The organism is Apibacter sp. B2912, assembly GCF_009827835.1.
Lineage (GTDB): Bacteria > Bacteroidota > Bacteroidia > Flavobacteriales > Weeksellaceae > Apibacter.
Map to the genome: position 1 here is coordinate 1 of NZ_WINV01000001.1, position 57,671 is coordinate 57,671.

Consider the following 57,671-nt stretch of genomic DNA (forward strand, 5'->3'; position numbering starts at 1 on the left):
TTGCTTTGCGATGGATGATTATTTTGGTAGAATCGCCGATGGGAACCTTTCCGTATCCGAAGATGGTGGTCTTGCCTTCAGGTAACTCTTCCAGATTTACTTGGTGTGTGCTTCCGTATTCCAGATAGGTTTTTATTCGGTCTTTTTGAGTATCTCCTTTGTAGTAGGCCCAATTGACCAGGCTGGCATCGTCTTTTTCCCTTACCGTGGCCTGAAGGGTTATTGTTTTAACCGCTCCGCCTATTTCAAAGCACACTTCTCGGTGGGAAGGGATTGTTTGCTTGGGGACGCTTGAAGAAACCAAATCTATTTTGCTTACCGAAGGAATGGTATTTCCTAATGAAGCCGCAACCTTCGGACTTATCATAAAGAGATCATACGATTCCCTGAGGTGTTTTTTAAAAATTTTAGCCGATAGTTTGACCCTTTGGCCGTGGTTTTTTATGGTGATTTTCCCCTTATACTTACACTCCCCGTAGGAAGCTTCCGTCAGTGGTTTTTGTTTGCCGAATTCGGCGTTTTGATAATAATCTTTCCATGAAATTTGAGGGGTGCAGACCGGCTGGGGACTGCTTCGGTTACACAATCCAAAATTCATGTGGTCTTGGTCATCTTCCAGCCAGGTGGCTATTTTCTTTTGGTTGGCCAGGTACTTGTCATCGTCCTTATGCTTTACTTTTAAAATACATTCGGGAATGCTTCCTCGGTTGCAGCTTACGCAAGCTCCTTCTACTACTAAGGCTAAATGATCGGGTTTTTTATCGGGCATGGAGTTAGTTTTTTTTAAGGTTGAGTTAGTGGGAGTAAAGCAATTAAAAAAAATTCTCTTTACTTTTTTATTTTTACGGATTTACAAGCGGAAAAATTCCATAGGAATAAGTTTCCGATTTACACTAAATAAACTATACACGAAACAACGAGACGTTATATTCATAAGTTAGGCTTTGTGAAAATTATTCGGCTAAGATAAAGATTTTTTTATCAGAATTTATAACTTTTACGGTTATTTTTACTTTAACTTGTTGATCATCACAAAGATGCTGTTGGGTTGTCTGAACAAAGTTATGGGTTGGTTTCAGGGTTTCTTTGAAAATAAGTATGGGCTATCTTGTTGTAGTTTATGGAATTACGGGGATTGGAGTGTTGTTTTTGTTATGGGTAACCGCCTTAAAAATTAATCTTTGAATCTGTATGGATTTTTTTTCTAAAAAAACTTTATATTATTCAATCCTTGTAAAATATTTTAATTACACTCCTACTATTTAGTAAAAAATCGAAAAAATTACGGATCGCAATACAAATAATAAGGCATATACCCGAAAAAGCCGTAAATTCGAAAATCGAATTCAAAATAAATTAATAGATATCCGCAGTATGCTTGATAATAAGAACCCATATAAAACTTCAATTTCAGAATATGGTGAATTTGGACTGATCGAACATCTTACTCAAAATTTCAAACCCAAACATCCCTCTACTCTACAAGGAGTTGGAGACGATGCCGCCGTGTTGAATCCAAAAGATAAAAAAGTTTTAGTTTCAACCGATATGCTATTGGAAAATATTCATTTCAATTTGGCTTATACCCCTTTAAAACATCTAGGTTATAAGTCTGTAGTTATCGGACTCAGCGATTTGGTTGCCATGAATGCTGTTCCGGAACAAATACTGATTTCCATAGCCGTTTCTAATCGTTTTCCGGTTGAAGCATTGGAAGAAATATACACCGGCATCCACCTGGCGTGTAAACACTATTCTATAGATTTAGTCGGAGGAGATACCACTTCATCCAACCTGGGATTGGTAATAAATATTTCTACCGTGGGTTATGCTCATAAAGACGAGATTGTCTACCGAAAAGGAGCAAAACCCAATGACCTTTTGGTTGTCAGCGGTGATTTGGGCGGTGCTTACTTCGGATTACAAGTATTGGAACGTGAAAATTCGGTTTTTAAAGTTAACCCAAACCTTCAACCGGATTTATCGGGATATACTTATATTTTGGAAAGGCAATTAAAACCTGAAGCACGTACGGAAATTAAAGCGTTACTTAAAGAAATGGACGTACATCCTACGTCTATGATCGATATTTCCGACGGGTTGGCCTCTGAAATCATTCATCTTTCCCAACAAAGTAACGTTGGCTTCTCCATTTATGAAGAAAAAATCCCGATGGACAGCCAGGTAATTACTACAGCGGAAGAATTCGGTATCAATCCCGTAACAGGGGTACTAAACGGGGGAGAAGATTATGAAATTTTATTTACCATTCCTATTGAAGATCATGATAAGATCAAACATAATCCTAACTTCACCATTATCGGTCATGCTACCGAAACGGTTGAAAATGTTTTGATAACCAAAGGAAATACACAGCGCATTCCGTTGAATGCTCAAGGCTGGGATGCTCATTTTTCCAAGAAAAACTAAGAGTATAAAACATTAATTTGTATACAAAAATTTGCAGCAATAGTAAAACAAGTAGTATATTTGCAAACTTAACTAATAACGGGACGGGATCCCAAAATAAAAAATTATGGCAGTAAAAATTAGATTACAAAGACACGGTAAAAAAGGAAAACCGGTTTTTCACATTGTTGTAGCAGATTCTAGAGCTAAAAGAGATGGTAAAAACATCGAAAAATTAGGAATTTACGTTCCTACGACCAACCCTGCAACCATTGAATTAAATGTTGACAGAGCAGTGAGCTGGTTAGAAAAAGGAGCTCAACCATCAGATACAGCAAAATCTATCCTTTCTTACAAAGGTGCTTTATTAAAAAAGCATTTGAACGGAGGGGTTAAAAAAGGAGCTTTTTCGGCTGAAGAAGCAGAGAAAAAATTCCAAGCTTGGTTGGAAGACAAAGAAAAAGCTATTCAAGCGAAAAAAGACAAATTGGCTTCTTCTAAGCAACAAGCGAAAAAAGAAAAGCTTGAAGCTGAAAGAAAAGTAAATGAAAGCCGTATCGCTGCTCAACAAAAAGCAGAAGAAGCAGAAGCTAACGATGCAGAGGAAGTAGTAGAAGCAATCATCGCAGAAGATGAAGCAGCTACGGATGCTCAGGCTGAAACTAATGAAGAACCTAAAGCCTAATTTAGATTCATGCAATTGGAAGATTGTTACTACCTAGGCACAATCACTAAAACTCATGGTCTGAAAGGTCATCTGATTGTTAAACTAGACACAGATGAACCGGAGGCTTACAATAATTTGGAATCGGTATTTATTAATATCAATGAAATGCCGGTTCCTTTTTTTCTAAATGAATGTCAACTCTATAATAAAGATTCATTACGTGTAAAATTTGAAGATACTTCTATCAATTCACAAGACTTAATAGGAACGCAGCTGTACCTTCCTTTAAATACATTACCTAAATTAAAAGGAAAACAATTTTATTATCATGAAGTTATACACTTTTCTTTAGTAGACGAAAACCTACAAAAGATTGGAGAAATTACTGAAATAAACGATAACAGCGCACAAGCTCTTTTTATTATAAAACTATCGAAAAATAATAAATTTATTTACATTCCCGTTATTAATGATTGGATTATTGAAGTAAACAGAAATGATCAATACATTTCAATGACTTTACCTGAAGGAATTTTGGATTTATAATTCATTGGAAATTTATTTTTGAAAATACCATTTCTAAGTAGTTTCAAAAATGAGAATTTAATTTGATTTATTTAAAAGTTAGTATATTAGTCACTAATACTCATAAAATGGAATATTTAGATTTTGAATTGCCTATAAAAGAATTAGAAGACCAGCTTAAAAAATGGATCGAGCTTGGTAATGAAAGTGGAGTAGATATCAATTCTACTTGCAAAGAAATCGAAAAGAAAATCGAACAAACCAAACATCAAATATACGATAACCTTACCCCTTGGCAAACCGTACAATTATCCAGACATCCCTCTCGTCCTTATTCGTTAGACTATTGCAGTGCCATCACTGATAATACGTTTATTGAATTACACGGAGACCGCAACTATGGCGATGATAAAGCCATGATCGGGGGATTGGGAAGAATTGACGGTAAAACTTTTATGATTATCGGTCAACAAAAAGGTAAAAATACCAAAGAAAGACAATACCGTCGTTTTGGTATGCCCAATCCAGACGGTTACCGAAAAGCGTTACGCTTGATGAGGGTTGCTGAAAAGTTTAACATTCCTATTCTTACCTTAATAGACACTCCGGGAGCCTATCCGGGACTAGATGCCGAAGAAAGAGGACAAGGAGAAGCCATCGCGTATAATATCGCTCAGATGTGCCAAATTAAAGTTCCGATTATTTGCGTAGTTATTGGTGAAGGTGCCAGTGGCGGTGCGTTGGGAATCGGTGTAGGAAATAAGGTTTACATGATGGAAAATACTTGGTATTCCGTAATTTCCCCGGAAAGTTGTTCCTCAATTTTATTCAGAAGCTGGGAATACAAAGAAGTTGCTGCCGAAAATCTTCGTTTAACCCCTAAAAATTCTTTGGAATTAGGCATTATTGACGGAATAATTAAGGAGCCCCTTGGCGGTGCTCATTACAACCCGGAAGGAGCCTTTATGTCTTTAAAAAATCAAGTTTTAGAGGCCTATAATGAGCTTTCTAAAATGTCTCCTGATGAGTTGGTGGAACACAGACAAAATAAATTTATAAATATGGGTGTATATAGCGAATAGTTATCTACTTACATTTACCATATTAAAAATAATACAAGCCCCTGTTTTTTATAAAGGGGCTTTTTCTTTTTTATCCTTCCATTTCAATACTTTCAATTGAAGTTGTATAGTCCTATTCAATATCTTTATACCCCTTTAATATAATAAAAGGGCTGTTAAATTTTTGAACTTATATTTATATAATTCTTATTAAAATTCTATATTTAAGCATGGAATTAGACCAAGCAATATCAATCATTCGGGATTATATAAAAAATAAACATTCTTCGGATAAAAGTGGACATGATTATTGGCATATTGAGCGAGTAGTAACCAACGCCCAAAATATTCTCCTTCACGAAAAGGCTGATCGTTCTAAAGTTTTATTGGCAGCCTGGCTTCACGATGTCGGAGATTATAAACTCCATAATGGAACGGACCGTACTGAAGAACTCGTATTTCCATTACTGTCTTCTTTATCATATCCGAAAAGTTTCGTTGAAGATATCATTAAAATTATTAACGAAGTTTCTTATAAGGGCGGACATAATCCCCCTCCTACTTCACTTGAAGCAAAAATTGTTCAAGATGCCGATCGATTGGATGCAATAGGTGCTGTAGGAATAGCCCGAGCATTTGCTTATGGTGGTACCAAAGGTCGAGAATTGTTTGATCCGAACGAAAAACCGACCGAATATACGGAAAGTGCTTCTTATCAAAAAAGTACCTCATGTACGATCAATCATTTTTATGAAAAGCTATTGAAGCTGAAAGACTTGATGAATACCGATATTGCTAAAGAAATGGCTGAAGAAAGGCATTTATTTATGCTTAAATTTTTGGAAGAATTTTATAAAGAAACCGGATACCCTAGATAACAAAACCGAATTAAAATACACTCTATACTGAAAACCACCGGGCAAGAAGATCGTAACTTTGCCATTTAATCGGCAAATCGAATTAATATTTAGTTTATGTTTAGTTTAAATTAGTTTAAACAATCAGAACTGCCACAGTGGTAATTTCAGTATATATTTTTAGACTCTAAGATCGGAATTTATTCCTAGTAGATGTTCATATTTTAGTAAAATAGGATTTACTTCCTGATCTAAAAACTCTTCTGTTTGTTCCGGAGCAAAGCCAATGAAATTGGATGGGTTAATCAATTTCATCAATTTTTCTTTGTCAATATTTATTTTTTCATCCTTGATAATTCGCTCGATTAAATCATTCGGCTTTCCTTCCATTTTTACTTTTTTGGCTGCTTCCATAGAATGTTGACGAATGATTTCATGAAGTTCCTGCCGGTCTCCTCCGTTTTTAACTCCTTCCATAATGATGTATTCGGTTGCCATAAAGGGCAGTTCTTCATTAATATGCTTTTCAATCATTTTAGGATATACGACCAATCCGTCCAGGATATTATTCCAGATTAATAAGATGGCATCTATGGCTAAAAATGCTTGAGGTATGCTCAATCTTTTATTTGCGGAATCGTCTAATGTTCTTTCAAACCATTGAGTGGACGCAACCATTGCAGGAGAAGTTGCTAAAGAGATCACGAATTTAGCTAATGAAGCAATTCTTTCAGATCGCATCGGATTACGCTTATAAGCCATGGCGCTGGAACCTATCTGATTCTTTTCAAACGGTTCTTCTATTTCTTTTAAGCTTTGCAACAAGCGCAAATCATTCGTAAACTTATGTGCAGATTGTGCAATATTGGAAAGTACTTCTAGTGCCTGAGCATCTATCTTTCGATCATAAGTTTGTCCACTTACTTTAAAAACTTTTTTAAAGCCGAAACGTTCTGATAATTTCCGGTCCAATTCCTTTACTTTTGAAAAGTCCCCGTCAAACAATTCTTTAAAACTGGCAGCCGTTCCGGTAGTACCTTTAACTCCTCTGAAGCGCAACGTTTCCAAACGATATTCTAAATCTTCCAAATCTAATAAAACCGATTGCAACCAAAGAGTAGCTCGTTTACCAATCGTTGTTAATTGCGCCGGTTGAAAATGAGTAAACCCTAAGGTGGGATGGTCTTTATACTTAAGTGCAAACGAATGCAATCCTTTAATTACATTAATCAATTTTTTCTTCACCAGTTCGAAACCGTCACGTATTTGGATAAGATCCGTATTATCCCCTACAAAGGCAGAAGTTGCCCCTAAATGAATAATGGGACGTGCTGCCGGTGCTGCATCTCCATATGCATGTACATGGGCCATAACATCATGACGAAATTTTTTTTCGTATTCGTCTGCTTTCTTAAAATCTATTTTCGATACTTGCTCTCTAAGCTCTTTTATTTGCTCATCTGAAATATCTAAACCAAGCTCTTTTTGTATTTCAGCCAGGGCTAACCATAATTTTCTCCAAGTAGTAAATTTTTTTTCAGGAGAAAAATTGTACAACATTTCATCACTGCAATAGCGGCTTTCCAACGGATTTTGATACGTATTCATTTTATCTTCTTGGTTATATTGATTAAATCAGCTCAAAAATAAGGATTTAATTAAGATGCTCCTTTAAAAATTTTAAATTATGAAAGTTTACTAACTCACTTTGCTTTTTGTAATTATTAAAAATATCTTTTTTTGGAAAGATTCTATTGTTAAAAAATGAAAAGGTGAATTACTTAAAATTCACCTTTTCCAGCTAAGTGAATTAGTATTTAAATGATACTAATTTTACTTAACAATAAACAGCTAAAACAAATATGAGTGTAAATTTACTCCTGATTCATGCCGAAAAAAGTTAAGGTAATTTTAGTTCCTTTATTTTCTTCGGATTCTATGGTATATTCTATATGGTTTTTTTCTAAAATACGAAGGGCAATGGAAAGCCCTATCCCCGATCCAGATACTTTTTCAGCATTTGGGGCTCGATAAAACGGACGACTTATTTGGCTTAATTGCATTTTGGGAATTCCAATCCCATGATCTTGTATCAAAAGATGTAATTTTCCTTCACGTTCATACAGTTGAATACGTACTAATTTTCTTTGTGAGAATTTAACCGCATTTTCAATTAAATTGAACAAGGCTATAAATAATTGTGTTTTATCTATATTAATGTAAAGCAACTCTATATTTTCCGAAGTAACATCTAAAGTATAATCTATGATCTCACTGCAGTCGGAATATTTATCTGAAACCCGTTTAATAATTTCAAATATGAGTTCGTCAATACGTATTTGTTCTGATATGTCTGTATTTTTTCGCAAATCGGAAACAATGAGCAAAATATCTAATATTTCTTGAAGCCGTTCTATTTCCTCCATCAATGTTTGGGATAAGGCTTGATATTCTTCGTGTGAACGGTTTTTCATGGAAAATACCTCCAAATTTCCTTGAATTGCCGCCAAAGGTGTTTTGAATTCGTGAGAAACATAGCTCACAAAATTTTGTTGTATTTTAATTGAATCGGAAATTTTTTTTAGCAATTCATTAAAGGTTTCAGTAAGATCGTACAATTCGTCTTTAACTGTATTTCGGCTCGTCTTCAATTCCATGGAATCGCCCGGAGTCATTTGTTTTACTTGGTTAATGGCTTCTCTTATGGGACGATAGGCTATATGGGCTATCCAACGGTTTAGCAATATGGTAGCCAATAACCCGAAAATAAAGGCGGATACTAATATTCCTATAAGGGGATTGATGTATTGATACACATCCTGTTTATTTTCCTTAGCAATGATTACGAAATTACCTTCGTTGTCATTATAATACATTCCATAACATAAAAAGTTATCGGTGGTAAAGGACAATTTCTTTTGATAGCGTATTTCATTAATTACCGATTCGGGAACATCTTGTATATTTCCATATTTTAATTGATTCAGATCGTCGTAAATTTCAAAGTAGGGATTGTTTATTTTTTCGTATTGCTTTTTTATTTTTTGAAATTCTTTTGCGCTTATTTCATCTTCTTCAAAAAAGTAATAGCCGATAATTTGAGCGGTCTTTTGTAAATTCCTGTAAACGGAGTTTTCAATGCTCCTTTTGTAGAAGCTGAATATCAGAAGCGCTACGGCAATAAAGACAATTCCCCAAAAACCGGAGCTTAGTAAACTTAATCTTGTCTGTATTTTCATTATTCAGCTAATAAAGATTTAATACGATATCCCCTTCCTTTTATGGTTTCTATGATTTTTGTTTCAAACTCGCCATCAATTTTATTTCGTAAATAAGAAATATATACTTCTACTATATTGGTGTTTATATCATGGTTAATTCCCCAAACACTGGTTAGAATTTGGGTTCTTGAAACAACTTTATTTTTATTTTCCATTAAGAATTTTAATAATTTAAATTCAAGATGGGTTAGAACTATTTCTGTATCTCCTCTTAGAATTTTATGCTCATCCAAATACATTTTTAAATCTCCGCATACCAATACATTGGAAGAAGAATCATAATTCATTTTCCTTCTTCTGTCCAATGCATGAATTCGTGCTACGAGTTCTTTAAAATGAAAAGGCTTGGTCAGATAATCATCGGCACCGTAACTAAGGGCTTTTACTTTATCATCGGGATCTCCTAAAGCACTGATTACTAAAACAGGAGTGGTTATTTTTTTATAGCGGATATACTGCAACAACTCCATTCCATCAATATCAGGCAGCATAATATCCAATAAGATCATATTCCAATTGGTATCATTTAAACGACTTCTTGCATCCACACCGTTCTCAACCAAAGTGACTGAAAAACCGCTTTCTTCTAATCCTTTGATCATGAACTCACTGATTTTTTTATTATCTTCTACCAACAACAACTCCATATTTTACTTTTTGCTTTATAAAGTTACTATTTTATGATTTAATTTTTCTTTTCTTGCGGTAAGCAAAATAAAAAACTTGCGGTAAAATAGTAAATGATAAAAGCATACAGGTGATTATACCCCCAACTATCATAATTGCCAAAGGCTTTTGAACTTCAGAACCCATTCCATTGGACATGGCGGCCGGTAATAATCCCATCGATCCCATAAGGGCTATCATCAACACCGGACGTATCCTGCTTTTAACTGCACTATCTATGGCTAATCTTAAATTTCCGGTTGAATTCATCTTTTTCTTCATCAATGCAATCAACAAAATGCTGTCAATAGCGGTAATTCCAAAGAGTATAATAAATCCTATTCCTGCAGAAATTCCAAAAGTGGTACCGGTTATCCACAGGGAAATAAAACCACCGATAAAGGCATAAGGCATGGCGCTTGCTGCAATTAAAGTGTCTTTGATGGTCCTAAAATTCATATAGAGTAAAAATAAGATCAATAATAAGGCACAAGGAACAATAATCATCAATCGTTGTGTTGCTCTTTGTTGGCTTTCAAATTCTCCTGCCCAAACCATGCGATTTCCTCGACCTAGTTTGACCTCTTTATTTACTTTTTCTTGGGCTTCTTTGATAGTAGAACCTAAATCACGGTCGCGAACACTAAACCCAACTCCGATGTACCTGCTGCTTCCATCTCTATAGATAAACGTCGGGCCGGTTACAAATTTGATATCGGCAATTTCTTTTAACGGAACATGTTTTCCATCCATGGTAGGTATTAGAATTTCTCCGATCTTATCTTCATTATCTCTGTATTCTTTTTGAAATCGTACTCTGACATCAAATATTTTTTCGCCTTCATAAAACTGGGTGGCAGCTTTACCTCCTATTGCCATTTCCACTACTGCTTGAGCATCTGCCATAGATACCGCATAACGGGCCATGCGATCTTCGGATAAACGGATTTGTAATTCAGGTAAACCGATGCTTCGGAACACATTCACATCTTCTACTCCTTTCACTTTTTGTATGATAGAAGCTGCATGATCTGCCATTTGTTCCAACTTTTGTAGATCATCCCCGTATATTTTAATTACTAAGGAACTTTTTACTCCTGCTACATATTCTTCAACATTATCTTGTATGGGTTGGCTAAAGCCGAAAACTGTTCCGGGATAAATATCTAAAGAATCTTTCATTTCTCGGATAAGTTCTTCTTTTTTAACTTTTTTCTTCCATTGATTTTCGGGCTTCAACTGGGCATGGAATTCTATGTTAAAAAACCCGGTTGGGTCTGTTCCGTCATTCGGACGTCCGGTCTGTGACAAGACAAATTGTACTTCATCAAAACTCCTCAACTTCTTTTTCATTTGTTGAGTGATTTTAACTGATTCGTCCAAATTAATACTGTTGGGTAAGGTAGCACGTATATAAATTGCTCCTTCGTTCATACTGGGTATAAATTCCGTACCCCAAAAACTAAATCTTACGATGCAAAGCACTAACAGTATACAGAAGGTTATAATACTTCCTTTACGATGACGGGATGCAAATAGAAAAATTTTATATAAATGGGAGGAAAAGAATCTGCTAATTGCATTTGATTTTTCTTTAACCGGTTTGGTAAGCAAAATTTTACACATAACCGGAACATAGGTAAGAGATAAAATTAATGATCCCATTAAAGCATATCCTAAAGTAAATGCCAACGGTGAAAACATTTTACCTTCCACTTTTTGAAATGAAAAGATAGGAAATAAGGCAACGACCAAAATTATCTGAGCAAAAAATATGTGAGAAGCAACTCCTCCGGCACTTTTTTTAATTAATCCCCCTTTGGACGATCTTATAAATCGTTCTCCTCCCAACTCTTCCGTTCTCTTTACCATCGAGACAAATATGATTTCAACAATAACCAATGTTCCCTCGAGCAACAATCCAAAGTCTAGCGCTCCCATTGAAATAAGGTTCGCCGGAAGTCCTTGTATTCGAAGCATAATAATGGCAAATAAGAAAGAAAGCGGAATAACCGTAGCCACAATCAAGGTGGTTCTCCAGTTAAACAGGAAAATAAATACTACAATGGAAACCAACACAATACCCTCGATCAGGTTTTTCATTACGGTATGGACAGTAGCATCTACTAAGGTTGTTCGATCTAAAAAAGGTACGATTTTTAAATTTTCTGGTAATATACGATCATTTAAATCGGCTATTTTAACCTTTAAATTTTTAATCACATCTCCCGGATTTTGTCCTCTCAACATTACCACAATACCCTGAACGACATCATCTCTATCATCCAACCCTACTTGTCCCAAACGTGGTTTTGAAGAAACAGAAACGTTGGCAACTTGTTTTACTCGTATAGGAGTGCTACCTTTTACTTCAATAAGTATATTTTCAATGTCTTTGATATTGTCCAGTAAGCCAACTCCGCGTACTACATAGGCTTGACTTCCTTTTTGTATAACATCTCCGCCTACATTTATATTACTTTTTGAAATAGCTTCATAAACCTCCAAAGGCGAAAGTCCGTAATTAGCTAATTCTGTAGGATTTACTTTTATTTCATAACATTTTTCTTCTCCACCGAAACTTACAATACTGGCTACTCCGGGAACCGATAAGAGCTCACGCTCTACAACCCATTCGTTAAGAGCAGAAATTTCGCGAACAGGAAGGTCACTTTTAATAGTATAACGGTATATTTCACCGGTAGCACCTGAAGGCGGTTCTATAGATGGATCGGCTCCTTCCGGAAGATCCATATCCTGCATACGATTTGAAGCATATTGCTGAGCAAAGAAATCATCTACTCCATCTTCAAAAATTACGGTTACCACCGAAAGACCAAAAAGAGAAGTAGAACGTACCTCCGTTTTTCTGGGAATGGTATTCATTTCCTTCATTATAGGAAGTGTAACAAATTTTTCAATTTCTTCTGCACTTCTTCCCGGCCATTGGGTTATAATTCGTACTCTTGTGTTAGTTACGTCGGGATAGGCCTCAATAGGTGTGTTTAGATAACATACAATTCCGCCGATAAATAAGAGTACGCTAAGAAATAGTATTAGTATGTGATTCCTTAATGAAAAGGCAATACATTTTTCAACAAACTTATGCATGTTTTGTTATTTGTTTTTTAAAGCTGAATAAATTAGTAATTGATTGTTAACTACAACATTTTCTCCTTCGGAAAGACCGGAAAGGATATATGCGGTTTCTTCGTTGTGACCTTGAAGTTGAACTTCTTTAACTTTGAAATTTTCTTTGGATTCTTCAACGATTACATAGTATTTATCGTCATCGAAAATGAGTGCGTTTACCGGAATTGACACATGGGTATTTTCTGTATTGTTTTTTAGTTTGATGGTCATGGACATTTCGGGCTTAAATTTCAAATCTGCATTTTCCATAACTATTCTTGCTTTCAAAACTCTTTCTTCAGAATCAAAAACTTGAGAAATGGATTGTATGGTTCCGTGAAATATTTCACCCGGATAGGATAAAGAACTCATTTCTACGGGCATTCCTACTTTTACAAATTGTAAATTACTCGCATATACATTGGCTATCACCCATACTTTACTTAGGTCTGCAACCGTAAATATAGGCTCAGCATCCGCAGATATGGTACTGCCTGATGTTATATTTTTGTTTATAATATACCCGGTCATAGGAGAAACGATGGAAGAGCTGCCGCTTCCGTTGGATCCTACCACAGACATATCCGTATGTACCCTTGCTAAAGAGGCCTCAGCTTGTTTTACTTTAGCTCTTGCTTCAACCAATTCGCTTTCGGATAGCATGTTGTCTTTGTACATGGATTCCGCACTTTTTAGTTCTCTTCTAGCGACTTCCAATTCAGATTGTAACCCGGATTTTTCGGAATGTAAAGAGTTTACTTCTAAACTTCGAACATTTGCCAATACTTGTCCTTGTTTTACTTGGTCTCCTAATGAAAAATAGGTTTTTGTTACCACCCCATTAATTAACGGAACATAATTAACGATCTTATCCGGATCATATTCTACTTTACCTGTAAGTGTCAATTCTTCTTCTTGTGGCTTTAATTCCGCTTTTATGGTTTTTACATGTTTAAAAAACGACCGGTTTATAGCAGCTTCTTCCTGAGTTTTTGATTGGTTATCTTTTATATGGGTGCAGGATAGGGCAAGTGCCAGAACGGAAAGTATGTATATATTTTTTTTCATGGGATTTATCTTATTTCTTTTCCAACAGTATATTGTAACTCTTCAAATTGTGTATAAAGATTTTTTTGGGTATTTAATAGGGTTTCTTTATTGGTTTTATAAGCATCCATGAAATCTATAAATTCCAACATGCTTATGTTTCTTTTCATCAGGTTTCTGGTATAAGCATCTAACATATAGTCCAAATCTTCGGAAATATTTTCTTTTTGTATATCTTTAAACAGGTGGTAGGTGTCAGAATAGTTAGTATAAGCTTCGGTAATTTCATGCTGTGCGGTAGTTACTACTTGTTTTGCTTGATATTTGCTTTGATCTTTGTTAACTTGGGCTAACTTTATATTTCCTTGATTTCTATTGAAAAAGGGCAAATCAAAGCTTACGCCGAACCCTATAAAATCTTTCCATGGGGCACTTATACGATCATAATTGACAGCAAAGGTTAAATCCGGTACTTTTTGTGCTTTTTCATATAATAAATCTTTATCAAAATAGTCAATTTGAAGATTAGCAATTTTAATATCGGGTCTGCTTTCAGATGCTTCTTCTAAAATTTTTGGTAATAAGATATCATCCGGATTTTTTACTTCATTGTCTCCTTCGATTATTTCAACCGTATTCAGGGGAGGTATATTCAATAACGATTTTATAATTTTCTGTTGTTCGTTATAATTATTTTTAACCTCATATATTTCTCCACTAAGCTCTAGTTGCGAGGATTGCAAACGAATTAAATCTTTTTTTGCTATATTTCCTTCAGCAACTTGATTTTTATAAGCCGCAATCAGCTTTGAAAGCGCTTCTTGCTGGTGATTTAATATTTTTTGATAGGATTGTAAATAGATGAGCTCTTGCAGCGATTTTCGTACTTCTAGTTTTAAGCCCCGTAATGTCTCCTCAAACTCTTGAACAGCGATTTCTTTCGAAACCTTTTCTCTATTTATTAGTTTACCTCTTTTTCTGGCTGTTTTAACCATTTGGCTAAGTTCCATCGTAAACTCCGTATTTTTAGCAAACTTTCCAAAGAGTGCCGGAATTTGCTCTTGTTCTCGTTGAGATTTCGTACTCCATAAATTTACATCACCTAACGAAAAGTTAGGATTGTCCCATAGTTTTGCTTGTACAACAGCAGCTTCGGCAGCATCTATATTCATTTTTTCTGCCAACAGCTGTAAATTTTGTTTGAGAAACAAACCTTCTGCTTGTTCCTTTGTTAATTGAATTACTTCTGCTTTTTGTGCAAAAACCATACTTGTAAAGAAGGTACAAACCAGTAAAGAAACGTATTTACGCATTATATAAGCATTATTTTTTGTCTTAAGACAAATTTATTTACCTAATATTAGAGTGCTATTTGACCCAAGTTATTTTTATATTAAAGGAACATTAGAATTATATTAGAAAAACTGTACATCTTCAAATAGTATATTTTATATTCTTGTTAGAGATATATATAATTATTAAAACATAATATATAAGTCATACTATTTTATAAATAGAAGGGGTGTGAATTTCGACTAGAAAAATATAGTAAATTATAATAACTTCCAATTATTTTAAAATATTATATAATTATTAAAATTATTATAATAAATATAAAATAAATATTTACATTTGTATTCAATATTATTATAACACATAGATACTACTTTCACTAAAAAACTTATGTAAACGTTTTTTGACAACATACTATCGAAAAAATTTTAAAGCTTGAAATTATTTAATTAAATACTTAATATACTTTTAAATACATATTAATAAAACACAAATCATTAAATGAATCTTATTTATGAAAACTAAATTTATTTTTTTAGGGATGTTATCAATTCCCATACTAGCATTAAGCCAAGTTGGCGTAAATACTAATAATCCACAAGGGATCTTTCATGTTGACGGCGCGAAAGATAATCCGGCCTCTGGTTCCTCTACCCCGTTTCAAGATGCGAACGATTTTATTGTTACTTCAGATGGTAGTGTGGGTATTGGTACTACTTCTCCCGATGCTTCTTCCATCTTGGAATTAAATGTAGACGGACTTAATTCCGGCAGTAAAAAAGGGTTTCTAGGACCTAAAGTGTCTTTAACTTCAAATTCTGATACTTTAACTATTCCTAACCCTGCCAAAGGATTATTAGTATATAATTTGGGTGATAACCCCAATTTTAAATATAATGGATACATTTACTGGAGTGGAACAGATTGGAGAACTTTAGCCGGGAATCCTTTGGTTCCAGGTTCCATTCAAAATTTAACGTGTAATGCAGTAATGGCTTATCCAAGTTTTTATAGTAGCGGAACTCCCTATTCAGGAATTATGACTATACCATATACCGGAGGAGACGGAGGTTTTTTTCCTGAACAAACTATAGGTCCTGTTAATGGCCTCACAGCAAGAATTGAAACTGGTCAATTTAGTATTGGTAATGGTACCTTGAAATACTATGTAACCGGAACTCCTACGGTAAGCACTCCTGATATTACTACATTTAACATTAATATTGCCGGAAAAAATTGTGCAGCTAAAATCGGTGAGGGTGAAGGTATAGCTCCCGGTGAACACATTTACTATAAATCCCCTGGTGTACCAGGAGATATTGGTGAAAATGTTGTAGGTAATCTGACTACCGGTACTGTTGATAATTATTGGTTAAGTTATTATGCTAAAGATCTACCCGTAATTGGTGGAAAATTAAGACTAGATGCATATTTTTCAAAGGGTATTAACGGCTCAAGTTATGCGGTTACTTATAATCCAAGATTAGTAAACATAAGTTCATCTCCAGTGAAATTATGGTTTGCTGCCATTGCTACTATTAACAACAAAAGTAGCTCTAACATAGTAATAAAACCTAATGGGTTTGTTAATTTGGATGATGGTTTATTTGATTCTGTAGGCGAAAATATGGTGATGAGTGAAGGTGGTACTCAGGTTATTGCCAGTTTGGTTACGGTAAATGAAATCATTACCATTGATGTTGCTCTTGATGATAAATGGTATAGAATTTATTATTATGGTTATATTGATAATATGGACACTAAAGATTTTTCGGATAACCAAAGAGTATTTTTTATTTCAGTTCAAAGATTATATTAAATTATATATATTGAATTACCAATAATTTTCAACTAAAGATATTTAAAAGTTAAACTTTTATATAGTAAGGAATTCTTTTCAAATTGAAAAGAATTCCTTTTTTCTAGCCCTATTAATTATTTAACTGATGCTGTTTTTTCTTTTCCGGCTTCCCAAACTTTGTATTTGACAATATATCCTTTTGGGGTATAAATTACTATGGGAAGTTTACTGTTATATGTAATAATGATAGATTCAGAAGAAATAAATTTTTCTTTTTTTACTATCTGTGGACAAGCCATTCGTGTAGAAATAGTCTTTCCTTCTGAAGAAAACTCATAAAAGCTATATCCCCAACCCTCTAACTCTTTTTCTTCTGTTTTCCCTAGTAAAGTATGTTTATTGCAATCTACTTTCATTATTTTTCCAGGAATAAGTTCTACTTTATAAAATTCTTCATTATTTTTCTTATCTAAAATAATCACATGACGCATCATGCCGGGTTTTGCCTCTGGAAAATTTACTAATTCTTTTCCGGGATCATTTTCTACTTCTTTTTGATGCATTGATTCTCCACTTAATTGAGTAAAAGATACTAAAATACTGCCTAAAATAATTCCTGTTAAAATTTTTCTAATTGTTTTCATTATATTATTTTTCAATTTTTGATTTATTCTTATAGATGTTTTTCTTACTATTTTTCCATAAAAAAATTTTAAATTTTTTTTTATATATTATCTAATTAAAATTTAAGCACTTTATACTTATATAAAATAGTATTCAATCGTATATAAAATAAAAAAATGTAGCTTCAAATACTATTTCAATCTACAATTTTAAGTTAAGTTTTTAGAAAACATTGTTATATTAAATTTAATAAATTTATCAAATACTAAATTTAAGGTTGCTTTCTCAAAGTTAGATATTTATATTTCTGTTATATTAAAATTCAATCATTTTAAAACCTCTTTAAATTTTTAGATTCCTTCAATATATCTGCTTTATTATTTCATGATTTCTTAGTATTTTTACTTTGTTGGATTTAAATTATATTTCCTCTTTATAAAATTTTATGTAATGAAAAGATTATCTTTATTAGTACTTTTCGAAGCGATAGTATCCGTTTCCATTGGCATATTAATGTCTAAAATGTCTTGGATTGGTCGAATGGGAATTAATTTATTTCGAGGTGAATATAAAATATTAAAAATATGGTGGAAAACCGCTCTTCTTGTTTTTAGTATTTTATTCATATTAATGCTTGTTCAATACCTCATCAAGCGTATATGCCATTTGACGGTCTCTCGGCTTTTCTTTTTTTTATTTTTATTACTCGGTTGTTTAGGACTTGCCTATACATATCATGATTTTTCAACGGTTTATGAACATAAAATCATGAAAGAACGTTTTCATTTAGGTGGTTATTTATTTTGGATCGGTTGGATTGCTTCTAATTTATACTTTCTTGTAACTCCCTATCAAAAATCAGTTCAAGTCAACGAATAATTATATTTATAAATGACTAACTATTCTTCCTAATATTTAACAATTATATTAAATATTTTAATCCGCTATCTATTTCGATTGAAAATTATATACTTAGGCTACAAAAATTTAACTTTACATTGCTTAAGTGTTTTATTTTATTTGGTAGCTATTTTTTTATTTAAAATGCTTTGATAGATAGCTATTTTTCGAAAATATGTATGTAATGAAATCTCTCCATGATCCTAAAATAAAACCATTTCATTCCATTTAATTTTATAAATACTTGAAATTATATCTGTTAAAAGGCAAGTAATTTTATAACTTAAACTTTTAAATACATTGCTTTTTTCAATAGGTTTAGGTTCGAATAAAATCTGTAACTTTGTTTCTGCTAAAAATATTTATAGGAGTGATTAAAGATATAAATTCTACTATCTCAGATGCTAATTTAAGCTTCCAGGAATTTAAAAAAGAAGTATTAAATGATTATAGATTGTGCTTAATCAGTCGTTATTCCAGTTTATTGGCAAGAAAGGAAGTTCTTTCGGGAAAAGCAAAATTTGCCATTTTAGGAGACGGAAAAGAACTTCCGCAACTAGCCATGTCTAAAGTTTTTAAGAATGGAGATTTTCGTTCGGGGTATTATCGCGATCAAACCCTAGCATTTGCAGTAGGTGAAATTACTATTGAAAATTATTTTGCACAGTTATATGCTGATACCGATGACCAAAGAGAACCGGAATCAGGGGGCAGAATGATGAATTGTCACTATGCTACTCATTTAATTGATGAAGAAGGTAATTGGAAAGTTCTTACGGAACAAAAAAATAATGCTGCAGATTTATCTCCCACAGCCGGGCAAATTCCACGTTTATTCGGATTAGCTTACGCTTCTAAAATTTACAGAAATTGTCCCGGACTTGAAGATAAAATACAATTTTCCCATCAAGGCAATGAAATAGCCTTTGGTACGATCGGGGATGCGAGTACATCAGAAGGACATTTTTGGGAAGCATTAAATGCTGCTTGTGCTTTGCAAATCCCTATGGTTCTTTCCATCTGGGATGACGGTTATGGCATCTCCGTTGAATCGTCTAAACAGAGAGCCAAAGACGATTTTTCTGAGCTTTTGGAAGGATTTAAAAGAACCAAGGAAAAAAATTCCAGAGGATGTGAAATCATTACGGCGCGAGGATGGGATTATGCCGAATTAATTGAAGCCTATGCGCTTGCAGAAAAAATAGCCCGTGAAAAACATATCCCCGTTATTATACATGTAAGTGAACTTACTCAACCTCAAGGACATTCCAGTTCGGGGTCTCATGAAAGATATAAATCTGCCGAACGTTTGGAATGGGAAAAAGAACACGATTGTATTAAGAAATTCAGAGAATGGATTATTGATTATGAAGCGTATGACCAAACGAACAATCAAAAAATACAAGTTGCAACCGAAGAAGAATTATTGAGTTTAGAAAAAGAAATTAAACAATTGGTTAGGGAACATCAAAAAAATGAATGGAATAAATTCCGTACAGATATGGATGCTCTAAGTAATCAAACGGTTTCTTTAATCTCCGCCCTGGCTGATGAAAGTGTTAAAAAGGCTTTTATAAATTTGGAAAAAGAAAACTTTCAACAGCTGTCTTTGCCTTATAAAAAAGATATTTTCCATTTTATACGTAAAGTTCTTCGAATAGTCAGAGAAGAAAATACACAGGCCAAAACAAATTTGCTTACTTGGTATAATCAAATTTCTGATAATGAAAGCCTTAATTACAATTCCAAATTATATACAGATACCCGATATTCAGCACTTCATGTTCCGTATATTGCCCCTGTTTATGGTGAAAATCCGGAATCAGTGGATGGAAGAATAGTAATTAGAGACAATTTTGATAAACTTTTTGAAAAATATCCTGAAATAATAGCCTTTGGTGAAGATGTAGGAAAGATTGGCGATGTGAATCAAGGATTTGAAGGATTGCAAGATAAATACGGATCCTACCGAATATCCGATACCGGAATACGAGAAAGTACCATTATAGGTCAAGGATTGGGAATGGCTATGAGAGGACTGCGTCCTATTGCTGAAATTCAATATCTGGATTATGTGTTGTATGGTATTCAAACTTTAAGCGATGATCTGGCTTCTTTAAGTTATCGTACGAAAGGAAGGCAAAAAGCTCCGTTAATTATCCGTACTCGAGGACACAGATTGGAAGGCATTTGGCATTCGGGATCTCCTATGGGCGGAATCATTAATTATATACGGGGTATTTATGTTTTGGTTCCCAGAAATTTTGTGCAGGCAGCCGGATTTTACAACACCATGCTACAAGCTGATGAACCGTGCCTGATTATTGAATGTTTAAACGGTTACCGACTGAAAGAAAACTTGCCGATTAATTTAGGTGAATTTACAACTCCGGTCGGAAAGATTGAAATTACCCGAGAAGGTAAAGATATCACTGTGGTGACTTATGGAGCAACATGGAAAATTGTTTCAGAAGCTGCCAAAGAATTACAGACATTAGGCATAGATATTGAAATTATTGATATTCAATCTTTAATACCGTTTGACCTAAGTCATGAAATTGTGGAAAGTCTTAAAAAAACCAACCGTTTGGTTATTGCTGATGAAGACGTTTCCGGAGGGGCAAGTTCGTATATTTTGCAAAAAATAATTGAAGAACAAAACGGTTTTCAATATTTGGACTCAGCTCCTAAAACTATCACGGCTAAGGATCATCGACCGGCTTACGGTTCTGACGGAGATTATTTTTCAAAACCTTCTGTGGATGATGTGGTTGAAAAAATATATGAGGTTATGCATGAAGTAAATCCCACCGAATATCCGAAAATAAGTTAACCCGTACATGTATCTTAAAAATCTTAGATTATTTAATTTTAAAAACTTTTCTGAAAAAAATTTCACTTTTTCCGAAAAAATAAATTGTTTTGTAGGAAATAACGGAGTTGGAAAAACGAATGTATTAGACGCAATTCATTATCTTTCATTGACTAAAAGTTACTTAAATTATTCTGATCAAAACAATATACGTTTTCATGAAAACTTTTTTTCGGTGGAGGGCAATTTTTCGGATGAAAAAACACAAGATTCGATCAGGATTGTAGTTCAAGCGGGACAAAAAAAAGTTATTAAAAGGAATTATAAGACGTACGAAAAGCTTTCCGATCATATTGGTAAATATCCTTGTGTGATGATTTCTCCCTATGATCGAAACTTAATTAGTGAAGGCAGTGAGTTTAGACGAAAATTTATGGATGGAATGATCAGTCAAATTAACCCTGATTATCTCCATCTGATTCTTAGGTATCAAAAAGCTCTAGCCCAAAGAAATGCTTTATTGAAATTGTTTTCAACGAACAATTATTTTGATGCCATCAGCTTAGAAATGTATGATTCTGAATTGATTGAACACGGAACAAAAATATATCAAATCAGAAAAGAATTTATCTCATCTTATGTGCCTAAATTTTGTAGTTTTTACTCTGCACTTTCCCAAGGTGAAGAGGATGTAACCATTGACTATACATCGGATTTAGAACAAAAAGAATTAGGCAGTCTCTTAAAAGAAAATTTAGACAAAGATCGAGCTGCTGCTTATACTACTCGAGGCATACACAAAGATGACCTCATTTTTAAATTATTTCAATACCCTATAAAAAAATTTGGATCTCAAGGGCAACAAAAATCTTTTTTAGTTGCATTAAAATTAGCACAATTACAAACTATCAAAGAATATTCATCTAAAAGTCCGGTTTTATTAATGGATGACATATTTGATAAATTGGATGATCATCGAGTGGCGCAATTGGTAAAATTGGCTCATGAAGAACAATTTGGACAAATATTTCTTTCCGATACGCATAAAGACCGAACAGAAAGAATAGTCCGACAAATCAGCTCGGATTATCTGATTTTTGAACTGTAATTTTCTAACTAACAATCCTATATATGAGTCTTAGAAGAAAAGAGCAAACGAGCAATTCTGCCATTAAAAACCTCATAAAAAAATTAGGAATGGAAGAAAAACTTCTTATTCTTGAAATGGAAGAAAAATGGAGAACGATGATGGGTAACCCTATCGCTAAGCATACTCAACGAATTTTTATAGACAATGAAACTTTATACATACAACTGGACTCGTCTGCTTTACGTCATGAATTAAATTACAGTCAAAACAAAATTCTTTCTGAACTAACTAAAGATTGTTCACAAACTTTTTTTACTAAAATTAAATTTATCTAGTCTTTTTATCTTACTTTTTAACTATAACAAGCATCTATACAAACTTTTTAATTTTTAAGAAGTAAGATTATGAGGGATCTTTATTTAAAAATTAACAAGTGGTTAGTAGTTATTGTAGAAAATCTTAAAGTTCCAACCTTCACTTTTTTTAAGAACATATAAAATTTTACCAACGTACTTAATTGATAAGTATTAATACTTTCTTAACTTAACTTATTAAGATAATTAGTTAAATTAGCCGATAGTATTTTTTATCATACTTATAAAACTCCTTTAATGGGATATAAACATAGGGTTCTAATAAAAATTTAGATTTTTCTTACTGTATGTTTTCTTAATATATAATTAATTTAAATAAATTTTAATGAAAAAAGGTATTATTATTCTGATTTCCATTCTAACCATTGGTTATACTAGAGCTCAGGATTATTCAACGTATCATCCTTCTGCTACTATGGTTAATGATTTAGTTCATACGAAGCTTAAAGTAGGTTTTGACATTCCCAACGAAAAGCTATTCGGTGAAGCCTGGATAACTTTAAAACCTCACTTCTACCCTACCGACTCTTTGACTTTAGATGCAAAGGGTATGGAAATTTCCTCGCTAACTTTAAATGGAACTAAAGCGTTAAAGTATACGTATACTAACGATCAGTTAAAAATAAAATTAGACAAAAGTTACACTAAAAACGAAAATTACACGGTCTACATCAAATACATAGCCATCCCAGGTTCTATTAAACAAAAAGGAAGTGAAGCAATTCATGATGCCAGAGGTCTGTATTTTATTAATCCGCGAGGAGAAAACAAAGACAAGCCCACTCAAATTTGGACACAAGGTGAAACTGAATCCAACAGTTGTTGGTTTCCAACTATAGATAAACCCAATCAGAAAACTTCAGAAGAAATATATATTACGGTTCCTGATAAATACGTGACTTTATCCAATGGAACTTTAAAAAATCAAACCAAAAATAATGACGGTACTCGTACCGATTATTGGAAATTCGATAAAAAACATGCCCCTTATTTATTTTTTATGGGTATTGGAGAATTTTCTATTGTTAAAGACAAATGGAAAAATATATCGGTAGACTATTATGTGGATAAGGAATATGAGCCCTATGCAAAGCAAATTTTTGGAGATACTCCTTCGATGATTGAATATTTTTCAACCCTGTTACAATATCCGTATCCGTGGGAAAAATACAGTCAAATGGTGGCAAGAGATTATATAAGCGGTGCAATGGAAAACACCACTTGTACGCTTCATGAGGAAAGTGCCTTACAAAAACCCGGACAGCTTGTAGATAAAAACATCTGGGAACCGGTTATTGCCCACGAATTATTTCATCATTGGTTTGGAGATTTGGCAACTACGGAAAGTTGGTCTAACCTTCCGGTAAATGAATCCTTTGCGAATTATTCGGAATATTTATGGCTGGAACATAAATACGGAAAAGATTATGCGGAAGAACACAGGGATAATGAAAGAGACGGGTATATGTACGGTGGTGAAAATTTTGACAAGGATTTAATTCGCTTTAAATATAAAGATCGAGAAGATATGATGGATGCCGTAAGTTATAATAAAGGGGGATTAATTTTACATATGTTGAGAAATTATTTGGGCGATGATGCATTTTTTGCCGGTATGAGCTTATATCTTAAAACCAATGAATACAAGGCAACCGAAGCCCACCAACTTCGTTTGGCATGGGAAGAAGTTAGTGGGAAAGATCTCAACTGGTTTTTCAACCAATGGTTTTTTGGCAATGGACATCCTAAGTTAAAAGCAGCCTATGCGTACAATGAAGCTAAAAAAACCGTAACTGTAACATTAACTCAAAGTCAAGAACAGAAATTTCAGTTTCCTCTGGATATTGATGTTTATGAAAACGGAAAACCTACCAGGCATCATGTTTGGGCAAAAGCTGCCGAAACTAATTCTTTTGAGCTTCCTTATAAATCTAAACCTCAATTGATAAATATAAATCCTGATAAAATTCTACTTTGCGAATTTAATGACGATAAAACTACAGAACAATATATAATTCAATATAAATATGCTCCTGAATACAGTTCAAGAAAAGAAGCTGTAAGTAAATTAGCGGATGCTCAAACTTCGAATACTGAAGCGTTGGAAACATTATTGAAAGCGGCTTCTTCTGATAAATTTGAAGGATTGCGAACATTTGCCATTTCAAAATTGGATGAAACTAATCCAACGGTTAAGCAAAAGTCGGCATCAGTACTGGAAAAAATTGCAACTTCAGACTCAAAGACTTTAGTTCAGGCTAAAGCTATTAAACAGTTAGCATCAATTGATGCTTCAAAATATAAGGACTTATTTATAAAATCTTTTAATAGTCCATCTTATAGTGTGAAAGCGGCCTCTATACTCGGAGTTTTAAAAGTGGATAAAAACGCGGCATCTGAGTTGGTTTCCAAAATAGATGACAAAAACCCGGGAAGTGATTTATCCCTAGCTATTGCCAAAACAGCAATTGTAACAAAAGATAATTCTAAATTATCCGTTATTTCAAAAAATTTCCTGAATCTTCTGCTTTCGGCTGAGTCGCAGGAGGAAGCAGACACTTATTTTGAAGGTCTGCAAACTATTATGATGGGAGATTATCCTAATGAAACACAAACTGTTGTTGATTCTATTTTAAAAATTTACCCGCAAGCTAAAAAATACAGCTTTGGTGAAGTGATGCTTCAAATTATGCAAGGTTCTTTACAAATGAAACAACAGGCTTCGAATGCATCACCTCTTAATAAAAGTCTTAAAGACCAAGTAAACTATATTACCAACGGATTGAATAAAATGAAATAAACAACCATTTTTAAAGTTGCATGAAAAAAGAGTAAAGATTTCACCTTTACTCTTTTTTTTATATATTTAAATTTCATTTAACATCCATTTACATGACAATTATTGCAGCTCTAGATGAAAATAACGCGATAGGAAATAACAATCAATTACTTTGGCATCTTCCCTTGGATTTAAAAAGATTTAAATCACTCACACAAAATCATGTGATCCTTATGGGTAGGAAGACTTTTGAATCGTTAGGACGGCCTCTTCCCAATCGTCAAAATATGGTAATATCTTCTAAAGCAGATTACCAGGTTCCGGATAACGTATATTTGTTTTCTTCTTTACCTGAAGCCATCGAAGTTGCACGTAGTAAAGATTCCAATCCGTATATTATTGGAGGAGGAACGATCTATTCACAAGCTTTAAAATATGCCGATACGTTAGAACTTACGTTAGTACATACACAAATAGATAAGGCCGATACTTATTTTCCTGATATCGACTTTTCAGAATGGAATAAAACTTTTGATGAATTTCATCAAAAAGATGATAAACACCTGTATGATTTCCGCTTTGTAACTTACCAAAGGAAAATATAAGTTATTTACTTTTAGTAACTATCCAACCTTTATCTTTTTTATAATTTAAATTAAACGTTTTTACTATAAAATCGGTATGAGGATTTTTATCATATCCCAATATGGAAAAGTCATTTGCTACCTTTTTAAGGGTAAGTACAGCTTTAGCTGTTTTTTTACCGGTCAATTCAATTCGAGCTTGTTCTTTGTCTCCTAATTGATATTCCAAAGACTTTACTTCAACTGTTTCTTTTTTTTGTTTTAGCACAAAAGGACGAGCTTTTTCGGTAAGCTTCACTTCATAGGTAAAGACACTGTCTTTACTGAGAAATTTCTTTTTTTGTTTAACCAAATTCAGGTTTACATATCCTTTCTCTTCTAATTCTTTATAGGCCTTAAGGTCGTTTTTATCTTTTTTAAGACTAAATTTTACTTCCCCTATGTTTATCTCCACTGTTTCATAAATGGGATTGGATTTTAAATAGGCTTCAATTGAATTTAAAGCGACATCTTCTGATAAGCTTGCTTTATCTCCACAAGCCGTAAAACTCAAACTTATTATAAAAAGGAAAGCAGCTTTCCATAATAAATTTTTTAAATTAATATACGTGGTATTCATACTGATTTTAACAATAAAATGAATAATCAATCAAAAATCATGCATTTCACAGTTAGCTTATGTCAATGTTGGAATTTTTGTCCAAAGATATTATAAATAGCCCCCGATAAGATACCGAGCCAAAAGACTATACCCGCAATAATTGTCCAAATGCAAAGAATGCGTGTAATGATGGATGATCTTCTTGCTTTATCATACATTTTTTGTTCCCAATATTGATTAACCCGTAAAGAATAAAATAAGGCAAATATACCCACCGGGGCAAAACAAGCCACAGTACAAATAATAGCAAATGCCAGATAGTTATCCGGAGCATCCTCTTTAAAAACTTCTTCCTCTTCTTGGTCTATGGTTTCATTACTCATAACCTATTAATTTTGGCATATAGAATTAATCATGTAAAAAAAATTTAATCCTCCCTTTTCTATGCCCAAAATTTTTTCATTCAAATTAATTCTAATTCTATTTTTTACCTTCTATTTGTCTCATCACTTCCAAAGCTACACGTAAAGCCTCTCTACCTTGCATTAAAGTTACCTTGATCGGTTGTTTATTTTCAATGGAATCGGCTAAAGATTCTAATTCATCCAAAATAGAATTATTGCTTTCAATTTCAGGATATTGAAATATAATTTGTTTTTTTTCGCCTTCTGCATTTTCAATAATCATATCAAAAGGTTGTATTTTTTCCGGTACTTCCTTGATTCTTATGATTTCGGATTTTTTTTCTAAAAAATCTATTGAAATGTAGGCATCTTTCTGGAAAAACCTACTTTTTCTCATATTTTTCATGGAAATTCTACTGGTTGTAACATTGGCTACACATCCATTTTCAAATTCAATCCGGGCATTGGCAATATCCGGAGTATTGCTGACCACAGCTACTCCACTGGCATGTATCTCTTTTACTTTTGATTCAACTATGGATAAAACAATATCTAAGTCATGGATCATTAAGTCTAATACTACCGGAACATCTGTCCCCCTCGGATTAAACTCTGCCAAGCGATGTATCTCCAAAAACATGGGATTTACTATATAGGGTTTAGCCGCTGTGAAAGCTGGATTAAAACGTTCCACGTGTCCAACTTGCCCCTGCACGTTATGTTCTTGGGCTAAACGAATTATTTCATCAGCTTCTTGTAATGTACCCGCGATAGGCTTTTCAATAAAAAAATGCTTACCTGCTTGTATGGCTTTTTTAGCATATTCAAAATGTGCAAAAGTGGGTGTTACTATATCCAATAAATCAATCTGATGTAATAATTCATCAAAATTTGTAAAAAATTTATATCCAAATTTTTTCTCTAATTTTTTCCCGTTTTCTTCATCACTATCGTAAAAACCAATTAGATTATATTTTTCAGATTGTTGTAATAATTTTAAATGTATTTTTCCTAAATGTCCGGCTCCGACTAAACCTGCTTTTAGCATAATATCTTAGTATTAAATTATCTATTTCTTTTTTCCAACATTATTTACGGATAACTTATTAAATCAATTCATCAGATGATAGGTAAGAATCCGTTATATTAATTTACAATAGTAAAATTGATACATCGTTGTTGTTTAGTTTCAACAATCTATTCTTTTTTTTAGTTTCCTATTGGAAAATCAAATGATGGAACAACTACAATTATTTTAAAGTTTTTAGTTAAGAAAACTTAGCTGTACTTGTATTCTTTATCATATTTACTTAACAAATGTAGTATATTTTAATGATAGAATCGACCATTATTTGTAAATCAAAGACTAATTATCTAAAAAAATCGGAAATAATTTTTTATGAAAAAACAGGTGAGAAAACAGGGGATTATATTAATAGATTCATCATGCAACTTAATTTATCTTTATTGAACATTATTCGGCATTTTAACTATTAATTACTATTGATTGACTATAACCTTTCTAAGATGTAAGCAAAAATGCCGGAATTTCAATTTTATTTAATCGTTTTTAATAAGCTTTTAAAGATCTTTAAAAAAAGATATTATTGCCATTTCTCAGGCAAATCCCTGATGATTTTCAATGCATTAATTGCAAGCGGAAATCCAATATAAGGCAATGTCTGAATGATAGCTGCTACAATCAGTTCTTTATTATTGCCTTGTTTAAGATTTGCAAAGTAATGAGAAGTAAGTTGATCTTCCGCTCCCAGTGAAACTAACACGCAATAACTTAATAACTCACGTATGGCAAGGTCAAGTCCTTTTCTTGTATAAAAATCTCCAAAATAAACTTCAGTAAGAAATTTGGCAACCTCTTCACCCATACCATCCGGCAAAGCAGACATTAACTCTTTCATATGATTTCCATATAGAGGAATCTGAATTTTTTGTCCTTCTTCGAATCTGGTTTCCTCTTGTACGGCACTTTGTTTTTCTAAAGGGAGAGAGATATTATTTTCGGTAAAAGCTTCATTCATACTGGCAATAGCATTTAGAGTTTTTGGAAAACCAATAATCGGGGCACATTGATAAATAGCTTCTCTTATTTCTATCGGTGTTACCTGAACGTTCAATGCGGCATGTACATGAGATTTTAATTGAGGCAGTTGCTGCAACGAGGCAAGAACTACACAAGTTATCAATTCTCGGGTTTTTATATTTAATTTTCCAACCGTAAAAACTTGACCAAAAATGAATTTTTGAAGAATTTCCATCAATTCGGGATCATTACCTTCTCCATTTAAGGCATTTCCTTTAAACAGCTTTTTAAAGTTATCTTTACAAATCTCTATTCTATTCATATGATTGATTTTTACTTATCAATTGTCTTAAGTTCTTAGGATAGATGATGTTTCTTTTTAAAATCTAAAATGAATCGTACGGTTTCATGGTCGTTATGTGAAAAGAACAAGGATTTTTCTTGATCTAAAGATTCTAACGAATGGATATCTTCCTCTGAAAGTTTAAAATCAAAAACATTAAAATTTTCAATCATGCGTTCTTTATGTGTAGATTTTGGAATTACAATTACCTGTTGTTGTATTAAAAATCTGAGTGCAATTTGAGCGGGTGTTTTATTGTATTTTTTACTTATAGAAACTAAAGTTTCATTCGTAAAGAAATTATTTTTTCCTTCTGCGAACGGACCCCAGGATTCAATTTGAGTGCCGTATTCTTTCATTACTTCTTTAGCTATTTTCTGTTGATTGAAAATATGGGTTTCAACCTGATTTACTGCCGGTTTTATTTCTACATGTTCGCAAAGGTCTACCAATCTATCCGGATAAAAATTACTCACTCCGATAGCTTTTGCTTTTCCCGATTTGTACATTTCTTCCAGGGCTCGATACGTACCGTAATAATCTCCAAAAGGTTGATGTATTAACAAAAGGTCCACATATTCGGTTTGCAATTTTTTCAATGATTCTTCAAAAGATTTTTTTGCTCTTTCATATCCTGCATTTGAAACCCAAATTTTTGTGGTTATAAAAAATTTAGAGCGATCTATATTACTGGATTTTACCGCCTTACCCACTTCTTCCTCATTATAATAGGCTTGTGCTGTATCTATGGAGCGATACCCCACCTCTATGGCTTCTGAAACTACTCGTTCGCAATCTTGAGGGGGTATTTGATAAACTCCAAACCCTAAGATTGGCATTTCATTTCCGTTATTTAATTTAATATAATCCATTTGAATGTGATTTTAACTTACTATCTATATAAAGGTTATTATTTATTTATTTCAGATTAACTGCTTGTTCAGAGGCCATATGATAATCTTCGTCTGATACCGGCTTCAACCAAGTATTTTCATTGGTTTGAGGATTACAGGTAATAGCTAAATGAGAAAACCATTCATCAGGAGCTGCACCGTGCCAATGCTTAACATTAGAGTCTATTTCAATAACATCTCCCGGTTTCATACGTATGGCTTTTTTGCCTTCTTCCTGATATAATCCAACACCACCTACAGCAATTAGTATTTGACCCCCGGAGTGCGTATGCCAATTGTTTCTACAACCGGGTTCAAATGTAACGTTGAATAAGGGAACATTTAATTCCTTATGGTTGGTAAGAGGTTGCAGCCATGATTTTCCGGAAAAATATTGTTGATATTCTTTATTTTCATTTCCAATTGGAAATTCACTGATTTTAGGTATTTCTGAATTATTCATTTGTTAACTAGTTATTTTGTGTAAATATTAATTTATTGGCTTATTCGCTGAAAATCAAACATGCTCGTACTTCATACACCGTGTAGAAATTAGTAGGTTTTAATTTGGATAATGAACTACTATAATTCTTTTATATAGAACTAATTATCCGACAAATGATTAACTAAAAAATAATTTTTATTTAAATTTTAGAAAATTTGCAATAAACTAAAATCTTTTGTCGGATAAATAGTTTAAAAATTAAATTTTTATATTTTCTATGTAATTTTTTATTACAATAAATTAGAGAGATTGCTTAGTAGGACGAACAATAACTTCACTTACAGATACATGTTGTGGAGTATTTATCGCATAAACTACTGCTTCTGCAATATCTTCCGGATTCAAACCGTAACCCTCTGTATCCTGCATTTTACGTTGATCTTCTAATAATTTTTCATCTTTCATTGTTTTGTACAGATCTGTACGAACAGCACCCGGAGAAACCATGGAAGATTTTATGTTATTTTCTCTCTGCTCTTGACGTAGCCCTTCCATTACAGCACGGATGGCTGATTTAGTAGCACAATATACTACAGACCCCGGATATACATAATGTCCTGCAACGGAATCGGTAGTGATGATATGACCGGATTTTTGTTTTACAAAATGAGGAAGAACCGCGGCTATTCCATGTAAAACGCCCAATACATTTACATGCAGCATATCATGCCAATCTTGAAGTTTACAATCTATAAGATAGGATGAAGGCATAGTTCCGGCATTATTGTAGATAACATCTATTTTTCCAAACTTGCTTATAGCTAAATCTACTACCGCTTTCACTTCTTCGAATTTGGCAACATCGGCTACTTTATACTCAATTTGAGCATTTGGAAGAGAATCTTTAATTGCTTTTAATTTTTCTTCTCTTCTGGCAGAAATAACCAATTTAGCTCCCCTTTCGGCAATTTTCCTTACGGTAGCTTCACCAATTCCACTGGAAGCACCCATCACAACTATTACTTTTTCTTTCATAACTTTTTAAATTAAGATTTTTTAAGTTTATAGTCATTTATAAACAAAGTTAATGCCAGTTCAATATTGGGCTTTTGTCGGGAAGATCAATTTTTTTTGTTCTGAGGAACGGTCACAGTTCTTCCGAAGGAGAAAATCCGTATAATTTTTTAAAAGCTGTATAAAAATGAGATATGTTTTTAAAACCTACTTCCCAACAAACATCTTTTACTTTCCACTTTTTTCTGTCTTTCAGCATTTCAAAGGCAACTTCGAGTCGTTTACGTATTAACCATTTTTGGGGAGGTATATCGCTGATTTTTGCAAAGTCTCGTTTGAAAGTTGCTAAACTTCTTCCGGTATAAGCAGCTATTTCATTCATGGAAAGGTCATACATATAATTTTCATTGAGAAAATCTAGAATATCGATTTTCCAAGGTTCTGTAAAATCAAATAGTATCGAATAAAAATTCTTATTGATGTTTAATAATGCTAGTACGGCTTCTTGTTCTTTTAATTTAATGATTTCATCAGAAGGTTGAAGCGTTGTGTCGAAATAGGGATTTAAAGATTGAAAAAGACTTATAATTTCAGGACGTAAAGGTAAAGTAAAAACATTTTCTTTGGGAAGACTAACCTCTTCGGGTTTCTCTTTACTTACCTTTTTATAATAAAAATCTCTTAAAAACGAACGTTTCAATGTCATGGTTATTCCTTTATATTGCTGATCGCCGGAATAAAATTTAGTCATTTTTATATTATGATTTCTCCGTACAAATGCACAAGTTCCTGCTTTTAATACTTTTTCTTTTTTTCCTTTTTCTTCAATGATTAATTTCCCTGAATATATATAGATCAAACAGTGGTCTTGAGCGGAATGTACACAACTAGTATTGTTATTGGCATAATAGGTTAGAAAAATTCCTGAATAATTTATAGTTTTCGAAGTGTCCATAGTTGGATATTCATTTTAAGACAGACAAGATAAGAATTTTCTTATGTATTAGTTATTAGTTATCTTAATTTAATTCTTAGGATTATTGATCAATCTTTAGCCATAAGATTAATTTATCATTTCTTGTTACATAATTCTTCTATAAAATAGTGATGAACTTTAGCAGACTCCGTTAATTCCGGATGAAAAGAAGTAACTAGCATGTTTTTTTCTTGAGCTGCAACTATGTGACCGTTCACACGGGATAAAATTTTAACATTTTCTCCTACTTCGGTTATATAGGGCGCTCGTATAAATGTCATGGGAATAGAACCGATTCCTTCAAAATTTTCTTCAATTGAAAAGCTGCCTAACTGCCGACCATATGCATTTCTTTTTGCGGTAATATCCATAACTCCCAGATGTACCGTACTTTCTTCTACCCGTTTAGCCAGTAAAATTAATCCGGCACACGTACCGAATACCGGTAATCCTGTTTGTATTTTGTTTCTGATTATCTCGAGTAAGTCTAAATCTCTCAAAAGTTTACCTATGGCAGTACTCTCCCCTCCCGGAATGATTAATCCATCCATAGATTGATCCATGTCTTTTTTTTGTCTTATTTCAAAGGTTTCTACCTTCAATTCTTGTAGTTTTCGAATATGCTCTATAAATGCTCCTTGTACTGCTAATACCCCTATTTTCATACTATTATATTTAGAATTAAAAAAGTCATTTGGAAAGTTTACACTTTTCAAATGACCTTATATTCATTTGTTTTATAAAAAAATTATTTTCCTCTTTCTGCCATTAGTAATTCAATTTCTGCTTCATTTATTCCAACCATCGCTTCTCCTAAGTCTTCAGATACTTCCAATAAAATAGTAGGATCGTTAAAATTAGTAACTGCTTTAACAATGGCCTGAGCTCTCTTTATCGGATCACCGGATTTGAAAATACCTGATCCAACAAAAACTCCTTCTGCTCCCAATTGCATCATTAATGCCGCATCGGCAGGAGTTGCCACACCTCCGGCCGCAAAATTAACTACCGGTAATTTTCCGTTTTCGTGTACGTATTTTACTAATTCATAAGGCACTCGAAGATCCTTTGCCTCATTGAAAAGTTCATCTTCCTGCATACCTTGTATCTTACGTATGGCTTCATTCATTGCGCGTAAATGTCTTACGGCTTGAACTACATCACCGGTTCCCGGTTCACCTTTGGAGCGAATCATGGATGCCCCTTCTTGGATTCTTCGCAGGGCTTCACCTAAATTCTTAGCCCCGCATACAAAAGGAACTTTAAATTTGGTTTTATTTACATGATAGGTATCATCGGCGGGTGTTAAAACTTCGCTTTCATCAATATAATCGATTTCTAAGGCTTCCAGTATTTGTGCTTCCACAAAATGTCCGATTCTGATTTTAGCCATAACCGGTATACTTACTGCCGATTGTATTCCTTTAATCATTTTGGGATCACTCATCCGCGAAACACCTCCTACAGCGCGTATATCAGCTGGAATCCTCTCCAAGGCCATTACTGCAACAGCTCCTGCTGCTTCAGCTATTTCTGCTTGTTCCGGAGTGGAAACATCCATAATGACTCCTCCTTTCAACATTTGCGCTAAATTTTTATTTAATTCGTATCTGTTGTTTTCCATACTCAAATTTTATCTTAATTATACGTACAAAAATAGCATAATATACGGTTACATTCCCTAAGTTTCCTTTTTTATTTTCTACCCTTTTTTTTCAAGAAATTGATATATTATTTTCTTATTTTAAAAAATCTCAAATATTTTGCTAAAAAAAATGATACTTCTTCGTAAAAATAGTAAAATTTTAATAAAATGATTAACAATTTTATGACGCAGAAATCGTAATAAACAGTAATTTTGCTGTACATGTTACTAAAATATTAAAAAATGCATAATTCAGAAAATAAAGAGTTTATAGCTCAGAATTTTAATCAAAAAAATTGGAATGAAATAAAAACGCGAGACAGTTGGATGCTTTTCAAACTTATGGCTGAGTTTACCAATGGTTTTGAAACAATGACTAAAATAGGCCCTTGTGTATCCATATTCGGTTCTGCTCGAACTAATCCTGAAAATAAATATTACCAATTAACGGAAGAAATTTCTTATAAGCTTACTAAAATAGGTTTTGGTATTATTACGGGAGGAGGACCCGGAATTATGGAAGCGGGAAATAAAGGAGCACAGGCTGCGGGAGGAAAATCAATTGGTTTAAATATTGAATTACCTTTTGAAACAGGAAGTAATCCGTATGTTGATCATAAATTAAGTATGAATTTCAATTATTTTTTTGTCAGGAAAGTTATGTTTCTCAAATATTCGCAAGGTTTTATTGTTATGCCCGGCGGTTTGGGTACCATGGATGAGCTGTTTGAAGCGTTAACTTTAATTCAAACAAAAAAAACAAGTAAATTCCCGATTGTATTGGTAGGTACGGACTATTGGACCGGATTATTGGAATGGATGCGAAAGTCTATGCTTGAAGATAATTATATTAAGGAAATTGATTTTAGTTTGTTCCGACTTGTTGATACTGCTGATGAAGCTGTAGGACACATCCATGCTTTTTATAATAAATACAGTATTAAACAAAATTTTTAAAACTATTTGGCATTAAATTTGTTTGCAGTTGCAGAATGAGTGATAATATAATTCAACCTATAATGAAAAAGTTTATTCTTTTTTTTGTTTTATCTTTTATATGTTTAGGTTTCTATAATTTTTATTCTTCGGATTTTTTTACTTCGATAACTAAAGTGGAATATGTTTCCAGCAGCAAAACATTAAAAGTTTCTTCAAAAGTTAACCTTGAACATATTGAACAAACCATTGGTAAAAAAGTAAATTCCAACGATTTTGATATTGCACTTAATAAATATCTTCAAAATAACGTTAAAATAAGTATAGATGATACTCCCGTGAATTTTACTTTTTCTTCTAAAAATCCGGATGGAAATGTAGTTTGGATTTATTATGAGGTATCGGGTATCAATTCGGTTTCATCAATCACTATAAAGAATTCTTTGTTATTGGATAAATTTCCGGATCAACAGAATTTTATAAATTTTATAGTCAATGGACAAAAGAAATCTTTAGTGTGTAAAAAGGGCTCTGAAAGCGGAAAGCTAACGTTTTAATCGTTTGATTTAACTACGTTTTTTAAATGATAATTATAAATTAAAATAAATTTCTTTTATGAAAAAATTAATGATTTTAGGAATTTTGAGCATGTTTATTTTTTATTCTTGCTCTTCTTCAAATTCTGTTGCTCTTGACAGATCTTCTCAAAGAGATGTAAGAGGTACATGGAATCTTGACCGCGTTTCATATTCTGAAAACATGGTAAAGGTTAAAGCTTTTGATGAATATGATGCTCAATGTTTAAAAAACAGTGTATGGTATTTTATCGCTAATAATAATAGAGGTAATTTTACTTTGCAGGGAGGTAACACTTGTCCGGCTTTAACTCAAAACTTTACTTGGTATATCGACAAACAAAATATGCTTGTTTTAAAATTGCTTAATGAAGGTGATAAAGCTAGAAAAGTAACTACAGGAACTACGTATTTATATGAAATTCTTTCTGAAAATGAATTTAAATTAAGTCAGGTTATCAGCGGAGTTACTATTACTTATCATTTCAGTAAATTATCATCCGGTAAATTAAAATAAATAACTTGAAATACACTATATAATTATAATTATGAAATCAATATTTAAAAGATTAACTTTAATCTTATTATCTGTTAGCATTCTAATGTCTTGTAACACCAATGATACCCAAAAAGGTGCCGGATTAGGAGCTGTTGCAGGAGGTGTTTTAGGTGCTGTAATTGGAAATAATGTAGGTAATAAAAACAATGCTGCTTTAGGAGCCGTTATCGGTGCTGCCGTGGGTGGAACCACCGGAGGTTTAATTGGACACAAAATGGATCAACAAGCACGTCAAATACAGGAAAGTGTACCGGGTGCTTCTGTTGAACGTGTAGGGGAAGGAATTAAAGTTGTACTTAATGAAAATGCTATTCGTTTTGATTTTGATAAAGCTACTTTAACTCCAACTGCTCAACAAAATTTAGATAAAATTGTATCTGTTTTTAAACAATACCCGGATACTAATATTGGTATTTTCGGATATACTGACGCAAAAGGTGCAGATCAATATAATTTAAACTTATCTGAAAACAGAGCAAAAAGTGTTGCTAATTATTTATCCAGTAACGGTATCAGCTCCAGCCGATTTACCATTAAAGGTTTTGGTAAAGCGGATCCAATTGGAGATAACAGCACTGAAGCCGGTAGAGCTTTAAATAGAAGAGTTGAGTTTTCTATTACTGCTAACGAAAAAATGATTCGTGATGCAAAAGCTGAATCCAACTAATTAATATATTTTATACTTTATATAATTTTGAATAGAAAGACAGACGAAAGTTTGTCTTTTTTTATTTTAAATATCCAGTAATTTTTCATCCATGAAATATTGGATGATCGCTTTTTTCATAAGCAAAGTTTGCTCATTGGGCTTTAAATCGGGCAGCTTTTCAATTAATTTATAATGCGGCCAGTTGTCTTTATCATATCCATCGAGTTTATAATATCCGAAAGGTTCCAATAACCTGCATACAGCTATATGTATCAGGTTCATTTTTTCGTCTTTTTTATACTTTTTATATCCTAGTCCTAATTCTTGCAAACCAATTAAAAATATCATTGTATTTAAATCGGGAATATCCTCATGTGCAAACTTCTCTTGGAAAAATTGTTCAATTTTACTCCAAAGTTGGGCCTCGTTCATTTTCAAGTCAAATTTTTATTCACGTAAATTTATAATAAAATTTAATACTTATTTACAATTGTTGAAACTATGCTATGGATGGGGATATTAAAATTAAGTTATTTAGCTATTTATTGTAAAAAGGAGGTTAAATTTATTTTATTATTTAGAAGAAAAGTACTCACGACCGGATTCGAACCGGCACATCCTATGGACACCACCCCCTCAAGATGGCGTGTCTACCAATTCCACCACGTGAGTTTAAAAGTTGTTTATTTTTAGCTTTGCAAATATACTAATATTAGTATTTCACCTCTAAGGTAATTTTAAATTTTTCCACACTTAGATAAGGAATTTTTTTATAGTGTAATCTTTCGACAGTTACTTACCTTCCCGTTTGAAAAAATCTTTTTCGATATTCATTGGGTGTGCAATTTTTAATTTTCTTAAAAATTCTATTGTAATAAGGCACATCCTTGAAACCTGAATAATAACATACTTCTGCAATGGTCATATTGGTTTTTTGAATCATTTGACAGGAAGATTCCACCCTAAATTCATTTAAGTAAGTCATTAAAGATTTACCCATCATCTTTTTAAAGAAAATACAAAATGACGATTTGTTCATATTTACTAATTGTGACATTTCTTCTAAAGTGATGGTATTTTGATAATTGTTCATTATATAAAGCTGTATTTTTTGCAACCGAAGGATTTGTTTATCTTCCTCTATTCGGTTACCTGCTAATATTCTATGATCGGAATTACCTAGTATTGTTAATATTTGAATGAAAGATGAAATCCTTTCAATTTCCGATTGATCAATCATCTGTTTCAAAATGTTTTGAAGTTTAGCCAAATGAGCTCCTATAAATGATATTGCTTGTTTATAATTTTGTATTTTTTGGATGTATGGGTGCAATTCGTTAAAAGTTAATTTACAATTATCAAGAAATCGATCAGAAAATGTAAGGGTAATGTTCTCAATCTTACCTTCTGCATTATAATCGGATTCTTCAAAAAGCCAACAATGAGGGATATGAGGGGGGATAAGAACGATTTCGTTGCATTGAAAGGGTTCGAGCCGATCCCCCATTTTTCTGGTTCCACTGCCGGTTATTATGTAGGATAATTCCCAAGTTTTTTGTTCATGGAAAGTTACCTGTTCATTCCAATATATTTTTACATGATCAAATCGAAAAGAGTGATTTTCAAATGTTGGCAAGTGAATGTATTTGATGTTTTTATACACTTACTAATTTTATGCATTATTTGTATGCAAATATAAGACAATAATAATAGAATATATTTCAATAGTTCAACTAATCATTAGTTTACTTTTGTTATCCGAATAAGAAATCAATATCTTCCAATGATGAAAAATATAACGGATTTAAAAGCTTCCAAGCCACATTATATAATTCTTGACGGTTTACGAGGAGTTGCAGCTATAATGGTTGTTTTATTCCATGTTCTTGAAATTTATACGAGCGGTGATCATAGCTTACAAATTATAAATCATGGATATTTGGCTGTAGATTTTTTCTTTATGTTATCCGGATTTGTCTTGGGATATGCATACGATGATCGCTGGGGAAGTATGACTTTAAAAGATTTTTTTAAACGCCGTATCATTCGACTTCATCCTATGATTATTGCCGGAATGCTTTTAGGGGCTTTATTATATTATTTCCAGGATGCTCCTGCATTGGGATGGAAGGCAACTTCTGATGTTTCTCTTTTGAAATTAGTTCTATTGATGATTATCGGCATGTTTTTAATTCCAGTCGGAAAAGGCTTAGACATTCGCGGTTGGAATGAAATGTATCCTCTGAACGGCCCTGCCTGGTCTCTATTTCTTGAATATATAGCCAATATCATTTATGCCCTTATTTTACGAAGAATCAGCAAATTAATGCTTTTTATTTTAGTACTTGTTGCTGCCGGAATTACGATTCAATATGCGTTTACAAATCCTATAGGTGACATCATCGGGGGATGGTCTATTGATGACCCTATTCAGTTAAGAATAGGTTTTACTCGTTTGGCTTTTCCTTTTTTAGCCGGATTATTGTTAGCGAGGATTGGAAAACTTAGTTTTATTAATCATGCTTTTTTGATAACTGCTCTTTTGTTGATCATACTTTTATCCGTACCTCATTTAGGAGGTGAAAATAACCTATGGAATCGCTGGTATGAATGCATATGTTTAATGATTTTCTTTCCTCTGATTATATGGTTGGGCGCAGGAGGAAAAATAAAAAATCCGAGAGCCATGACAGTATGTAAATTTCTGGGAGACATCTCCTACCCTATTTATATTACCCATTTTCCATTTATTAATATTTATATGGCTCATATTGCCAATCATCAACTTTCCTTGGAGCAATCATGGCAATATGGATTGCTGGTAGTTTTAATTTCCATCATTGTTGCTTATTTGTCCATGAAATTTTATGATATGCCGATTCGAGAATGGTTACGTAAACGATTTTTAAATTATAAAAAATAATCAATTAGTTTTTGGAAACAGAAATATTTTTTATGCAAAAGCATAAACAGTATCATAAAAATGTGTATCAAATAATGCGTTGTTTATATGACTTCGATTTTTTTATCTTTGTATAAAATTTTCTTTTGATATCTTATACCTTTAATGAACTTTTACCTTTTGGTTTTGAAATAAAAAATTTGACTCAGATGAATCAAAGGGCATGTTCTATAACCAGTAAGCCGCATAGAACAAATTTTTATCAAATTATACGGGTTACAAGCGGTAAAACAATTCAAAAAGTAGATTTTAGTCCGATTGAAGTCAGGGAAGGACAAATTTTATTTATCGGTAAAGATCAAGTTTTATCTTTTGATTTGGAATCTGCCTATACGGGTGAAATTATTTTGTTTACCGATGATTTTTATATTCGCAATGAATACGAAAGGCGCTTGATTAAGCAATCGGAGCTTTTCAACCCTTTTACCAAAAATATTCCTATTGAAACGCATGAATATTTAGATTCAATTTGGGAATTGATGAAAAAAATCTATTCTCCTGAACAAGATCCTTATATTCCCGATATTTTACATCATTTACTGAGTAGTTTTCTTATTTATTCAAATAAAATTACTAGTCATTCGTTAAATATTCTTTCTTCTTCATGTTATTCTGTTACTTTAGAGTTTTCACTCGCAGTAGAAAAAAATTACAAGATCCTGCGAAAAGTAAATGATTATGTCTCCAGTTTGGGTATATCGCCCAAAGCTTTATCAAAAGCTCTTAAAAACACTGTCGGTAAAAGTCCCAAAGAATATATTGATGAACGAATTTTATTAGAAGCAAAAAGACTTTTGGTTTACAGTGAACTCAATATAAAGGAAATTTCATTTGAACTGGGATTTGACGAACCCACCAATTTCAGCAAATTTTTTAGAAAGTGGGTAGGTATTAGCCCTATCGATTTTAAAAAACAACACCTGTCCTAAATTTATCAGCTTTGGCATACTTTTTATCATTACACTCATAAAATCCACACTTACCTTTACACGAATAAAATTCTTACAACAGTTGAAAAACACTGAATACGCCTGTTTTTATAAACATAATAAATTAAAAATACCAATAAGTGAATTGATGAATAATAAATAATAAATTTTTAATAATATGAAAAAAATAAGTTATCTAGTAGCGGTTGTCGGAATAGCTTTGTTGGCAGTTTCTTGCAACCAAACTAAAAATGAACCCGTTGAAGCTACGGATCAAACAAACACTGAAAAGGTAGAAGATCCTGCCACAGAAAACAAAGAACCTTCTAATAAAGAAAAAGTTAGGGAGTTACTTTCTTCATTTAGTACAGGAAATGAAGAACCGTTGAAATACATTAATCCGAATAAATATATTCAACACAATTTGGAAGCGGCTGACGGTGTTGAAGGGTTTAAGACCCTTGTGAAAAGTTTATCAGCCTCTAAACCGAGTGTTAACATTGTACGTATGTTGAGTGACGGGGATTATGTTGTTGCCCAAACGGAATATGGGTATAAAACTCCAACCGTTGGATTTGATATTTTCCGTTTTGAAAACGGATTAATTGTAGAACATTGGGACAATTTACAAGCTGAAAAACCGAAAAATCCAAGCGGACATACATTGATAGATGGTGATACTACTATCAAAGAAACCGATGAGGCCGGATTGAAAGCAAACAAAGCAGTAGCCGAAGGTTTTGTAACGGATGTATTGATGGGTAAAAATCCTTCCAACTTGGAAAATTATTTTAACGGAAATAATTACATTCAACACCACCCACTCATTGGTGACGGGTTAGACGGATTAAAAGCCGGCTTAGAGAAATTGAATAAAATGGGACTTACTTTCAAATATACTCAAATTCATAAAATTCTAGGAGAAGGAAATTTTGTATTAGTAGTTTCTGAAGGCGTTATGGCCAATAAACCCACTTCATTCTATGATTTATTCAGAATTGAAAATGGCAAAATTGCTGAACATTGGGATATTGTGGAAACCATACCTGCAAATGCTGAACATAAAAATAAAAACGGTAAATTCTAAATTTATTCATTGAGTAAAAAGGATTTTAAACAATAGTATAAGTTATCTATTATATAGTTTTAAATAATATTTCAAAATAAAAAAACCTGCATCAAGTGCAGGTTTTTTTACATTTTTGTAAATTATTTTTTTATGATTTTTTTAGTAACTATACCTTGATCGGTTGTAAGTGTTACTATATAAATTCCGGGATCCAGGTCTTGCACATTTATTTCGTTATTTTTAAGCGATGGAAAAGTTTTTACTAATTTTCCAGAATAATTATACACATCAATAGATAAAGTTTTAAAAGGTGATGTGATCTTTACAATATCAACAACCGGATTAGGATATATTAAAACTGATTCAGCCAAATTTTTTGAAGGATTTTCTGATTTAATTTCTTCAATAGCAAACGCATTCGTATTATTTTCAACAAATCTTGCTGAATTGGCTATGGTTACTTCGTACCTTAAATTTAGATCGGGAATTAAATCATTTTTCATTTCACAAATCAATGTTTTTCCTGCATTTTTTCGATTTGCATAAAACTTACCTCTACTTCCATTCACTTTTACCTCTTTTTTGGTGGCTTTATCATACCAAACATAGGTTGTTTTCTTTCCTCGAATATTATATTCAGAAGAAAGATCCAATATATCTAAGTAACCCTTTGTACCTCCCTGTAGAGTTGATTGTGGATTAAATGCGACAATTGCTACTTTAGCGTAATCACCTTTAAGGGTTGAAATTTTAAATTGATTATCATATGCAACTAATATAAATAATTTATTAGCCGTAATGTCTAACGAGCTTAATTGATTATACGCACAAACGAGATCACTTAATTTACTATTTTTAGATGTATTTAAAGAAGTAAGCTTATTATCATAACAATATAAGTCTACCAGCTCAGTATTATTGAGTACGTCTAATGTAGCTAGCTTATTTTCATAACAATATAATTTTTCCAAAGAAATAGCATTGGATACATTTAAATTTTTAAGTTCATTTTTAGAACAATCTAAATATTTAAGTTTTTTATTCGATACATCTAAAGTAATTAGTTTATTTTCAAAACAATTTAATCTATTTAATTTAAGATTATTTGATAAATCCAACGATGTTAATTTATTATTAGAACATTCTAATTGTTCTAATTCCGCATTTTTTGATAAATCTAAAGTGGTAAGTTGATTATTAGAACAATACAAACTTACTAATTCCACATTTTTTGATAAATCTAAAGTGGTAAATTGATTATTAGAACAATTCAAACTTACTAAATTAACATTTTTTGACAAGTCCAAATTATTTAATGAATTTTCGCTACAATCTAAAAATTTTAAGTTAATATTCTTAGATACATCTAATGAAGCTGAATAATTTTCTTTAAAAACTAATCTTGTTAACTTTAAATTTTTAGATAAATCAATTGAGGTTAATTGTGTTGAGTTTATAGATAATTCTTTTAAATTTCTAAAGTATTTCCCATCAAATTCTCCGTAAAATTTAGTTCCAATTAAATGTCTGTAATTACTTAAATCTAAAAAAGTCAAAACTTTAATACCATTTTTGTCTTCCCACCCAAATCTGTTAAAAAATTTTAAGAGAATGGAGTGAGGTTTACCATTTATGGCATCAACCATATCTTTCCAGGTCAACCCTAACTGTTCATAATTCCATTTGTTATCCTCTTCAGAATATTGCATTAAAAAATTCAAAATTCCTAAAACATCCCTTGGATCATAAACAGAGATTTTTGAAACATCAAAATTACTTACTAAATAATGTCTTTTTTCCAAAACAGGATCTTTAGCCAGCATTGTTACGCTTAATAAGGCACATAACAACATAAAAAATAAATTTTTTTTCATAATATTATTATTTTATAAATTTTAATATGCTAATATATCAATAATTATTTAAAAAATTAGTTATTAAAAATAAAATATTTTTTATTTGTAGATTCTAACATGGATCCCGTTTAATTTTTGAGAATCAATTATTTCCATGATTATCTATAGAATATGGCACAGCTAATTTTTAGCAAAAAAACATACGTAATAAGCAGGGAATTATATAAGCAATTGAACTATAAACTTTATTTTAAATCGGTCTTTAATGAAGTGTTTTTTTAATATCTAATTTTACCAACTTATAAATAAAAAAACCTGCACTTTATGCAGGTTTTTTTACACTTTTCTAATTTATTTTTTTATGATTTTCTTTGTTACTATACCTTGATCGGTTATAAGATTCACGATATAAATTCCCGCAGGTAAATCTTGTAAATCCAATTCATTATTTATTACCCTTGGATATCTTTTAACTTCTTTACCTGCATAATTGTAAACACTTGCCGATGTTACATTTGCTGTAGTATTTATTTTTAATATATCTATTACCGGATTAGGAAATAGTTGTATCGATTCTGTTTCATTTTTTTGAGGACCTACCCATACAAATCCTTCCGATATATTTTCATTTATATTTCTTGATGCAAATGATACGGTATTTTTTATCGTTACTTCATATTCTAAAACAAAGTTTGGAAATAATTCATTTTTCATCTTACAGATCAAAGTTTTGCCTGCATTTTCCGGACCGGCATAAAATTTACCTTTTAGCGCATAGACGCCGACTTCTTGTTGAGTTGTTTTATCATACCAGGTATAGGTAGTATATTTTCCATCAATATTATATTCTGAAGATAAATTTAACACTTCAAAAATTCCTTTATCTCCTCCTTGAAGCGTTGCTTGTGGGTTTAATTTTAAAGATTTAATTGTAAGAAAATTTCCTTTTAAAGTGGATAATTTTAAATTATTATTAATTCCATTTAATTCACTTATCTTATTTATTTTCGGAATTAACAATTGAGCTATCTTATTATTACTACAATTTAAGTATGTTAAATTAATATTTTTAGAGACATCTAAATTTGTTAATTGATTGTAATCACAACCTAAATGTATTAAATTTACATTTTTAGACATATCAAATACTTTTAGTTTATTGGAATAACAATATAATGTTATTAAATTAATATTTTTAGACACATCCAAGGTGGTTAATTGATTGTTATAACAATTTAAATTTGTTAAATTAACACTTTTAGACACATCCAAGGTGGTTAATTGATTCGAAAAACACCATAAAGCATTCAAATTAACATTTTTAGACACATCCAAGGTGATTAATTGATTGTAATCACAACCTAAATATATTAAATTAACATTTTTAGACATATCCAATGCTTTTAGTTTATTGCGACTACAATATAATTCTTTCAAATTAACATTTTTAGACACATCCAAAGTTGCTAATTGATTGTTATCACAACTTAAATTTGTTAAATTAACATTTTTTGATACATCCAATGTGGTTAATTCATTCAAAATACATTCTAAATACTTCAAATTAACATTATTTGATACATTCAAGGTTGTCAATTGATTCCAATAACATCGTAAATTAGTTAAATTAACATTTTTAGATACATCTATAGTTTTTAATGGATTCATGGAACAATTTAATTCTGTTAGATTAACATTTTTAGATAAATCTATAGCTTTCAATCGATTGTCATAACAATTTAAATATTCTAAGTTCTTAAAATATCTTCCATCAAAAACTCCATTAAATTTCCTGGAACTTAAATTTAATTTAGTTAAAACTTTAATATTATTGCTAGCTTTCCAACCAAATATCCAGGATAATTTTGTAAAAATAACCTCCGGATTTTCATTAATAGCCTTAGCCATTTCTTCCCAGGTTAACCCCGCCAGTTCATAATTCCATTTTTTTTCACTTTCCGAATATTGCATAAAAAAATTCAATATTCCATATACATCCATCGCGTCATAATTAGTGGTAGTGGATGCTACAAAATGTTCTCTCAAGTAATTTTCTTGTTTGGAAATATCTATTGTTGCCAACAGTGGTGTTGCTGTAAAACACCACAATAAAATAAAAAGTAGATTTTTTTTCATAACATTTTTTTATTTTTTATTATTTACATATGCTAATTTAATATATTTATTTTTATTTTAACCTTATTTAAAAATAAATAGTTAATTATTTATTTTATAAATTATTTTAAATAATTCTATTTTTAATTAAAAAATTTTATAGTTTTCAACATCTAACCCATTATTTTTCTTATAAAAAAAACCTGCTAAATAGCAGGTTTTTTACTTTATTTTTGTTTAACTTATTTTTTTATAATTTTTTTGGATAGTCTTCCTATTTCGGTATCTATATTCACGATATAAATTCCTGCAGGTAAATCTTGTAAATCCAATTCGTTATTTATTACCTTTGGATATCTTTTAACTTCTTTTCCTGCATAATTGTAAACACTTGCTGATGTTACTTTTGCTGCTGTACTTATTTTTAATATATCTATTACCGGATTAGGAAATAGTTGTATCGATTCTGTTTCATTTTCTTGCCCTCCTATGAGTTTAAAATTTTCCGGTATGAAGGTTGTTAAACTTTTGGCAGAAAAAGGTAAAATTTTTTGTATAGTTACTTCATATTCTAATTTAAAATATAAGAATATGGAACCACCTCTCATCTTACAAATCAATGTTTTTCCAGCATTTTTCGTACCTGCTATAAATCGCCCTTTATATGCATACATAGTTACCGGCAAACCGGTTGCTTTATCATACCATAAATAATATGTTTGCATCCCATTTTTAGATTTGAATTCCGAAGATAAATCTATGATCTCATAAAAACCTTTACTCCCTCCTTGTATTGTTTCCTGAGGTTCCACATAAGCATTTACTAAGTTTTTACTATTTATATTTAAAGTTGAAAATTTCAAAAAATTATGAGAACAAGATAATTGAAATACATCCATTGCTACATCAAGACTCGTTAGCTTATTATAGGAACAATTTAAAACATGCAATTTAGGATTCTTTGATAGATCTAATTTAGTCAATTGATTATTATGACCGTATAAAACTTCTAATTTTGAATTATTAGATAAATCTAAAGCTGAAATACTATTATTGTAACAATCTAATCTATATAATTCAAAATTCTTTGATACATCAATTTCAGTAAGCAGGTTTTTAGCACATAACAGATGTTGCAAGTATGAACAAACGGATACATCTATAGTTGTTAATTGATTTGCATCACATGCTAAAAATTTTAGATATTTTGAGTTTGATAAGTTTAATTGGGTAAGTTTATTTTCTTCACAGAACAGATTTACTAAATTTATATTATTAGATACATCTAATATAGACAAATTGTTATTTCTACAATATATTTCATATAAACTAATATTTTTAGATAGATCTAATGTATTAATTTGATTATTTGAACAATATAAATATTTAAGAAATATATTCTTTGTTAGATCTAAGGATTCTATTTTATTGTCATTAATATGTAATTTTTTTAAATATCTAAAATTTCTACCACTAAATTTTCCGACAAGTTTCCTATCTTCAAAACCATTAAAATCAATTTCAGTTAAAACATTAAGACCCTCTTCCTTTTCCCATTTCAACCTTGAAGATAATTTATCAATCAAAACTTCGGGTCTACCCATTAAAGTGTTATAAATATCTTTCCAGGTCAACTCGAGTATCTCATAATTCCATTTTTTTGTTTCTTCAGAATATTGCATTAGAAAATTTAATAATCCATAGACATCTCTTGGGTTATATTTTGAAATAAATGAGACCACATTGTTATTTACATTGTAATCTTTTTTATCCAGAATTAATTTTTTAGCCGGCATATTGGCACTTACAAACATGAACGCCAAAATAAATAATAGATTTCTTTTCATACTATTAATATTATATATTTTTATGCTAATATAACATATTTAATTAAATATATTATATTTTAAAAAAAATATTTTACATTTTTTTCTCATAAACTATTACCATACAAAAATCTTTTATAGATTTCTTAATCAAGAAAATGCGTTGATAAACATAAAAGATAAACAGCAATATATACGAATTATAACAGATATTTCTTTTTAACGAAGTGGTTTTGTATACAGTCTTTAGTTGTAAATAATTAATTCTATACTTACATAAAAAAAACCTGCTCTTAAGCAGGTTCTTTAATTATTATAATTTACTTTTTAATAATTTTCTTAGAAAGTATTCCCTGATCGGTTGTAAGGTTTACGATATAATTTCCCGCAGGTAAATCTTGTAAATCCAATTCATTATTTATTACCCTTGGATATCTTTTAACTTCTTTTCCTGAATAATTGTAAACACTTGCTGATGTTACCTTAGCTGCAGTATTTATTTTTAATACATCTATTACCGGATTTGGAAATAGTTGTATTGATTCTGATTCATTTTTTTGAGGGCCTACCCATACAAATCCTTCCGGTATGTTTTCATTTATATTTCTTGATGCAAATGATACGGTATTTTTAATCTTTACCTCATATTCTAAAACAAAATTTGGAATTAATTCATTTTTCATCTTACAGATCAAAGTTTTACCCGCATTTTCCGGACCGGCATAAAATTTACCTTTTAGTGCATAAGCGCCGATTTCTTGTTGAGTTGTTTTATCATACCAGGTATAGGTGGTATATTTTCCATCAATACTATATTCTGATGATAAATCCAACACTTCAAAAATTCCTTTAACTCCTCCTTGAAGCGTTGCTTGCGGACTTAATTTTAAAGATTTAATTGTAAGAAAATTCCCTTTTAAAGTGGATAACTTTAAATTGTTATAGTACCCATCTAAATAACTTATCTTATGAACTTTCGGAATAAGCAATTGAGCTATCTTATTGTTATAAAAATATAAATATATTAAATTAACATTTTTAGATACATCCAAAGTTGTTAATTTATTGGAATAACAATTTAAATATGTTAAATTAACATTTTTAGAGATATCCAAGGTTGTTAATTGATTGGAATAACAAGTAAAATATATTAAATTAACATTTTTAGAGATATCCAAGGTTGTTAACTGATTGGAACCACAATATAAATTATTCAAATTAACATTTTTAGAGACATCTAAGGTCCTTAATTGATTGTCATTACATTCTAAATATGTTAAATTAACATTTTTAGAGACATCTATAGTTGTTAATTGATTCAAATGACATTGCAACTGAGTTAAATTAACATTTTTAGACACATCCAAGGCTTTTAGCTTATTGGAATTACAAGATAATACTTGTAAATTAACATTTTTAGAGACATCCAAGGCAGTTAATTGATTCGAATAACAATATAATTCTTTCAAATTAACATTTTTAGAGACATCTATAGTTGTTAATTGATTCGAATAACAAAATAAATATTTCAAATTAACATTTTTAGAGACATCTATAGTTGTTAATTGATTATTTGAACAGTATAAATTTTCCAAGTTCTTAAAATATCTTCCATCAAAAACTCTATTAAATTTTTTGTTGGTTAAGTTTAATCGAGTTAAAACTTTAAAATTATTGCTAATTTTCCATGTAAATACTCCGGATAATTTTGTAAAAATAACCTCCGGATCTCCGTTAATAGCCTTAGCCATTTCTTCCCAGGTTAACCCCTCCAGTTCATAATTCCATTTTTTTTCACTTTCCGAATATTGCATAAAAAAATTCAATATTCCATATACATCCATCGCATCATAATTGGTGGTGGTGGATGCTACAAAATGTTCTCTCAAGTAATTTTCTTGTTTAGAAATATCAACGGTTGCCAACAGTGGTGTGGTTATAAAACACCACAATAAAATAAAAAGTAGATTTTTTTTCATAACATTTTTTTATTTATAAATATTAATTATGCTAATTTAATATATTTATTTTTATTTTAACCTTATTCAAGAAAAAAATATTTAAATTTTATTCTATAAATTATTTAAATAATTCTATTTTCAATAAAAAAATTTTATCACCTTTAATTTATATGAGCTATTTTCTCATAAAAAAAACCTGCTAAAAAGCAAGTTTTTTACTTTATTTTTGTTTAAATTATTTTTTTATAATTTTTTTGGATAATGCCCCTATTTCGGTATCTATATTTACTATATAATTTCCCGCCGGTAAATCTTGTAAATCCAATTCATTATTTATTATCCTTGGATATCTTTTAACTTCTTTTCCAGCATAATTGTAAACACTCACTGATGTTACTTTTGCTGCTGTATTTATTTTTAATATATCTATTACCGGATTTGGTGTTAGTTGTATTGATTCTGTTTCACTTTTTTGTGGACCCACCCATACAAATCCTTCCGGTATGTTTTCATTTATATTTCTTGAAGCAAATGATACGGTATTTTTTATCGTTACTTCATATTCTAAAACAAAGTCTGGAATTAATTCATTTTTCATTTTACAAATTAAAGTTTTGCCTGCATTTTCCGGACCGGCATAAAATTTACCTTTTAGCGCAAAGACACCGACTTCTTGTTGAGTTGTTTTATCATACCAGGTATAGGTGGTATATTTTCCATCAATAGCATATTCTGATGATAAATCTATCAATTCAAAAATACCTTTAGCCCCTCCTTGAAGCGTTGCTTGTGGGGTTAATGTTATAGATTTAATTGTTAGATAATTCCCTTCTAAAGTGGATAATTTTAAATTGTTATTTATTCCACTTAATTCATTTATCTTATGAACTTTCGGAATAAGCAATTGGGCTATCTTATTATCACTAAAATATAAGTATAGTAGATTAACATTTTTAGAGACATCCAAGGTTGTTAAATGATTGGAATAACAATTTAATGTGGTTAAATTAACATTTTTAGAGACATCTAAGGTGGTTAATTGGTTCAAATTACAATGTAATGTTATTAAATTAACATTTTTAGTGACATCCAAAGTTGTTAATTGATTGGAATAACAATATAAATCTGTCAAATTAACATTTTTAGAGACATCTAAGGCTTTTAGCTTATTGGAATAACAATCTAAAAATGTTAGTTTACTATTTTTAGAGACATCTAAGGTTGTTAATTGATTGAAATTACAATTTAAACTATACAAATTAACATTTTTAGATATATCCAAGGTTGTTAATTGATTCGAAAAACACTTTAAAACTAATAAATTAACATTTTTAGATACATCCAAGGTTGTTAGTTGATTTGAATAAATATTTAAAAGCATTAAATTAACATTTTTAGATACATCCAAGGCTTTTAGCTTATTGGAATAACCATATAATTCTTTCAAATTAACGTTTTTAGAGATATCCAAGGTTGTTAATTGATTGGAAGAACAATTTAAATATGTTAAATCAAGATTTTTAGAGATATCCAAGGTTGTTAATTGATTCGAATTACAATATAAACCTTTCAAATTAACATTTTTAGTTACATCTATAGTAGTTAATCGATTGCCAGTACAATATAATGTTTCTAAGTTCTTAAAATAATTGCCATTGAAAACTCCATTATAATTTTTGTAGTTTAAATTTAATTGAGTTAAAACTTTTAAACCATTGATATTTTTCCAACCAAATTTACCGGATAATTTTGTAAAAATAACCTCCGGATTACCATTAATAGCTTTAGCCATTTCTTCCCAGGTTAACCCCGCCAGTTCATAATTCCATTTTTTTTCACTTTCCGAATATTGCATAAAAAAATTCAATATTCCATATACATCCATCGCATCATAATTGGTGGTTGTGGATGCTACAAAATGTTCTCTCAAGTAATTTTCTTGTTTAGAAATATCAATTGTTGCCAACAGTGGTGTTGCAATAAAACACCACAATAAAATAAAAAGTAGATTTTTTTTCATAACATTTTTTTATTTTTTATTATTTATATATGCTAATTTAATGTATTTATTTTAATTTTAACCTTATTTAAAAATAAATATTTAATTATTTATTCTATAAATTATTTTAAATAATTCTATTTTTAATAAAAAAATTTATCGCTTTCAATATCTAACGCAATATTTTTCTTATAAAAAAAACCTGCTATACATAGCAGGTTTTTATTCTTTTATTTTTTATATTATTTTTTTACGATTTTTTTGGATACAAACCCTTGATCTGTTTTAAATATTATAAAATAAGCTCCAGCAATGAGATCTTCTAAATTTATTATGTTATTATTAATAATTGGTATTCTTTTTACTTTTTTACCGGAAAAATTATATATATCTGCGGATTGAACTTTAGATGATGTATTAATTTTAAGGTTGTCTATAAAAGGATTGGGAGAAACATGGAAAGAATTTAATAAATCTTCATTTACTCCTACCATTTTGAAACCTTCAGGTATAGAAGCATTCATATTTTTAGCTGTAAGAATCATAGAATTTGAAATTGTAACTTCATATTCCTGTTTAAATCCGGGAATAAAATCATTTTCCATATAACAAATTAAAGTTCTACCAATATTTTCGGGTCCGGCATAAAACATACCGTTAGATGCAAAAATATTCACTTTTTTATTAGTTGCTCTATCTAACCATACAAATGAGGTTTTTTTACCATTAATTATATATTCAGAGGATAGATCAATTAATTCTAGAAAACCTTTCGTTCCTCCTTTTATTATGGATTGCGGATTTATATAATTATCTTTAATTTTAAGAAAATTTCCTTGTAAAGTGGAAAATTTGAGTTGATTGTAATAAGCATATAAAAGATCTAAATTTGAGTTATTAGATATATTTAATGAAGTTAACTGATTGTAATGACAATAAAGATTTCTTAATTTACTATTCTTAGATACATCTAACTTGGATAACTGATTGGAAGAACAATATAACGTAATTAAATTAACATTATAAGTTACATCTAAGTCATTTAACCGGTTATTATAAATTATTAATTCTTTAAGATTTTCATTATTGGTTACATCTATGGATTTTATCTGATTATTATAGCATAACAAATTCTCTAATTTAATGTTTTTCGTAACATTTAATGTAGTTAATTTATTATATGCGCAACTTAATTTAATTAAACTTGAATTATAGTATACATTTACATTAGATAATTGATTATTACTGCAACTTAATTCTTTTAAATTAAAATTTCTATAAACATCTAAATTATTCAGGAAATTATTATCGCAAGATAAAACAGTCAAATTCACATTTTTAAATACATCTATTGTATTCAATTTATTATTATTACAATTCAATTCTTTTAAATAATAATTTTTCGTTAGATCCAAATTTTCTAATAAATTTTTTGAACAATTTAAATAAACTAAATTAGTATTTTTGGTAATATTCAGTTTATTTATTAAATTATTAGAACAATTAAGCTCTTTTAATTTATTATTACTCGTTAAGATTAGATCATTAAATTTATTAGATGAGCAAGATAAATATTCTAAATTCTTAAAATATTTCCCTTCAAAAACTCCGCTAAATGATTTACTATTTAAATTTAATTTTTGTAAAACTTTACTATTATTTATTTCTTTCCATGTAAATAAATAAGATAATTTACTTAAAACATTATCCGGACTACCATAAATAGCTTCCGACATTTCGTTCCAACTTAAGCCAACCAATTCATAATTCCATTTTTTGGATAGATCCGAATATTGCATAAGAAAAGTCATGATCCCAAAGACATCCATGGAATCATAATTTGAGTTAGCGGAAGCTACTAAGCTTTTTTTTAATTGAATTTCTTGTTCAGGTTGATGATCTAAAGCGAAAACTCGTGAGCTGATAAAGATTCCGACTAAAACAATAAGTACATTTTTTTTCATATTATTATTTTTATTTTAAAAATTTAAAATGCGAATATAAAATATTTTTACTACAATATACATTGTTACAGAATAAATTTAAGCATATTATTAAATTTTAAATTGTGTTAAATTAATTTTTATCACGGTTTATTGTTCAATTATTTTATATTCTTTATTAAATAATTTATAATTTTTATTAATAACTTATTATTTTACCAATGAAATTCTTATTTGAATTAAAATTAATACGCAAATGAAGCAAAAGAATACGCTTTATATTTTTATCAGAATAATATTTTTGATATAATAAAATTATATAGTTAAATTATTATTTTATCTTATCGCATATTTATATAGAAATTCATATAAATAACTATCCATCCAATTTTTTATTTTATATAATCATAAAAACACTATATTTTAGGAATTTCTCTATAAAATAATTTACAATTAACTTTTTAAAACTTAAGTTTTGCAATAATGAAAAAACACCATTATATATGAAATCCTCTATAAATATGTAATTAATTTTATTTTTTATACCATTACACCAAAAAGTAAATCATTTTGAATTTATAATTTAATTGGTTGAATTATCAACACTATTCAGATATTTACTTTGAAAATTTTAAAAAATATAAGTTTATGGCTTAAATTAAAGTTTTCGTAATTTTAAAAATAAAAATATGCAATCAAGGTTCAAGTTTTGATCATAACCTTAAATAAATATGAAGAAATGCTTATAAATTAGCAAGGCATATACGAAAAAAAAGGAGATGTTTATGATTTGTTTACGTACGCGAAATAAAAAGAGCTACAAAAAATTTGTAACTCATTGATTTTTAAGTGACCCCGGAGAGGCTCGAACTCTCGACCCATTGATTAAGAGTCAATTGCTCTACCAACTGAGCTACGGAGTCATAAACAAGAAAAGCTTGAGAATCTCAAGCGCGAATTTTCAAAATGTGACCTGGCTGGGGCTCGAACCCAGGACCCCAACATTAAAAGTGTTGTGCTCTACCAACTGAGCTACCAGGTCTCCCTAAATGTATATATAATCTATTCTTTGAATAGATTGTGACCTGGCTGGGGCTCGAACCCAGGACCCCAACATTAAAAGTGTTGTGCTCTACCAACTGAGCTACCAGGTCTTTATTTAGTGTTTGCTAAGCATTTTCGTTTAGCGAGTGCAAATATAATGACTTTTTTTGGGTATGCAAATATATTTGATAAAAAAATATGATATTTGTAAAAAATCTGAACGTATGATTATTTCTTTATTGGGTTATATGGGAAGTGGAAAATCTACTGTTGGCAAATATCTTGCGAAATCTCTCAACATAACATTTATTGATTTAGATGAGTATATTTCAGTTCAAGAAAATAAGTCCATTCAAGAAATTTTTTCCATCCATGGAGAAATTTATTTTCGTAAAAAAGAAAATTTTTATCTGAATGAATTATTAAATGGTGACAATATAGTGTTGAGTTTAGGAGGAGGTACTCCCATTTATCATCGCAACATGGATAAGATCAAAGAAAAAAGCTTCTCGTTCTATTTAAAAATGAATGCTTCGGAATTGGCAAAAAGGTTAAGTAAAGAAAAAGAACACCGCCCTCTTATTGCTCATTTAGAAGACGAATCTTTACCGGAATTTATTGCCAAGCATTTATTTGAACGTTCAACATTTTATGAGTCGGCAGCTTATAAGATAGCGGTTAACCAAAAAACTCCGGAAGAAATAAGCAATGAAATCATTACCGTACTAAAAAATACTAAATAAACTTTTAGTGTATTTATTCATCATCCCATTCCAGAGTATAATCGTCTAACTCTCTCCTATCCTTTTTGGTGGGCCTGCCTAACCCTTTTTGTCTATAATAGTTTTGCATTTGTGTTCTTGATTTCATCATTTCAATCTGTTCAGGATCTGTCAGGTCTTTAATATATAAAGGAACCAGTTTTGCTCCTACCCGATTGGGAGGAATTTGTATAACTTGGATCGTATAGTCAATCTGATTTTTTCTAATTTTATATGTTTCACCAACTAATATTTCTTTTGAAGGCTTCAAGGGAGCATCATCTAAAAATACTCGATTTTTCTTACATTCTTCGGTGGCAATTGCCCGCGTTTTATAGAAACGCACACACCATAAAAATTTATCTATTCTCATTGGTTGAAAAAATTGGTCTTTAAAATTAAATTTAATCGTAAATTAGCAACTAAATTAACATATTTTATTTACATGATTAAAAAATCCCTTTTAGCCGCCTGTATCTTTTCACTTTTATTTTTTGTTTCGTGTGGGAGCGATGATAATAATGCCTCAATCTTATCCGTTGATGAGCAAAATACAGCTGATGATATGGCTATTGTTAATTTTTTAAATAACTATTATTTTGATGAGCTTGGGAAAGTAACCAAATTTTCTGATACGGTTACTCCAACTGATAAAGAGCCTTTGAGTAAAAATGCAATAAAATCTCCTTTAGGATACTGGGTCGTTAAAAATCCGAAGGCAGATAAGGGCATAAACACCTCCAATATAGCTGACGGTAAAAACAATATACTTATTCATTATTCATTAAAATATTTTGTTGCTACTGAAGGAGGTAATGGATATTCAACCTTGAATACTTCATCAAGCACAATTGATAATTCAGGGGTTGCACAAGAAGACCCTTTCTTTTACAAAAAGCCCAAAAACGATACAATTCAAAGTGAAAACTATTATGTGATTAAAGGTATTGTTGACGGTTTAAAGGATTTTAAGCCAACTAATAAATCTAAAAATGACCTTTACCATGTATTACAAGGTTTAATTATCGTGCCTTCTCGATTGGCATACGGTAGAGAATCCAATTATATAAACAGTAAAGATGCAACGTTCATTTTAAATTTTGAATTGTATAAAGTCTGTCCTCAAGATCAAACATGTAATTAAATTTATATATTGTTTGAATGTATCGTTCAGACAATCGTATAATTATTGTTATCAACAATTAAGCTCTGTTGATTATTGATAGGGACAGTTCTATGTTATCCTCTAAACATCATATAGATTTGCTGCACAAAATCAGTAAAAGGTTCTTCTATATAATGCGGAAGTACATAGAAATTAATGACTTTTAATGCGGTGCAATTATCCAGATTATGAGTATTATTACGATCATCCATAACGTTGATATATGTTATATATCCATCAAAATTGCAGGCAATATTTATAAACAAAATTTTCTTGCCTGAAATCTGATTTTTACAAATAAAATCTTAAAGTTGCCGGCTTGTTTCGGCAATATAAGAAGTCAAAAAATATTTTTATACCTAAGAATTTAGATAATCTAATTTAATAAATTTTAGGATTATAGTTTTCAGGAAATTTAGCCATTTCCGGTTTATAAAAGTCTTCTATTTGGTCAAATATCTCTTCAATCGTTTGATTGCCAATATAAATTAATTTGGAAACACCGGTTACTTTGTTTTTATAATCGGCATAGGCTAGAGCAATAGGAACGTTCGCTTGCTTAGCTATATAGTAAAAACCTTTTTTCCATTGTAAGGCACGGGAGCGAGTGGCTTCCGGAGTATTTATTAAAGCCATCGAATCAGAATTTTTAATTAGTTCCGATGAATACTGAACCAAATTATTCCATTGACTTCGATCGACTCCTAAACATCCGAGTGCTTTGAAAAAGAATCCATACCATGGCTTGGTATAAGCATCTTTAATCATTACTTTATAAGGACTTTTTAAACACCAAAAACTGGCTAAACAATAATATAAATCCCAATTCGAGGTATGGGGAGCACAAATTAATACGCATTTTCTTAATTCATTAACAGGCACTTCATTTTTAAATTTCCATCCCATTACTAACAGCATTAACCTTCCTAGTAATTTTTTCATAATTTGATTACTTATTAAAAATAATTAAAAAGTTCAGTTAATTTACATTAACTGAACTTTTCACATGTATATAATTTTCTAATTAACTGAACATTGACATTATGTAATCCATAATA

The 57,671-nt window shown here is 31.0% G+C and carries 50 protein-coding genes and 4 tRNA genes; 21 read left to right on the forward strand and 33 right to left on the reverse strand.

Features of this window, described 5'->3' with window-relative positions; genetic code table 11:
• On the reverse strand, positions 1-769 hold a 769-nt coding region (locus GFV01_RS00005), incomplete at its 3' end, for a PAAR-like protein (protein WP_160563890.1).
• 605 nt (positions 770-1,374) lie between these two features.
• Here GFV01_RS00005 and thiL point away from each other — a divergent pair.
• The 5 genes from thiL (at position 1,375) to GFV01_RS00030 (ending at position 5,540) form a co-directional block, all read left to right on the forward strand.
• Positions 1,375-2,430 carry a thiamine-phosphate kinase gene (thiL, locus tag GFV01_RS00010; RefSeq protein WP_160563892.1) on the forward strand — a complete coding sequence of 352 codons (1,056 nt, stop codon included), beginning with the start codon at positions 1,375-1,377 and terminating at the stop codon, positions 2,428-2,430.
• A 106-nt stretch (positions 2,431-2,536) separates the two neighbouring features.
• On the forward strand, positions 2,537-3,094 hold the full coding sequence (locus GFV01_RS00015; RefSeq protein ID WP_105297868.1) for a 30S ribosomal protein S16: 558 nt from the start codon (positions 2,537-2,539) through the stop codon (positions 3,092-3,094).
• A 9-nt stretch (positions 3,095-3,103) separates the two neighbouring features.
• The gene (gene rimM / locus GFV01_RS00020) at positions 3,104-3,622 is read left to right on the forward strand and encodes a ribosome maturation factor RimM (RefSeq protein ID WP_160563894.1); all 519 of its coding nucleotides are present in this window, start codon (positions 3,104-3,106) and stop codon (positions 3,620-3,622) included.
• A gap of 107 nt (positions 3,623-3,729) precedes the next feature.
• Positions 3,730-4,683: an acetyl-CoA carboxylase carboxyltransferase subunit alpha gene (locus GFV01_RS00025; RefSeq protein ID WP_160557284.1), complete on the forward strand. Its 954-nt coding sequence runs from the start codon at positions 3,730-3,732 to the stop codon at positions 4,681-4,683.
• Positions 4,684-4,892: 209 nt separating this feature from the next.
• Positions 4,893-5,540 carry an HD domain-containing protein gene (locus GFV01_RS00030; RefSeq protein WP_160563896.1) on the forward strand — a complete coding sequence of 216 codons (648 nt, stop codon included), beginning with the start codon at positions 4,893-4,895 and terminating at the stop codon, positions 5,538-5,540.
• A 159-nt stretch (positions 5,541-5,699) separates the two neighbouring features.
• On the opposite strand, the gene purB is transcribed toward GFV01_RS00030, so the two are convergent.
• The 6 genes from purB to GFV01_RS00060 form a co-directional block, all read right to left on the reverse strand.
• Complete coding sequence (gene purB, locus GFV01_RS00035) at positions 5,700-7,127, reverse strand: adenylosuccinate lyase (protein WP_160543364.1); 1,428 nt, start codon at positions 7,125-7,127, stop codon at positions 5,700-5,702.
• Between the two features lie 266 nt (positions 7,128-7,393).
• On the reverse strand, positions 7,394-8,758 hold the full coding sequence (locus GFV01_RS00040; protein WP_160563898.1) for a HAMP domain-containing sensor histidine kinase: 1,365 nt from the start codon (positions 8,756-8,758) through the stop codon (positions 7,394-7,396).
• Positions 8,758-9,447 carry a response regulator transcription factor gene (locus tag GFV01_RS00045; protein WP_160557280.1) on the reverse strand — a complete coding sequence of 230 codons (690 nt, stop codon included), beginning with the start codon at positions 9,445-9,447 and terminating at the stop codon, positions 8,758-8,760. The genes GFV01_RS00040 and GFV01_RS00045 overlap by 1 nt, the downstream gene beginning before the upstream one ends.
• Before the next feature lie 31 nt (positions 9,448-9,478).
• Positions 9,479-12,577: an efflux RND transporter permease subunit gene (locus GFV01_RS00050; protein ID WP_160563900.1), complete on the reverse strand. Its 3,099-nt coding sequence runs from the start codon at positions 12,575-12,577 to the stop codon at positions 9,479-9,481.
• 6 nt (positions 12,578-12,583) lie between these two features.
• Positions 12,584-13,666: an efflux RND transporter periplasmic adaptor subunit gene (locus tag GFV01_RS00055; RefSeq protein WP_160563902.1), complete on the reverse strand. Its 1,083-nt coding sequence runs from the start codon at positions 13,664-13,666 to the stop codon at positions 12,584-12,586.
• A gap of 5 nt (positions 13,667-13,671) precedes the next feature.
• On the reverse strand, positions 13,672-14,958 hold the full coding sequence (locus GFV01_RS00060) for a TolC family protein (protein ID WP_160563904.1): 1,287 nt from the start codon (positions 14,956-14,958) through the stop codon (positions 13,672-13,674).
• 494 nt (positions 14,959-15,452) lie between these two features.
• Here GFV01_RS00060 and GFV01_RS10075 point away from each other — a divergent pair, with 494 nt between their 5' ends.
• Positions 15,453-16,757, forward strand: coding sequence for a hypothetical protein (locus GFV01_RS10075; protein ID WP_185149978.1), 1,305 nt, complete (start codon positions 15,453-15,455; stop codon positions 16,755-16,757).
• 116 nt (positions 16,758-16,873) lie between these two features.
• Here GFV01_RS10075 and eco read toward each other — a convergent pair whose 3' ends face one another.
• A complete protein-coding gene (eco, locus tag GFV01_RS00070) occupies positions 16,874-17,383 on the reverse strand; it encodes a serine protease inhibitor ecotin (protein ID WP_160563906.1) in 510 nt (169 codons plus the stop codon).
• Between the two features lie 430 nt (positions 17,384-17,813).
• Between eco and GFV01_RS00075 the strand changes: the two genes are divergently transcribed.
• The 6 genes from GFV01_RS00075 to GFV01_RS00100 all read left to right on the forward strand — a co-directional run bounded on the left by GFV01_RS00075 (position 17,814) and on the right by GFV01_RS00100 (position 25,923).
• Entirely contained in the window at positions 17,814-18,242 is a 429-nt protein-coding gene (locus GFV01_RS00075; RefSeq protein WP_160563908.1) for a hypothetical protein, read from the forward strand.
• Between the two features lie 403 nt (positions 18,243-18,645).
• Positions 18,646-21,096: a thiamine pyrophosphate-dependent enzyme gene (locus GFV01_RS00080; protein ID WP_160564770.1), complete on the forward strand. Its 2,451-nt coding sequence runs from the start codon at positions 18,646-18,648 to the stop codon at positions 21,094-21,096.
• A 7-nt stretch (positions 21,097-21,103) separates the two neighbouring features.
• Positions 21,104-22,183: a DNA replication/repair protein RecF gene (locus tag GFV01_RS00085; protein WP_160563910.1), complete on the forward strand. Its 1,080-nt coding sequence runs from the start codon at positions 21,104-21,106 to the stop codon at positions 22,181-22,183.
• Positions 22,184-22,206: 23 nt separating this feature from the next.
• Positions 22,207-22,500 carry a DUF721 domain-containing protein gene (locus GFV01_RS00090; protein WP_160563912.1) on the forward strand — a complete coding sequence of 98 codons (294 nt, stop codon included), beginning with the start codon at positions 22,207-22,209 and terminating at the stop codon, positions 22,498-22,500.
• 364 nt (positions 22,501-22,864) lie between these two features.
• Positions 22,865-25,339, forward strand: coding sequence for a M1 family aminopeptidase (locus tag GFV01_RS00095; protein WP_160563914.1), 2,475 nt, complete (start codon positions 22,865-22,867; stop codon positions 25,337-25,339).
• Between the two features lie 92 nt (positions 25,340-25,431).
• Positions 25,432-25,923: a dihydrofolate reductase gene (locus GFV01_RS00100; protein ID WP_160563916.1), complete on the forward strand. Its 492-nt coding sequence runs from the start codon at positions 25,432-25,434 to the stop codon at positions 25,921-25,923.
• A 1-nt stretch (position 25,924) separates the two neighbouring features.
• Here GFV01_RS00100 and GFV01_RS00105 read toward each other — a convergent pair whose 3' ends face one another.
• The 10 genes from GFV01_RS00105 to pdxS all read right to left on the reverse strand — a co-directional run bounded on the left by GFV01_RS00105 (position 25,925) and on the right by pdxS (position 34,243).
• A complete protein-coding gene (locus GFV01_RS00105) occupies positions 25,925-26,521 on the reverse strand; it encodes a hypothetical protein (protein ID WP_105297885.1) in 597 nt (198 codons plus the stop codon).
• A gap of 62 nt (positions 26,522-26,583) precedes the next feature.
• On the reverse strand, positions 26,584-26,886 hold the full coding sequence (locus tag GFV01_RS00110) for a CD225/dispanin family protein (RefSeq protein WP_160563918.1): 303 nt from the start codon (positions 26,884-26,886) through the stop codon (positions 26,584-26,586).
• A 97-nt stretch (positions 26,887-26,983) separates the two neighbouring features.
• Positions 26,984-27,955: a Gfo/Idh/MocA family protein gene (locus GFV01_RS00115; protein WP_160563920.1), complete on the reverse strand. Its 972-nt coding sequence runs from the start codon at positions 27,953-27,955 to the stop codon at positions 26,984-26,986.
• Positions 27,956-28,511: 556 nt separating this feature from the next.
• Positions 28,512-29,270, reverse strand: a complete 759-nt coding sequence (locus GFV01_RS00120; RefSeq protein ID WP_160563922.1) for a carboxymuconolactone decarboxylase family protein — start codon at positions 29,268-29,270, stop codon at positions 28,512-28,514.
• 35 nt (positions 29,271-29,305) lie between these two features.
• Entirely contained in the window at positions 29,306-30,163 is an 858-nt protein-coding gene (locus tag GFV01_RS00125; protein ID WP_160563924.1) for an aldo/keto reductase, read from the reverse strand.
• Between the two features lie 46 nt (positions 30,164-30,209).
• Entirely contained in the window at positions 30,210-30,647 is a 438-nt protein-coding gene (locus GFV01_RS00130) for a cupin domain-containing protein (protein WP_160563926.1), read from the reverse strand.
• 282 nt (positions 30,648-30,929) lie between these two features.
• Positions 30,930-31,664 (reverse strand): SDR family oxidoreductase, encoded by a 735-nt coding sequence (locus GFV01_RS00135; RefSeq protein ID WP_160543345.1) that lies wholly within the window; start codon positions 31,662-31,664, stop codon positions 30,930-30,932.
• Between the two features lie 112 nt (positions 31,665-31,776).
• A complete protein-coding gene (locus GFV01_RS00140) occupies positions 31,777-32,598 on the reverse strand; it encodes an AraC family transcriptional regulator (RefSeq protein WP_160563928.1) in 822 nt (273 codons plus the stop codon).
• A gap of 116 nt (positions 32,599-32,714) precedes the next feature.
• Positions 32,715-33,284: a pyridoxal 5'-phosphate synthase glutaminase subunit PdxT gene (pdxT, locus tag GFV01_RS00145; protein WP_160563930.1), complete on the reverse strand. Its 570-nt coding sequence runs from the start codon at positions 33,282-33,284 to the stop codon at positions 32,715-32,717.
• Positions 33,285-33,367: 83 nt separating this feature from the next.
• A complete protein-coding gene (gene pdxS, locus GFV01_RS00150; RefSeq protein ID WP_160563932.1) occupies positions 33,368-34,243 on the reverse strand; it encodes a pyridoxal 5'-phosphate synthase lyase subunit PdxS in 876 nt (291 codons plus the stop codon).
• 264 nt (positions 34,244-34,507) lie between these two features.
• On the opposite strand from pdxS, the gene GFV01_RS00155 reads away from it, so the two are divergent.
• The 4 genes from GFV01_RS00155 (at position 34,508) to GFV01_RS00170 (ending at position 37,001) form a co-directional block, all read left to right on the forward strand.
• Complete coding sequence (locus GFV01_RS00155; RefSeq protein ID WP_160543341.1) at positions 34,508-35,221, forward strand: TIGR00730 family Rossman fold protein; 714 nt, start codon at positions 34,508-34,510, stop codon at positions 35,219-35,221.
• A gap of 62 nt (positions 35,222-35,283) precedes the next feature.
• A complete protein-coding gene (locus GFV01_RS00160; protein WP_146105600.1) occupies positions 35,284-35,757 on the forward strand; it encodes a DUF6702 family protein in 474 nt (157 codons plus the stop codon).
• A 58-nt stretch (positions 35,758-35,815) separates the two neighbouring features.
• Positions 35,816-36,292: a lipocalin family protein gene (locus GFV01_RS00165; RefSeq protein WP_160563934.1), complete on the forward strand. Its 477-nt coding sequence runs from the start codon at positions 35,816-35,818 to the stop codon at positions 36,290-36,292.
• Positions 36,293-36,323: 31 nt separating this feature from the next.
• Positions 36,324-37,001, forward strand: coding sequence for an OmpA family protein (locus tag GFV01_RS00170; protein ID WP_160563936.1), 678 nt, complete (start codon positions 36,324-36,326; stop codon positions 36,999-37,001).
• A gap of 66 nt (positions 37,002-37,067) precedes the next feature.
• Here the strand turns inward: GFV01_RS00170 and GFV01_RS00175 are convergent, their stop codons facing one another.
• The 3 genes from GFV01_RS00175 to GFV01_RS00185 all read right to left on the reverse strand — a co-directional run bounded on the left by GFV01_RS00175 (position 37,068) and on the right by GFV01_RS00185 (position 38,619).
• A complete protein-coding gene (locus GFV01_RS00175; RefSeq protein ID WP_160563938.1) occupies positions 37,068-37,415 on the reverse strand; it encodes a hypothetical protein in 348 nt (115 codons plus the stop codon).
• 157 nt (positions 37,416-37,572) lie between these two features.
• Positions 37,573-37,655 (reverse strand) — tRNA-Leu (locus GFV01_RS00180).
• Positions 37,656-37,779: 124 nt separating this feature from the next.
• Positions 37,780-38,619 carry an AraC family transcriptional regulator gene (locus GFV01_RS00185; RefSeq protein WP_160563940.1) on the reverse strand — a complete coding sequence of 280 codons (840 nt, stop codon included), beginning with the start codon at positions 38,617-38,619 and terminating at the stop codon, positions 37,780-37,782.
• A 147-nt stretch (positions 38,620-38,766) separates the two neighbouring features.
• Here GFV01_RS00185 and GFV01_RS00190 point away from each other — a divergent pair, with 147 nt between their 5' ends.
• From GFV01_RS00190 to GFV01_RS00200, 3 genes are all read left to right on the forward strand, one after another.
• On the forward strand, positions 38,767-39,906 hold the full coding sequence (locus GFV01_RS00190) for an acyltransferase family protein (RefSeq protein ID WP_370513717.1): 1,140 nt from the start codon (positions 38,767-38,769) through the stop codon (positions 39,904-39,906).
• A 125-nt stretch (positions 39,907-40,031) separates the two neighbouring features.
• Positions 40,032-40,874, forward strand: a complete 843-nt coding sequence (locus GFV01_RS00195) for an AraC family transcriptional regulator (RefSeq protein ID WP_160563942.1) — start codon at positions 40,032-40,034, stop codon at positions 40,872-40,874.
• 178 nt (positions 40,875-41,052) lie between these two features.
• On the forward strand, positions 41,053-41,961 hold the full coding sequence (locus GFV01_RS00200) for a nuclear transport factor 2 family protein (protein WP_221411104.1): 909 nt from the start codon (positions 41,053-41,055) through the stop codon (positions 41,959-41,961).
• A gap of 122 nt (positions 41,962-42,083) precedes the next feature.
• On the opposite strand, the gene GFV01_RS00205 is transcribed toward GFV01_RS00200, so the two are convergent.
• From GFV01_RS00205 to GFV01_RS00245, 9 genes are all read right to left on the reverse strand, one after another.
• Positions 42,084-43,817, reverse strand: a complete 1,734-nt coding sequence (locus tag GFV01_RS00205; RefSeq protein ID WP_160563944.1) for a T9SS type A sorting domain-containing protein — start codon at positions 43,815-43,817, stop codon at positions 42,084-42,086.
• Between the two features lie 333 nt (positions 43,818-44,150).
• The gene (locus GFV01_RS00210; RefSeq protein ID WP_160563946.1) at positions 44,151-45,935 is read right to left on the reverse strand and encodes a leucine-rich repeat domain-containing protein; all 1,785 of its coding nucleotides are present in this window, start codon (positions 45,933-45,935) and stop codon (positions 44,151-44,153) included.
• Between the two features lie 221 nt (positions 45,936-46,156).
• The gene (locus tag GFV01_RS00215) at positions 46,157-47,761 is read right to left on the reverse strand and encodes a T9SS type A sorting domain-containing protein (RefSeq protein WP_160563948.1); all 1,605 of its coding nucleotides are present in this window, start codon (positions 47,759-47,761) and stop codon (positions 46,157-46,159) included.
• A gap of 299 nt (positions 47,762-48,060) precedes the next feature.
• Positions 48,061-49,719, reverse strand: a complete 1,659-nt coding sequence (locus tag GFV01_RS00220) for a leucine-rich repeat domain-containing protein (protein ID WP_160563950.1) — start codon at positions 49,717-49,719, stop codon at positions 48,061-48,063.
• Positions 49,720-49,936: 217 nt separating this feature from the next.
• The gene (locus GFV01_RS00225; protein ID WP_160563952.1) at positions 49,937-51,721 is read right to left on the reverse strand and encodes a T9SS type A sorting domain-containing protein; all 1,785 of its coding nucleotides are present in this window, start codon (positions 51,719-51,721) and stop codon (positions 49,937-49,939) included.
• 221 nt (positions 51,722-51,942) lie between these two features.
• The gene (locus tag GFV01_RS00230; protein ID WP_160563954.1) at positions 51,943-53,664 is read right to left on the reverse strand and encodes a T9SS type A sorting domain-containing protein; all 1,722 of its coding nucleotides are present in this window, start codon (positions 53,662-53,664) and stop codon (positions 51,943-51,945) included.
• Positions 53,665-54,493: 829 nt separating this feature from the next.
• A tRNA-Lys gene (locus GFV01_RS00235) sits at positions 54,494-54,566 on the reverse strand.
• Between the two features lie 46 nt (positions 54,567-54,612).
• Positions 54,613-54,685, reverse strand: a tRNA-Lys gene (locus GFV01_RS00240).
• A gap of 39 nt (positions 54,686-54,724) precedes the next feature.
• Positions 54,725-54,797: transfer RNA gene (locus GFV01_RS00245), tRNA-Lys, on the reverse strand.
• Positions 54,798-54,911: 114 nt separating this feature from the next.
• On the opposite strand from GFV01_RS00245, the gene GFV01_RS00250 reads away from it, so the two are divergent.
• Positions 54,912-55,430 (forward strand): shikimate kinase, encoded by a 519-nt coding sequence (locus GFV01_RS00250; RefSeq protein WP_160563956.1) that lies wholly within the window; start codon positions 54,912-54,914, stop codon positions 55,428-55,430.
• 13 nt (positions 55,431-55,443) lie between these two features.
• Here GFV01_RS00250 and GFV01_RS00255 read toward each other — a convergent pair whose 3' ends face one another.
• Positions 55,444-55,821 carry an RNA-binding S4 domain-containing protein gene (locus GFV01_RS00255; RefSeq protein WP_160563958.1) on the reverse strand — a complete coding sequence of 126 codons (378 nt, stop codon included), beginning with the start codon at positions 55,819-55,821 and terminating at the stop codon, positions 55,444-55,446.
• 72 nt (positions 55,822-55,893) lie between these two features.
• Here GFV01_RS00255 and GFV01_RS00260 point away from each other — a divergent pair, with 72 nt between their 5' ends.
• Positions 55,894-56,592 carry a hypothetical protein gene (locus GFV01_RS00260; RefSeq protein ID WP_160563960.1) on the forward strand — a complete coding sequence of 233 codons (699 nt, stop codon included), beginning with the start codon at positions 55,894-55,896 and terminating at the stop codon, positions 56,590-56,592.
• A gap of 95 nt (positions 56,593-56,687) precedes the next feature.
• Here GFV01_RS00260 and GFV01_RS00265 read toward each other — a convergent pair whose 3' ends face one another.
• Positions 56,688-56,825, reverse strand: a complete 138-nt coding sequence (locus GFV01_RS00265) for a hypothetical protein (RefSeq protein ID WP_160563962.1) — start codon at positions 56,823-56,825, stop codon at positions 56,688-56,690.
• Positions 56,826-56,994: 169 nt separating this feature from the next.
• Positions 56,995-57,555 (reverse strand): 1-acyl-sn-glycerol-3-phosphate acyltransferase, encoded by a 561-nt coding sequence (locus GFV01_RS00270; RefSeq protein WP_160563964.1) that lies wholly within the window; start codon positions 57,553-57,555, stop codon positions 56,995-56,997.
• Positions 57,556-57,671: the final 116 nt, after the last annotated feature.

Coding starts and splice junctions, on each gene's coding strand:
- thiL (WP_160563892.1), top strand. CDS start 1,375: ATGCTTGATAATAAGAACCCATATAAAACTTCAATTTCAGAATATGGT.
- GFV01_RS00050 (WP_160563900.1), bottom strand. CDS start 12,577: ATGCATAAGTTTGTTGAAAAATGTATTGCCTTTTCATTAAGGAATCAC.
- GFV01_RS00105 (WP_105297885.1), bottom strand. CDS start 26,521: ATGAATACCACGTATATTAATTTAAAAAATTTATTATGGAAAGCTGCT.
- GFV01_RS00160 (WP_146105600.1), top strand. CDS start 35,284: ATGAAAAAGTTTATTCTTTTTTTTGTTTTATCTTTTATATGTTTAGGT.
- GFV01_RS00165 (WP_160563934.1), top strand. CDS start 35,816: ATGAAAAAATTAATGATTTTAGGAATTTTGAGCATGTTTATTTTTTAT.
- GFV01_RS00265 (WP_160563962.1), bottom strand. CDS start 56,825: ATGGATGATCGTAATAATACTCATAATCTGGATAATTGCACCGCATTA.
- GFV01_RS00120 (WP_160563922.1), bottom strand. CDS start 29,270: ATGAATAGAATAGAGATTTGTAAAGATAACTTTAAAAAGCTGTTTAAA.
- eco (WP_160563906.1), bottom strand. CDS start 17,383: ATGAAAACAATTAGAAAAATTTTAACAGGAATTATTTTAGGCAGTATT.
- GFV01_RS00025 (WP_160557284.1), top strand. CDS start 3,730: ATGGAATATTTAGATTTTGAATTGCCTATAAAAGAATTAGAAGACCAG.
- GFV01_RS00060 (WP_160563904.1), bottom strand. CDS start 14,958: ATGCGTAAATACGTTTCTTTACTGGTTTGTACCTTCTTTACAAGTATG.
- GFV01_RS00270 (WP_160563964.1), bottom strand. CDS start 57,555: ATGAAAAAATTACTAGGAAGGTTAATGCTGTTAGTAATGGGATGGAAA.
- GFV01_RS00200 (WP_221411104.1), top strand. CDS start 41,053: ATGAAAAAAATAAGTTATCTAGTAGCGGTTGTCGGAATAGCTTTGTTG.
- GFV01_RS00225 (WP_160563952.1), bottom strand. CDS start 51,721: ATGAAAAAAAATCTACTTTTTATTTTATTGTGGTGTTTTATTGCAACA.
- GFV01_RS00115 (WP_160563920.1), bottom strand. CDS start 27,955: ATGCTAAAAGCAGGTTTAGTCGGAGCCGGACATTTAGGAAAAATACAT.
- GFV01_RS00090 (WP_160563912.1), top strand. CDS start 22,207: ATGAGTCTTAGAAGAAAAGAGCAAACGAGCAATTCTGCCATTAAAAAC.
- GFV01_RS00055 (WP_160563902.1), bottom strand. CDS start 13,666: ATGAAAAAAAATATATACATACTTTCCGTTCTGGCACTTGCCCTATCC.
- GFV01_RS00015 (WP_105297868.1), top strand. CDS start 2,537: ATGGCAGTAAAAATTAGATTACAAAGACACGGTAAAAAAGGAAAACCG.
- GFV01_RS00135 (WP_160543345.1), bottom strand. CDS start 31,664: ATGAAAGAAAAAGTAATAGTTGTGATGGGTGCTTCCAGTGGAATTGGT.
- GFV01_RS00030 (WP_160563896.1), top strand. CDS start 4,893: ATGGAATTAGACCAAGCAATATCAATCATTCGGGATTATATAAAAAAT.
- GFV01_RS00190 (WP_370513717.1), top strand. CDS start 38,767: ATGATGAAAAATATAACGGATTTAAAAGCTTCCAAGCCACATTATATA.
- GFV01_RS00205 (WP_160563944.1), bottom strand. CDS start 43,817: ATGAAAAAAAATTTATTTTTTATGTTGTTATGTGCCTTATTAAGCGTA.
- rimM (WP_160563894.1), top strand. CDS start 3,104: ATGCAATTGGAAGATTGTTACTACCTAGGCACAATCACTAAAACTCAT.
- GFV01_RS00155 (WP_160543341.1), top strand. CDS start 34,508: ATGCATAATTCAGAAAATAAAGAGTTTATAGCTCAGAATTTTAATCAA.
- GFV01_RS00110 (WP_160563918.1), bottom strand. CDS start 26,886: ATGAGTAATGAAACCATAGACCAAGAAGAGGAAGAAGTTTTTAAAGAG.
- pdxS (WP_160563932.1), bottom strand. CDS start 34,243: ATGGAAAACAACAGATACGAATTAAATAAAAATTTAGCGCAAATGTTG.
- GFV01_RS00075 (WP_160563908.1), top strand. CDS start 17,814: ATGAAAAGATTATCTTTATTAGTACTTTTCGAAGCGATAGTATCCGTT.
- GFV01_RS00095 (WP_160563914.1), top strand. CDS start 22,865: ATGAAAAAAGGTATTATTATTCTGATTTCCATTCTAACCATTGGTTAT.
- GFV01_RS00140 (WP_160563928.1), bottom strand. CDS start 32,598: ATGGACACTTCGAAAACTATAAATTATTCAGGAATTTTTCTAACCTAT.
- GFV01_RS00130 (WP_160563926.1), bottom strand. CDS start 30,647: ATGAATAATTCAGAAATACCTAAAATCAGTGAATTTCCAATTGGAAAT.
- GFV01_RS00260 (WP_160563960.1), top strand. CDS start 55,894: ATGATTAAAAAATCCCTTTTAGCCGCCTGTATCTTTTCACTTTTATTT.
- GFV01_RS10075 (WP_185149978.1), top strand. CDS start 15,453: ATGAAAACTAAATTTATTTTTTTAGGGATGTTATCAATTCCCATACTA.
- GFV01_RS00175 (WP_160563938.1), bottom strand. CDS start 37,415: ATGAACGAGGCCCAACTTTGGAGTAAAATTGAACAATTTTTCCAAGAG.
- GFV01_RS00170 (WP_160563936.1), top strand. CDS start 36,324: ATGAAATCAATATTTAAAAGATTAACTTTAATCTTATTATCTGTTAGC.
- GFV01_RS00100 (WP_160563916.1), top strand. CDS start 25,432: ATGACAATTATTGCAGCTCTAGATGAAAATAACGCGATAGGAAATAAC.
- GFV01_RS00230 (WP_160563954.1), bottom strand. CDS start 53,664: ATGAAAAAAAATGTACTTATTGTTTTAGTCGGAATCTTTATCAGCTCA.
- pdxT (WP_160563930.1), bottom strand. CDS start 33,284: ATGAAAATAGGGGTATTAGCAGTACAAGGAGCATTTATAGAGCATATT.
- purB (WP_160543364.1), bottom strand. CDS start 7,127: ATGAATACGTATCAAAATCCGTTGGAAAGCCGCTATTGCAGTGATGAA.
- GFV01_RS00255 (WP_160563958.1), bottom strand. CDS start 55,821: ATGAGAATAGATAAATTTTTATGGTGTGTGCGTTTCTATAAAACGCGG.
- GFV01_RS00085 (WP_160563910.1), top strand. CDS start 21,104: ATGTATCTTAAAAATCTTAGATTATTTAATTTTAAAAACTTTTCTGAA.
- GFV01_RS00250 (WP_160563956.1), top strand. CDS start 54,912: ATGATTATTTCTTTATTGGGTTATATGGGAAGTGGAAAATCTACTGTT.
- GFV01_RS00220 (WP_160563950.1), bottom strand. CDS start 49,719: ATGAAAAAAAATCTACTTTTTATTTTATTGTGGTGTTTTATAACCACA.
- GFV01_RS00215 (WP_160563948.1), bottom strand. CDS start 47,761: ATGAAAAGAAATCTATTATTTATTTTGGCGTTCATGTTTGTAAGTGCC.
- GFV01_RS00125 (WP_160563924.1), bottom strand. CDS start 30,163: ATGGATTATATTAAATTAAATAACGGAAATGAAATGCCAATCTTAGGG.
- GFV01_RS00040 (WP_160563898.1), bottom strand. CDS start 8,758: ATGAAAATACAGACAAGATTAAGTTTACTAAGCTCCGGTTTTTGGGGA.
- GFV01_RS00210 (WP_160563946.1), bottom strand. CDS start 45,935: ATGAAAAAAAATCTACTTTTTATTTTATTGTGGTGTTTTACAGCAACA.
- GFV01_RS00045 (WP_160557280.1), bottom strand. CDS start 9,447: ATGGAGTTGTTGTTGGTAGAAGATAATAAAAAAATCAGTGAGTTCATG.